Source organism: Arcicella rigui, assembly GCF_034929435.1.
GTDB classification, from domain to species: Bacteria; Bacteroidota; Bacteroidia; order Cytophagales; family Spirosomataceae; genus Arcicella; species Arcicella rigui.
This window is the reverse complement of the sequence record NZ_JAYFUM010000013.1, coordinates 1-46,383: the sequence shown is the minus strand read 5'-3', so window position 1 is coordinate 46,383 and position 46,383 is coordinate 1. Positions and strand designations below refer to the sequence as shown.

Sequence of the window (46,383 nt, the reverse complement as noted above, 5' to 3'; positions counted from 1 at the left end):
ATTATATCTTTGCTGAGTACGTAGTACATAAAAAGGTTGCTTTGGTATGGTTCGCAAAACAAATATCAGCAACCTTTTTTATTTTTAAGCAATACTGTCAAAAAAGTCAAGATGACTTCGATATAAAATATTTTTAAAACTTTAGTAATCGAGCAAAATTATTTAAAAAAAAAATTAAACTACTGAAAATCAGAACACTAATTCACAATTTTGTATTAGTACTTAACCAACCAATGGATATTCCCAAGGATAGGAATATTTTTCACCTCTGTTAAAAATCTGCTGTAAAGAATCTAAAGCTCTGTAAATTAAAGCTCTTGCCGATTTTACTTTTGTCATTTCCATTATTTTGGCGATTTCCTCATAACTCACATCTTCATAGAAATACAATAAAATGGCTTCTCGCTGTTTGGCTGGTAGTTTTTCAAAGGCTTCCTTCAACATTTCGCCCGATTGGTTCAGATTGAGGTCTCTGAGTATGTCGGAATCACAGGCAAAATCTATTTGGAAATCGCCTCCAAAATCTTGTAGCGACTGAAATTTATCTTCATGCTTTACTTTCCGTACCAATTTGTTACGAATACTTGCCAATAAATAAAACTTAATAGAAGTTGTTGTCCCTAATCGTTCTCTATTTTGAATTAGTTCACAAAATAATTCTTGCACAGAATCCCTCACCAAATCATCATTACGGGTAAACTGACGACCATAATTATACAATACATTTACGTATTGAAGATATATCGTTTCAAAAGCGGTATCGCTACCTTTCAAAAACTCATCCCAAAGTTGGCTGTCAGAAACTGTTTTCATGTAAATAAATCTTCGTTGAGCTACCTTAAACTTGTGTCATTTTGACACAATTACACACAAAGATAATAAATAATTTATAAAAGCAACAAATTGTATAAAAAAAATAAAAACTTTTACTTTTCAGTGTGAAAAGGATTTTTATCACAGTAATTCTGGAAATAATTAAAAATATTTCGACGCACAAGTGCCTTATTTTCAATAAATTATTCTATTTAATCCAAAAAAATTCATTTTTTTTCAAAAAAACTATGGTCATGTCCATCGCTTTTGTCTTTATGAATTGAAACCCTGTATTATGTACACTAACATTGACCGCATAAAAGATTTACTCGACAACCCAAGCTTTATGGATTGGGTGAAGAAACCTAATGCCCTTTTGGATGAACATTGGCAAGATTGGCTCATTCAAAACCCAGATAGAAAAGATGATTTAGATTTAGCTCGAAAATTTGTTTTGGCGATTCGATATAAACAAGAGTATGAATTGAATGAACAAGATAAAGACGAGCTTTTCAAGAAAATCAAATTGGTAAAACAACAAAAGGATTATTCGGATAAGTACCCGATTAGAATACTTTTCAAAAAATATGCTTTTGCAGGTTTTACGATGGCGGCATCGGTCAGTTTATTTGTTTTAGGGAGTTTCTATTTGACAGAAGACACACATAAACCAGAACCTTTTAGTGTAGTCAAAAAAGATAATATAGTAGAAGTGGCGACTTCTTATACAGGGCAACGCACTAAAATTATTTTACCCGACGGCAGTATTGTTCACTTGAATGCAGGAAGTAGTCTTTCGTATCCAAAACAATTTAGCAAAGCACAAAGGGTAGTTACTTTAGTAGGTGAAGGTTTTTTTGAAGTAGTGAAAAATCCGAAACAGCCTTTTATAGTAGAAACAGGAAAAGTACAAACAAGGGTTTTGGGTACTTCTTTCAATGTAAGAGCTTACGCTTCTGAAAAAGTTGTACAAGTAGCTGTAGTGACAGGGAAAGTAAAAATGCAAGAAAAAGCTACGGGCAAGGCGGAGTTCTTGACACCAAATGAAATGGGCGTTTTGGAACAAGGCACAATGATTCATAAAACACAAGTGGATGTAGAAAAAACCGCAGGCTGGCGACAAGGTTTGTTGGTATTTGATAAGGATGAATTTAGCGATGTTTTTGCCAAGTTAGAAATTTGGTATGGCGTAAAAATCATCAAAATGCCAACGGTGGAATTGAAAGGAAGATACAGCGGCGAGTTTCAGCAAGAGAGTCTTGAAAATGTGATGCAAGGAATAGCCTTTACGTCCGGCTTTGAATATGAGATTGTTGGGAAGACGATTTTTATACATTGATAGCTTTTAGCTTTGAGCTGTGAGTTATGAGCTGTGAGTTTTTAGAAATTAATCGCAAAATCACTCATTCACTAATTCACAATTCAATAACTCACTCATTCACCAATTCACTAAATAAACATTAACCACAAATACATTTCCATTTTTTTCTTCTAACAAATATCCTTTAACATTCATGAAAAGTAAATCAGTTTTTAATACAAGTTAGGGGGAGAATTGTATTGTGGCTGCAAAGGTTGTTTTTCCTCCCACAGAAAAGAACTTTTACAACCACAAAAACAATTAAAATAAACCCTATAATGACTCTATCCAAAAAATTGGCGTTTGGCGGATAAACTTATAAAGTTTTAGTATTTAAAATACAATAACAAATTTATGAAAATTCATTTACTACCAACTATCCGATGTTCAAAATATATCTTGGCGGTGATTACATTGCTTGTTTTGAACGTAATTGGCACACTTCATGCACAGGCCAATAATCTTGATGAAATTCGTATTACCCTTCGAGTTGAAAAGATGAATATCCTAAAAGTTTTCAAAGAAATTGAAAAGAAAACTCAATACAAATTTACTTATAATGATGCTTATCTGAACGACCAAGCAAAAGTAAGCTTGAATTTGGAGAATCGTCCTTTGACTGAGGTTTTGGCTTTTTTATCGAAAGAAGTAAACTTAGAATTCAAACAAATTAAAAACCATATTCACGTCATTGCAGCAAACGACAATAAGAAAGTCAGTTTCCTGTCTTCAGGGTCAATCGAGTCAATCAAAGTAGCAGCTTTTCCAGTAAAAGGCAAAGTAAGCAGTACCGAGAATGGCGAAGGAATTCCAGGCGCAAGCGTACTCATTAAAGGTACAAACCGTGGTACGGTAACAAACGCTTTAGGAGAATTCACGATTGAGGTAGAAGATGAATCAACAGTATTGGTATTTAGCTCAATTGGTTATGTTGCTAAAGAAGTAGCCGTTTCTGGTCGTAAATTACTTAATGTTTCCTTGGCTTCGGATGTAAAAGCTTTAGACGAAGTTGTAGTAGTTGGTTATGGTACGCAAAAAGCCAAAGACTTAACGGGTTCGGTAGGTTTAGTAAAAGTGGACGATGCTAAAAAAACTGCTTCTTATGACGTAGCAAAACTTTTACAAGGACAAGTAGCAGGTGTAACCGTACAAAGTTCTGGCGAGCCGGGCGGTTTTGTCAATATCAAAATTCGTGGAATTGGTTCATTAACCAACAACAATCCATTGTTTGTAATCGACGGTGTATTAGTGGATAATCCATTCGATTTTTCACCGAATGACATCGAATCAATTTCTGTATTAAAAGACGCTTCGGCAGGTGCTATTTATGGTTCAAGAGGGATGAATGGCGTTGTGATTATCACAACTAAAAAAGGAAAATCTGGTCCATTAAAAGTAGATTATAGCGGCTATGCGGGAGCTCAGAATATTGCTAAAAAAATATCATTGATGGACAGAGTGGGTTATCAGAACGTGGTAAGTGCGGCAGAATTGAATGCAGGTTTGAGCATTGCACCAGCCAACGACCCAAGTAACCCAGCATACATCAGTAATGTAAATACAGACTGGCAAAAAGAAGGTTTGAAGACTGGTTACATTCAAGACCATAACTTGAGTCTATCGGGAGGTTCGGAAACTGTAAAGGCAAGTGCTTCATTGGGTTTCTTCAATAATAGCTCAACCGTAACTGGGCCACAGAACTACAAACGTTATACTTTCAACGGAAATATTTCTGGTAAAAAAGGGATTTTCTCTTTCGGTGCAAAGATTGGTTATACCAATTCAGAAAAAATTGGAGCAGAAAATACTCGTGAACACGCTGTATTTGGTGGTGCTGTAACAAGTTTATTAACGGCTATTCCAACGATGTCTATCTATGACCCAAATCGTTTAGGCGGTTTTGGTGGTGCTGATAAAAACACACAGAGAGCTATTACGTTGAACGTAATCGGGATGAACGCTTTATTGCGTGGTACTGACACTCGTAACAGATTTTTAGGTTCAGTTTTTGGTGAAATTGAATTTATCAAAAATTTGAAGTATAAATTACAATTAAGTGCCGACCGTACCGATTCAAGATATTTATTCTTTGAACCAAAGTATGATTTAGGTTTCTATTATTTAACGCCAAACGCATACTTGTACGAAAAAAGAGAAAACAACCTGACGACTTTAGCAGAAAACACTTTGAACTATACCAAAGAGTTGGGCAAACATAAAATTGAAGCTTTGGCAGGTTATACTTATCAAAAAGGAGCTTATTCAAGAACAGAAGCAAGTGCAAAAGGTTTGATTGAACCTTATGTATTGAACATGAACACTGCCGTTAATACAGCCAACGGTAAAAACGTAACAGGTTGGGATGCAAACGCCGCATTGACTTCTATCTTGGGTCGTTTCAGTTATAACTATGCCGACAGATATTTATTAACAGTAAATTATCGTCGTGATGGTTCTTCAAAATTCATTGCTTCAAACAGATACGGAAATTTTGCTTCGGTAGGTGCTGCTTGGAACGTTCATAATGACATTCAATTACCAGAATTCATCAGTACTCTTAAATTAAGAGGTGGTTATGGCGAATTGGGTAATCAGAACGTGGGAGACTATTTGACAGATACTTATATCAACACAAACGCTGGTTATGTATTCGGTGGCGTATTGGCTTCTGGTGCTACTCGTACTCAAGTAGTTGACCCTTCAATCAGATGGGAAAGCAAAAGAACTACCAACGCAGCGGTTGAATTAGGTTTATTAAAAGACCGTATTTCGCTTTCAGTTGAATACTTCGATAACCGTTCTTTCGATGTATTGGCAAATATTCCAATTCCTACTTCTGTGGGTGCTACCAACGGAACAATTTTGACCAATGCCGCATCTTTGAAAAACTCAGGTATCGAAATCGCAGCTTCGTATCGTGAACAAACTGGCGACTTTAAATACGCTGTTTCAGCCAACTTCCATACGCTTTCAAACAAAGTATTAGCCTTGGGCGGAACGAACAACCCAATTTATGGTGCGGCAAGTAAAACAGAAGTAGGACAGCCTGTAGGGCAAATATTTGGTTACATCTCAGAAGGTATTTTCCAAAATGCTGATGATTTGAAAAACCACGCAACACAAACCAATGCAGCACCGGGCGATATTAAATTCAAAGATTTGAACGGCGACGGTGTGATTACTTCTGCTGACCGTACTTATTTAGGTAATGCGATTCCTACTTTCTACTTCGGTTTAAATCTAAGTGCTTCTTACAAAAACTTTGATTTCTCTGCCTTCTTCCAAGGAAGCGGTGGCAACAAAATCTACAACGGTATGTACCGTGACTTGATGGGCTTACAATACAGTAATGGTTCAACAGATGCCTTGAACTACTGGACACCAACAAACACAAATACAAATGTGCCAAGACCAATCATCGGCGACCCGAACTCGAACGGTAGAGATTCAGACAGATTCGTTGAAAATGGTACTTATGCAAGATTACAAAACGCTCAAGTAGGTTATACTTTACCAACAGCATTGGTAAATAAATTAAAAGTGAGCAAAGTAAGAGTTTACATTTCTGGACAAAACGTATTCCTTCTCTCAGGTTTCAAAGGTTTCGACCCCGACTTTATGGGCGAAAGCGATGGACTGTTCAGCAGAGGTTATTACAATGGTTCATATCCAAATCCAAGAGCCGTAATGATGGGCTTGCAAGTAGGTTTCTAAGTTTATCACTCAAACGAAATTATTACAATGAACATATTTAATAAAAAAATTATCGTAGCCATATCAGCAACATTGCTGCTTAGTACTTCTTGCGAAGACAACCTCGACCAAGTAAACCCGAATGCTCAGACCTCTTCTACTTTCTGGAAAAGTGAAGAAGATGCTTTGAAAGGTATCAATGCAGTGTATTTGAGTTTGGCAATTGATGGAAGCTATATGCGTTCAACGCCTTTGTTGTTAGACAACCGTGGCGATGACGCTATGAGTAACAGTCCTTGGGACCAAATGTATAATTCAGGCAAATTTGCCATGAATGCAGGTAACTGGGCTATTTATGGTTGGGCATTTGGTGCATATTATGAAGGTATTTCAAAAGCCAATCAAGTGTTGGACTACGTACCAAGTATTTCGATGGATGCCAACCTTAAAAAACGCATTTTGGGCGAAGCTTACTTCTTGCGTGGTTTGTACTTCTATCACTTGGTAAATATGTTTGGCAACGTAATGTTACCGACAAATTCAGTACAATCAACAAAAGATTTCTTCGTAAAACAATCAACTGAAGCCGAAGGATGGGCTCAAGTAATGGACGATTTGAAGAAAGCCGCTGAAATGTTGCCAAATTCTTATACTGGTGCAGACCTTGGTCGTGCTACAAAAGGAGCAGCGATTGGCTATTTGGGTAAGGCTCTTTTGATGAACCATAAATACGCAGAAGCAGCGGTACAGTTCAAAACGATTATTGATTCTGGTATTTACGATTTAGTACCTAATTATCGTGACAACTTTACAGAAGCAAACGAAAACAATAAAGAATCAATCTTTGAAGTACAATTCGACCGTTCGGCTGGTGGCACAGACTTGAACTGGGGCGGTGAACCTATCGCTTCTTGGGGTAGAGTATCAGCAAGAGCGATTACTTATGGAGCAAATGGCTTGGGCTGGACAGACGTTCAACCAACTCGTTCGGTATTCAATGATTACTTGCTTGAAAAAACAGTTGATGGCAAAGATGACCCACGTCTTGAAGCTACCATGTTTTACAACAAACCGGGTTTGATGGTTTATGGAAAAGAATTCTCGGTAAGATATGCTGGAAATGCTGGAGCGTTAAATTCATTGTACTGCCGTAAGTATGCTAATGATGATACCAAACCAGATGAATTTGACTGGCGTTCGGGTATCAACGAAAGATTGATGCGTTATGCAGATGTATTGATGATGTATGCTGAATGTTTGAACGAAACAGGACAAACGGCTGCCGCTTATCCATACATTCAGAAAGTAAGAAGTCGTGTAGGTTTACCAAACTTAGCTACCGTAAAACCAAACATGACACAAGCCCAGATGCGTGAACAAATCGGACATGAACGTTTATTAGAATTCTGTTTGGAAGGACACCGTTTTGATGACATCCGTCGTTGGGGTTGGTTGAACGACCCAGCAAAATTAGCTTGGTTGAAATCAAGAGACCCAGAATTTAATACTTATAAGCCAGGTCGTGAGTTTTATCCAATTCCTCAAAACGAAATCGACAATAACCCCGGTGTTAAACAAAACTTGAGTTATTAATTCTTTGCATAAATGAGTGGTTTAATGAAGAGTATTTTACATTTCATTAAACCACTTTTTCAATAACAAGTAAAACTTATCATTCACATTTCATCACTCTTAACTTATGTCTTTTCTTCCAAAAGCTTTTTGTCTAAGTTTTACTTCACTCCTCTTATTAGCCTGCGGAGCTGACAAAGTAGAAAATACTGTACAACCTTTACCAACACCTACTACCAGTACTTTTGATATTAATTCGATAAAAGATAATTATGCCGACATCGCTGCGGCTTCTAACTATTTAAAATGGGGCTGTTACAATGTTCACGACCCTTCTATTTTAAAAGACGGCGATACTTATTATTGCTACAATACAGATGTGGCTTATGGCACAGACATTCGTCCGGGTATTCAGATCCGTTCTTCAAAAGATTTGATTGAATGGAAATTTTACGGCTGGGTTTTCGATGGTATTCCTTCAAAAGGTGCAGAATACATCAAACAAGCTGGCGGAACGCCCTTTAATAGTTTATGGGCCCCGTATATTATGAAAGTTGGAAGTGAATACCGTTTGTATTACTCGCTTTCATCAGCCAAACCTCGCCTCAGTGTGATTGGTTTAGCCACTTCCTCCTCTCCTACTGGCCCTTGGAAAGAACAAGGATTAACAGTAGTTTCAAAAGATGACAATACTGTACAAACCAATGCGATTGACCCTACTGTACTTGTTGACCAACAAGGTAAACACTGGATGTACTACGGCTCGGCTTGGGATGGAATCTATATATTACAGCTCGACCCTGCCACAGGTTTAGCCCTCAATCCGGGCGATAAAGGAAAAAGAATTGCCAATCGTGGTTTTACGAATGGTGCTTATAACGGAAATATCGAAGGTCCAGAAATCATTTATAACAAAGAACAAAAAAAGTATTACTTGTTCATTGCTTACGACTGGTTGGCAACAAAATACAATGTAAGAGTAGCCAAAGCAGATTCGCCACAAGGCCCATTTTATGACTTTAATGGCAAAGATGTAAACACCAACGAAGACCACGGCCCGATGATTATCGCTCCTTATCAGTTTAGTGGTCATGCTGGTTGGCAAGGAGTTTCTCACTGTGCTGTTTTTGAAAATAATGGACAGTTTTATATCAGCCATCAGGGTCGTCCGGGCAATGATATAAATTTTATGATTTTACATACTCGTAAACTTTACTGGACAAAAGACGGCTGGCCTGTGGCTTCCCCGCAGCGTTATGCAGGTGAGTTTACAACGGCTATCAAAACAGAAGATTTAGTGGGCGACTGGGAACAAATTACTTTAAATTATAGAATTGTACCGGGTTACGACAAAGAACAAAATCAAGCAGATTTTCAATATTCAGTACCTTTAAGCCTGAACGCCAACGGTGCTATTAATGGCGATGCCGCCAATAAATGGACTTACACCGCTCCGTGGTTGGAACTAAAATGGAGTAATGGAACAACTGACCAAGTATATGTGGACAGAGGTCATGACTGGGAAAATAAAAAGGAAACCATTCTTTTTACAGGTTTAAACAACCAAGGGACAAGTGTTTGGGGGAAGAAAAAATAAACCTTTTGTAATCAATAAAATAGTGATTGGTAAATAGTAATTGGTGATTAGCATTTCAAATCACTAATTATCAAACATTTACAAAAAATATCCAATAATTATATTCATTACTTAATTCAATACAATGAACCTTAAAAATTTAATCAAAGTACTTTTTTCAGTACAGTTTTTATGCTCAGTGGTAGCCAATGCCCAAGTGAAAACTTCTGGTAATCCTATTATAAAAGATAAATTCACCGCCGACCCTGCGGCAATGGTTGATAAAGGTGTAGTGTATTTATATACAGGACACGACGTAGCTCCCGAACGCCACCAAGGCTACGAAATGCACGAATGGCTTTGTTATTCTTCAAGCGATTTAGTGACATGGAAAGAACACCCAAGTCCATTGAATGTCAAAGATTTTACTTGGGCAAAAGACGACGCTTGGGCTTCGCAAGTAATCAAACGCAATAATAAATATTACTGGTACGTAGCCATCGAACACGCTACGATTCCCGGAAAAGCCATTGGTGTGGCGGTTTCTGATAGTCCGACGGGGCCTTTCAAAGACGCTCGTGGTTCGGCAATTATTACGAACGACATGACAACCGACACAAAAATCTGGTGGGACGACATCGACCCATCGGTATTTATTGATGACGACGGACAAGCTTATCTTTTTTGGGGAAATACCATTTGCTATTATGCCAAATTAAAAGCCAATATGACTGAACTCGACGGCCCAATTATGAAAGTAAACGTACCTACTAAATTTACCGAAGCACCGTGGGTGCATAAACGTAATGGTTGGTATTACTTATCGTATTCGATTGAGTTTCCAGAAAAAACGGTTTATGCCATGAGTAAAAATATCAACGGCCCGTGGCAGTACAAAGGTATTTTGAATGAATTGGCAGGAAACTGCAATACCAATCACCATGCAATTATTGATTTCAAAGGAAAATCTTACTTTATCTATCATAATGGTGCTTTAGTGCCAGATGCAGGTAGTTTTCACCGTTCGGTTTGTATTGATGATTTAAAATATAATCCAGACGGAACTATCAAAAGAGTAATTATGACTTCCGAAGGGGTGAAAGCAGCGAAATAAATAGGAGTTAAGTTGGATTTCGGATTTGTGATTTCGGCTTTCGGATTTATAAGATGATTTCTTTTAACGTATTCTAATTAAAAAAAAGGTTGTTTATCTAATTTCCGAAATCAGCAATCCCAAAACCAAAATAGCTTTAAAACTTTTGTACTAATTCACAATTATAAATAACAAAATACAATTTTAGAAATGCTTATAGCCTAACGCTTACAGCATAAAGCCTAAGACGAAAGAGCTTTATAAAAACGATTCCTTAATAAATAGTAAGTAGTTTTACTTTAAAAATTGCTTATCTAAGAAGACATAATTCAACCAACCAATTTATCAATTATTCAATTTCAGATGAATCTTAAACAACTCACAGTCTTTTCTTTGCTCGCTACGGCAATCGGATTACCAGCCCGAACGCATGCTCAAACACCAGTAATTAATATCAAAGCCACACAACCCGTTGCCGAAATCAAGCCAACGATGTGGGGAATCTTTTTTGAAGATATTAACATGGGAGCTGATGGCGGTATTTATGCAGAATTAGTTAAAAACCGCTCTTTTGAATTTCAAAAGCCATTAATGGGTTGGAAAGTTGAAAGAAAAAAGGAGAACGAAGGCGACATTGTGGTACAAAACCGCCAAGGAAATACTGCCAATCCAAGATTTATTAGCGTAAAATTAAGCAATACTTCAAAAGGAGATTTAGGACTTACCAACGAGGGTTTCAAAGGCATGGGAATCAAAAAAGGTTTGAGATATGATTTTTCAGTACTTTATCGTCATAGAAGCGGTGCTGTAAAACTACATCTTGAATTACTGGATGCCAAAGGAAGTATCATTGGAAGTACAACACTTACCCCTGCCAATAGTCTTCAAGAATGGAAAAAAGAGGCAATCAGTTTCAATGCTACCGAAACAGAAGCGAAAGCCAAATTTAGAATTTGGTTTGAAGGTAACGGAGAATTTGACCTTGACATGATTTCATTGTTTCCAGAAGATACTTGGAAAAAAAGACCGGGTGGAATGCGTGCTGATATGATTCAATTATTAGCCGATATGAAACCGGGATTTATTCGTTTTCCGGGCGGATGTATTGTAGAAGGTATTGATTTGGCTAACCGTTATCAATGGAAAAAAACACTTGGGCCAATCGAAGAACGTCAATTGATTATCAACCGTTGGAATGTAGAGTTTGCTCATCGTCCTTCACCAGATTATTTCCAAACTTTTGGCTTGGGTTTCTTTGAGTACTTCCAATTGGCAGAAGACATCGGTGCTGAACCTCTTCCAATTTTAAACTGTGGAATGGCTTGTCAGTTCAATACTGCCGAAGTTGTGCCAGTGAGCGAGTTAGAGCCATATATCCAAGATGCTTTAGATTTGATTGAATTTGCCAATGGAGATGTAAATTCTAAATGGGGAAAAATACGTGCAGAAATGGGTCATCCTGCTCCATTCAATTTAAAAATGATGGGTGTTGGAAACGAAAACTGGGGGCCTCAGTATGTTGAAAGATTAAAAGTTTTCACAAAAGCTATCAAAGCAAAATATCCTAATATTAAATTAGTAAACAGCTCAGGTACTGACCCAGAAGGCGACAGATTCAATTATTTAAACACTGAGTTGCGTAGTATGAACGCCGATATTATCGACGAACATTATTACCGTACTCCCGATTGGTTCTTGAAAAATGCGGCTCGTTATGATACTTACGACCGTAAAGGCTCTAAAATTTTTGCAGGTGAGTACGCTGCACAAAGCGATAGAACAGTAAGTGTAAACAACCGTAATAACTGGAAATGTGCTTTATCAGAAGCGGCATTTATGACGGGTTTAGAACGCAACGCCGAAGTAGTACAAATGGCTTCGTATGCTCCTTTGTTTGCTCATGCAGAAGGCTGGCAGTGGACACCAGATTTAATTTGGGTTGATAACCTTCGTTCTTACGGAACGCCAAATTATCATGTACAAAAATTGTATTCTACCAATAAAGGTACGCACGTGCTGAACACCACTCAAAACGGGACAGCTCTTACTGGTCAAGATGATTTATTTGCTTCTGGTATTTTAGACAAAGCTACCAACGAAGTAATCTTGAAAGTAGCTAACGTTTCAGACAAAGCTCAAGTACGTGAAGTGAATTTAGAAGGTATCAAGAAATTTGATACAAAAGCTAAATTAACCGTGTTGAAAAACGACAACCTTGATGCTGCCAATACTTTTGAAAATGCAACCAATGTGAGTCCAGTTGAAGAAACGATTACCCTAAATCCAAAGAAAAAAATCTCTTTGACTTTAGCACCTAATTCATTTACTGTACTAAGAGTAAAATTGCTGTAAGCAAAGCACTCTTTGGAACGTCTTATCAGATTAATTTTTACCAAGATTAATCTGATAAGACGTTTTTATGTGAATGATGAAATTTTTCACCTTGTGATTTACACAATTCGACAAGGGAAAAATTAACCTCATATTACAGTAATGTTAAATTAACTCGCTATTCAACCTTTACAATTTATCAATAATTATTCCCAATTTTATTTACCATGAACCTAAAATCATTATCCTCCATTATTTTTTTATTACTTGCTTTCAGTTCTTTTTCGCAGAAAGTTTTCAGTCCCAACCGACAAATTGTCGTAGATTTTTCTGTCAAAAATCAGCAAGCCAATTACGCTGTTAGCTTTCAAGGCAAAACGGTTTTGGCTTCTTCCAGTTTAGGACTTATCCGTGAAGATGGCGATTTCAGCAAAGGACTTTCGCTATTGAGTACTACAAAACCCATTTTGGTAAAAGACCAGTATAGCATTAAAACCACGAAGAAAAGTAATATCACCTATACAGCCAACCGTCAGGTTTTTAAATTAAAAAATGCCGAAGGGAAAAAAATAGACATTATTTTTCAAGTCTCAAACGATGGCGTTGCTTTCAGATACTTCTTTCCCGAAAATTCAACAGATATTAAAAAAATCAGCGAAGAAATTACTTCTTTCAAATTTCCAGAAGCCACCAAAGCTTGGCTTCAACCAATGAGTGATGCCCAAACTGGTTGGGAACATTGCCATCCTTCGTATGAAGAATTTTATCAGAAAGATATTTTAGCAGGTATTATTTCGCCAATCAAAGCGGGCTGGGTATATCCTGCCCTTTTTCAGAGTAACGGCACTTGGGTTTTATTAACCGAGGCAGGCTTAGACGGTACTTATTGTGCTACTCGCCTCAGAGCCGAATCGCCTAATAATGAGTATAAAATTGGTTTTCCGCAAGCACCAGAAATATTTACAGGTGGCGAACTTAATCCTCAGTCAACTTTACCTTGGCTTTCGCCGTGGAGAGTCATTACAGTCGGTTCGTTAAAAACTATTACTGAATCTACTTTGGGTACAGATTTAGCCCTACCTGCGGTGAAAATGGATACTTCTTTTGTCCAAACAGGAAAATCTTCTTGGAGCTGGATTATGAAAAAAGATGATTCTGTCAATTTTGATACGACCAAAGATTATATAGATTTCGCTGCAAAAATGCACTGGGAGTATTGCTTAATTGATGCTGATTGGGACACCAGAATTGGCTACGAAAAAACAAAATGGTTGGCTGATTACGCTAAAACCAAAAATGTAAAATTATTACTTTGGTACAACTCAGCAGGCGATTGGAATACCGTAAAGTATCATCCAAAAGGCTTGTTGCTAACCCACGAAGGAAGAGTAAAAGAATTTAACAAAATCCGAGAAATGGGTATTGCTGGCGTAAAAATTGATTTCTTCGGTGGCGATGGACAGTCGATGATTAAGTATTACTTGAATATTTTGGAAGATGCTGCCAAAGCAAAACTTTTAGTGAATTTTCACGGAGCAACTTTACCGAGAGGTTGGCACAGAACTTATCCAAATCTGATGTCAGCCGAAGCTGTAAAAGGCTTTGAAATGGTAACATTCGACCAAGGAGCTGCCGACGAGCAACCTGCACATTGTGCCACTTTGCCTTTTACTCGTAATGCTTTCGACCCGATGGATTTCACGCCGATGAATTTGTACAAAGTTCCAAACATTCAAAGACGCACAACTTCGGCTTTTGAATTAGCCTTATCGGTTGTTTTTATCTCTGGTATTCAACATTTTGCAGAAGAACCAGAAGGCATGGCTCATGTACCTGCTTTTGCACAGCAATATTTACAAACACTACCAAGTACTTGGGATGAAACCCGTTTTATTGATGGTTTTCCGGGAAAACTTTTTGTCGTTGCCCGCAAATCAGGAAATAAATGGTACGTGGCTGGTATCAATGGCGAAGGAATTGCCAAAGATTTGAACCTTGATTTATCTTTCTTGAAAAACAAAAAAGGTCAATTAATGTCCGATGATGAGCAAACTCTTTTGAAAGAAACCCCGCTAAAGATTTCAAGAAATCTAACAAAAATTACTGTAAAACCCAACGGAGGCTTTGTAGCAGTTTTTGAATAAAATATTTTGTACTTGGAAAGAAATTCTTTCCAAGTACTACCCTTTTTCACTTCTAATATTCCTCAAACATTTAACATGAAAAGAAAATTATTATTTGCCTACCTCCTCTCTTGTTTCACTTTTTCGGTTTTTAGTCAACAAGAAAAAACCATTATTCAAGCCGATTTAAGTCAAAAAATCGGGAAAATGACTCCAATTTGGGCTTGGTTTGGCTACGATGAACCCAATTATACTTACATGAAAGATGGCAAGAAACTGCTTTCTGAATTGTCGGCTTTGAGTCCTGTACCCGTAAATGTACGAGTACACAGTTTGCTTGTAACAGGCGATGGTACTGCGGCGTTAAAATGGGGTTCAACCAATGCTTATACTGAAGATGCCAATGGAAATCCTGTGTATGATTGGACTATTGTTGATAAGATTTTTGATACTTTTCTTGAACGAGGCATGAAACCCATTGCCCAAATTGGCTTTATGCCAGAAGCTCTATCAAGCCACCCAAACCCATATCGTCATCATTGGAAACCGGGGGATAATTATAATGATATTTACACTGGTTGGGCTTATCCACCAAAAGATTATCATAAATGGGCGGAACTTGTCTATCAATGGGTGAAGCATTCTGTGGCAAAGTATGGACAAAAAGAAGTAGAAACTTGGTACTGGGAACTCTGGAATGAACCCAACATAGGTTATTGGAAAGGTACAACCGAAGAATACATCAAGCTGTACGACTACACAGCAGATGCTGTAAAACGTGCTTTGCCAAGTGCCAAAATCGGAGGACCAGAAGTAACAGGCCCATCTTGGGATAAATCAGCTACTTTCTTAAAGACTTTTTTAGACCATGTAACTCAAGGGAAAAATTTTGCCACAGGTAAAATAGGTTCTCCCATAGATTTCATTACCTATCATGCCAAAGGCGCACCTAAGATTGTGAACGGACACGTACAAATGAACATGGGTACACAGCTCAGAGACCTTGATAAAGGCTTTGAAATTGTGGCATCATACCCAAGTTTAAATAAACTTCCAGTCATTATCGGTGAGTCAGACCCCGAAGGTTGTGCTGCTTGTGGCATGGCAACTAATCCTGAAAACGCCTATCGTAATGGTACGATGTACTCAAGTTATACGGCTGCTTCTTTTGCCAAAAAGTATGATTTAATGGATAAGTACAATGTAAATCTTATCGGGGCAGTGAGTTGGTCATTTGAGTTTGAAAACCAACCTTGGTTTTACGGTTTCCGTGATTTGGCAACCAATGGCGTTGATAAACCTGTGCTAAATGTTTTCAGAATGTTTGGCATGATGAGTGGCTCAAGAGTAAAGGTTTCTGGAAATCAAGCATATACTACCAAAATGGTCGTAGATTCAAGCGTGCGAAAAGCAAGTGCCGACATTAATGCTTTGGTAAGTACGGATAAAAAAACAGCGGCAGTAATGCTCTGGAATTATCACGACGACGACCTAAAAGCCAATGATGCTCCAGTAGAATTAACAATTAAAGCTATTCCAAGCAAAAAAGTAAAAGTTTCAGAATATAGAATTGATGCCGAACATAGCAATTCTTATGAAGTTTGGAAGAAAATGGGTTCGCCACAACAACCTACCGCAGAGCAAATCGCTACTTTAGAAAAAGCTGGTCAACTTGCCTTATTTACTCCATCCACTGAACAAAAAGTAAGTAATGGCACACTTACATTAAATTTCAACTTACCCCGACAAGCCGTTTCTTTCATCAAGCTTACTTGGGAATAATTTTTTATTGGATGATTATTCATAAACATATCAAGTATTTATTCATTTTACTTTTACTCCATTTGAGCCACAACCTTGTGGCTCAAATGGGTGAAATTGAATCTCATGACCCATCAACGATTCAAAAAGATGGTAATACCTATTGGATATTTTCAACAGGCAATGGCATCAAAGCTACTTATTCTTCTGATTTAGAAAATTGGAAAATTTCTGCCAAAACTGTATTCCAAAAAGATTCTTTTCCCAATTGGATTAAAGAGTATGTTCCTAAATTTCAAGGACATTTTTGGGCACCTGATTGTATTTTTATGAACGGAAAATATTATTTGTATTACTCTTGTTCATCTTTTGGAGCATCGCAATCTGCTATTGGCGTAGCAACCAACCAAACACTTGACCCCAATTCGCCCCAATACAAATGGACAGATTTAGGCTTGGTCGTTGCCTCAAAAGAAAGAAAAGATTTCAATGCCATAGACCCAAGTATTTTGAAAGACAAACAAGGAAAAATCTGGATGACTTATGGTTCATTTTTCGGTGGTATTGGTGCTGTGGAGTTGGATTCTGCTTCGGGTAAAATCAAATCGGGCGAAAGTATCAAAAAAGTAGCTGGTGGTAGAGAATCAGACTGGGAAGCTTCATGCTTGATCCAAGAAGGTGAATATTATTACCTTTTTGTAAATAATGGTTTATGTTGTAAAGGCTTAAACAGTACTTATTACATCGTTTGCGGACGTTCAAAAAATCCCTTAGGCCCATTTTTAGACCAAATTGGCAAAGATTTGAATGCAGGTGGCGGCACTATTATTCTAAGAACCGAAGGTAAATTTCAAGGGCCCGGTCATGTTGGTTTACTAAGAGAAAAAGGTAAAAATATGGTATCTATTCATTATTACGATGCCGACGACCAAGGCAAATCAAAAATCAATTTAGTAGAAATGATTTTCAAAAAAGGTTGGCCGTATTTTAGACGCAAGTAAAAATTAAATCATCCTGTTGAACAACCTCATGTTCCACAGATTTATCTGGGGAGGTATATTTCTCAACATTTTCATATTCAATAATTGGAACTTTACCAAATGCCAATGAAAGTTCAACCAACTTACTTAATTTATGGTCAAAGTTTCCATTCAAAATTTGGCTAATATAACCTTTTGAAACGCCCAATTCCTTAGCTAATTGAGTTTTGGTTATTTTTTTTTCAATACAATAATTTTCTATAAGTTGATATAAATCCATTTGGATTTTTGCAATCCAGTATTCTTTACTTTTCAATAATTCATCTCTTTCCATCCTAAATCTATTTTAAAGAATCTAAATATTGTTTTTTTAAAGACCTAAATTTATTAATATCATTTTTTTGATTGTTCTTATAACCTCCTAAAATAACTATCTTTCCATTTGGTTGATGAATTGCATAAATTCTTAAGTGTTTACTTTTGAATTCATATTCTTTTACTAACTCTTTGGCAGGCGTTATATCCTTGAACTTAGTTTGTGGCAATGTTCTGTTATTAGCCACAAAATCCATATATGCTAACAGCGTTTTAAATTCACTCCAATAAGTAGTATCCTTCAAATCATTTTCAAATTCATCCAGTTGCCCATTTCCATCAACCACTAATTGATTGAACTGTTGCTTTCCATTTATAGATTTTATATTTTTTAATACAAATTAAGGCATTTTATGTTTAGTTACAACTAAACTATTTAGTTGTTTAGTAAAATCTCACAAAAAATTAAACCCTAATTTAATTAAAAATTAATATCGTGAACAAATCTACTTTATAAAATTATACCGCTTTTATGATTACAAGTACTAATAAAAAAAGGGAATCATTTCTTGATTCCCTCTACTATTTTTGCATCAAATATTCTTTCTGATTTATTCCCCCAAGTATTTGAAATATAATTCATTACATCTGCAATTTCTTCATTTTCCAATCCCGATTCGGGCATCATTCCTTTGTACTTTACGCCGTTTACTTCTATGGCATCTTGTAAACCATACTTGATAGCCCTAATAGCTTTATCAGGCGTTTTTAACAAATAATCAGACCCTGCCAATGGTGGATTAAGCTTTGCTACTCCCTCTCCTTTTCCCATGTGACAAACGATGCAATTATTGAGATAAATCTCTTTACCACGAGCAATACTTTCGGCTAATTCATCCTCCTCATTATTTTGCCAAAATGGCGTTAGGAACAACATTGAGGCAATAATTAATAATGCTTTCATATAATTTTAGATTTGGGCTATCGGACTTCTGATTTCGGGTATCGGATGTCGGATTTTAAACTTTAGCAATTATATCAAAAGCTGATTACTGAAACCCGAAATCCGATAGCCGAAGTCCAAAATTTACTTCGCTGGGCTAACTTTTACAATTGTTCCTGAGCTTTCGATGGCAATATAAATATTTCCATCTGGGCCTTCTTTGATGTCTCTTACTCTACCGATATTTTCCAAGATAGTTTCTTGGCTTACTACTTTGTTGTTTTTAATTATACAACGTTTTAAATAATGAAACTTCAAAGAACCAACCAAAAGATTGCCTTTCCAGTTTGGAAATTTATTACTTGTTACAAAAGTCATTCCGCATGGAGCAATAGAAGGTCGGTAATAAATCACTGGTTGTTCCATTCCTTCACGAGCAGTATCAGGGCTGATGATAGAATTATCGTAACCGATTCCATAAGTAATAACTGGCCAACCGTAATTTGCTCCTTTTTTCAGAATATTTACTTCGTCTCCTCCTTGCGGGCCGTGTTCGTGTTCCCACAAATCGCCCGTCCAAGGATTTAACACAAAACCTTGTGGATTACGGTGTCCATAAGAAAAAATTTCAGGCTTAGCTTCAGCATTTCCAACATAAGGATTATCCTTTGGAACAGTTCCGTCATCGTGTAAACGTATTACTTTTCCTTGATAATTCGTAAGTTTTTGAGCCTCATCTTGTTGCCCTCTTTCACCAATCGTTAGATACAAAAAGCCAGCTTTATCAAAAGCAATTCTTCCACCGTAATGATGATTAGTACTTACGTTGGGACTTGCTTTGAAAATCACTTTTTGCTCCGTTAAAGTATTTCCAACCAATTTAGCACGCATCAAAGCCGTGTTTGAGCCTTTTCCTACTTCACCATCAGCGGCTGGTGAAGAGTAGGTAAAGTAAATCCAACCGTTTTGTTTGTACTTTGGATGGAGCATAATGTCAAATAATCCACCTTGTCCTTTAGAAAGAATAGCGGGAAGTCCTTTTATGGGTTCAGGGTTGAGTTTTCCTTGTTGAATAATTCGTAATTGACCCGTTCTTTCAGTTACAAGCATATCACCATTGGGTAGAAAAACCATTCCCCAAGGTACTTTTAAACCAGAAGCTACTGTATCAATTTTTAATGCCGTTGTTCCAATTTGGGTTGGAATATTGGGTTTAGGGTTTTCACTTGAACGACTTGAAATAAAAGACGATTCAAAAAATAAGCATAATCCAGCAGTGAAAGGAAGGATTAGACTACGCAAATTTGGTTGTTTCATTTTGTTTATAAATTAATAAAAAGCAAAAAAACACTTAGTGGATAATCGTGATAAGTTTCTGTTGAACAGACATTTTACTTTAAAATATTCACTTTAGCGTATTATTTTACTTTATTTCCTTTGCTGATGATAAAGTTAATGATAACACTTGGCGGACTGTACTGAATGCTATGGATGAATGCCAGCCTTATGCTTCTCCGTTCTTTTTAAAATTGGCATTCAATTTATCTGTAATGACTTTGATACGGAGTTCAGAACGTTTGATTTCGGCTCTGATGTTTTGTTTCTCTAATACTAATTTGTTAATCAGTTCGTCGTTTTTCTCAATTTTCTTGAGCGACTTCTTAATTTCATTCTGAATCTTTTGAATCTCAGAAAGTTCACGCTTCATTAAGCGTTCTTTGATAGAGTTGGTTCTTTTCTTGAGTTGATTATTTCGCTTTTTTGCTAAAAAATCTTCAGATGCGAAATAGGCTTTTTTCTCAGCGTTAATTTTCCCAATCCCTTCTCTTCGGGCTTTTAGTGTAATTTCGGGGTTTACTTCCAAACCTAAAGCTCTCATTTTTTTGTAAACAATTCCATACTTTAAATTCAAATGTTCACAAATCTCAGGTAAAGGTTTAGTGTAATGGTGTTCTTTCAGATAATTAATGGCCTCTTCTGTCCATTTCGTTACCCCTACTCTTCCAGATGGTACTCCTTTTCTGCTGGCTTGCCTCTCTTTTCTGAGTTCTTCTCCAACGGTTAGCTTAAATCTCTTCAATTGGCCTCTGACCGACTCCCAACTTCTTCCCAGTTGTTCAGAGAGTTGCCTTGTAGTTACTTTTTGGAAATTATCTTTCAAGTATTTAATTTCCTCTTCAGACCACTTGGTCGTAACTCTTTTCTCGGGTTCTGGTGCAACCTCGCTTCGCATCACCACTCCGTCCTTGACGTAGTTGATGATTCTTAGTTTCTTTTTCTTTGCCATTTGATGGTTCTTGCTGATGTCAATACATGAGTTTGTATTTTAGATATTTGTAACAAAAAATGTTTTGAGGATTCTCAAAACATTATAAAAACGTGTAGCAAAGGAACATTGTATAACAAACTTCGCACATTATTATTAAAAATGCAAGTATCGTTGTAGGCTTGTCCTGCTTTGGTATCAGCACAAAAAAAAGCCCTAAATTAGGGCTTTTCATATCGTTGGGTAATTATCGTGGTACAGACAGACTATTTTGCTATCTGTTCAGCTATCTGAATATCAGGGATTGACGTATCGTCTAAGCCTACACGTCCTCTTTCTTTTCTTACAATTCTTGAATACAGACCTACTTCTTGGCTGAATAAGAACGTAAAAAATAATTTTACAAATGAAGTATGATACTTCAGATTGTCGTAAAATTCTGGTGCTGCAGCCTTTAATTTTGGTAAATTATTCCAAGGTACAGAAGGCATATCGTGGTGTTCGTTGTGATAACCAACGTTCATGTTGATTAAATTCAAGCCACCGTAATAACTATATGTTTCTTGGTTTTTGTCTAAAACCAAATAATGTTCTTGAATCCATCTTGCTCCAAGTGGGTGTAAACCTACTGAAAACAAAAAGCTTGCTCCTAAATAACCTAATGCTGGCCATCCCCAGATGTATAAAATAACTACATCAAAAGCAATTTGAGCAATGATGTTCATCATCACCCAACGGTCGATGATTGCCAATTCCAAACAACGAAGAGTACGAATTACTTGGAAAAATGGGTACAACAACAACCAAATTACTTTTCCGATAAAGTAGTTGTTAATCAATTTAGCTTCCCATTTGTCTGGTAAATCAGCGTCTAATTCGTGTACACCTTGGAAAGCATGGTGCTTTAAGTGATAATTTTTAAACGAAATAGCAGTAGGCATCAACGAAGGAAAATTGGCAATAATACCTGCGTAAACATTCCAAGATGGTTTCTTAAAAATTAAATTGTGTGAAGCCTCATGAATACAGATAAATAAAGTATGTGATGGAAATGCACCAATACACCAAGCCGCCGCAAGAATGATATACCAAGCTTGGTCTTTTACAAGGTAAGTCATAACTATTTGAAGTGAAACGCAAGCCAAAATCCAGACCATCGTCATCGGATTTTTTGTAATTAGCTTTTTCACTTCAGGGTGAGCTTTCAGGATTTCTCTTGTACGCATGCGGTGTGGTTCAGTACCAGTCACATAAGTAAAGTCTTGTTGATACGCCATTGAGTTTTAATTTATTCGTTATTGTAAATAATTTGAATTTCTCTTGTAAAAATCCTACAAATATACTGCGAACCTTACGTTTTATCAATTTGTTTAAGAATTATTCCATTTATTCTCCGGGATGATACTTTTTCTCGGCATTTTTTAATACATCTTCTTTATAGAAAAGTACATCTTTAAACTTTCCTTTGGTGTACATCAATAATTGGTCGTTGAAATGTTTGGAAGTAGGGTCGCCACTTTCGCCACCAGCTAATAAAGATTTTGCTTTAATTTTTTTGCCAAATTCTACGGCACAAACAAAACTATTTCCCCCAACGCCATATCTTTTATTTGTTCCTTGATAATAGCGACTATTATAAGAAGGCAATGAACCCCAAAGTGCTGAGGCAAAACCAACTGGGAAGCTTGGTTCATTATCATTGTACTTCGCTTGTACATCTCCAGTTAATCTTTGATAACGATTGATTTCCCCCCAAGGTATTTGCCAAGTACCAAACTTCTTGTTTAATTCTTTCAAAACTGCTACCAACGGCGGCATTAATTGAGCCACAGAGGCATTAGTCGCAAATCTTTTTGTATTTTCTACTTGGTCGGTTTCGCCTTGGTCGATATACAATTTTTGAATGATTGGATTTAATTTCTGAGCCCACTCTACTGCCAAAGTAGTAGCTACCGAGTTTTCTGCAGCATGATAATCCCAATTTTTCAATACTGCCATCGGCTCTTTCAAAGCCGAGTATAGCGAATCCGTTGGTTTTACATCACGCTCAAAAGTTTTTACCAAAGCAGGAATCAGTACTTCAAAAGCAGCTAAATAAGTATCATAACCAGCCGTAATTACTTTATCAATTGTATATTTTTTTTCACGGTCTAATACTCTTACTGCATTTACACCTCTAAAATTCTCACCATCAGGAGCCATGTACGAAGGATAATTTTCTCTTTTAGGGCTATTTGCCCCAGCTACCGAAAAAGGCGTAGAATTACAATTTTGTAACCAGCCATTCGTAGGGTTGTACAAATGAACCGTTTCGTCCACAGCGTGCAAACCTTTCCATTCGGTAATTGCCACAGAGCCATCCACAGGTTTTGCCCAATTGAATTGGTTATCTCTTTTGGGAATATAGTTCCCATGCCAATAAGCGATATTTCCTTTGTTATCTGCAAAAACAGTATTGTTCGAAGTGTTGGCTCGTAGGCTCATTATTTGTTTGTACTCTTCAAAACCTTTAGCTTTTGTTCGCTTCCAACTTTGAATTAAACTCACCATCGAACGGTTATATGACTTCAAGCTCAACCATTTATCATCTCTTTTAGCCATAATTGGTCCATGATGCGTAAAGTATGTCGTGAAAGTTTTCTGTTTCACTTCATTTCCAGCCAAATAACTAATCGTTATTTTCTTTTCAGTTACTGGTTTTAACTTTCCTTCGTATTCATAGAAATACTTGTCGTCTTTTTTTATAACTTTTTCAGCATAAACATCTGCTACATCCACATTACTTGAAGTGTGCATCCAGCCACAATAAGGATTAAACCCCTGATAAACAAATATTTGCCCCCATGTAACCGCTCCGTAAGCATTTAAACCTTCGTTACTTACCACTTGTACTTCTGGACGAAAATAAAAAGTTACGTGCGGATTTATATACAAAATGGCATTGCCCGAAGCCGTAATTTTGGGTGAAAAAGCAAAACCATTAGAACCTGTCTGATGGTCGGTAGGCTTAGGAACAGCCACAGCCGAAACCAAGCTTCCTGAGTAAATATTCTTTAGATCGGCAATACTCAAATCAGCCGTACTGATTGCTCCAATACTTCCGTCAGTCCAAAGCAAAGGATACCAAGCTTGAAAACGGCTCAACAAAGCTGGCTTTACTGATGGATGTTTGTATAAATAAAAATTGATACCATCTGCATAAGCATTCAAAAGTTTTTTCAACCACGGAGCAGCCTTTTGATAATCAGCCTTTGCTTCCAGCGTATCAATCAGCAAACGAATTTGTAAATCATTGTACAATTCAGACTCTCCTTTTAATTCAGAAATTCTACCCAATTTTTCGATATAATTCATTTCAACTCGCTTGAAATCATCCTCACATTGGGCGTAAAGCAATCCAAAAACTGCATCCGCATCTGTTTTTCCGTAGATGTGGGGAATTCCCCAATTGTCTCGAATAATATTTACATTTTTAGCTTGTTGTTCAAACCGTTTGATTTCAGTTTGACTGAATTTTTGTGCAAAAATGCTAATTGGCAAAAGCAAAAGTAAAATTATTTTTTTCATAAAAATTTTATTTGAAGGATGAAGTATTCGGTAAAAATATACATAGCTTCTCAAGATAAAATCTTTATGTTAATTCTCAAATTATTCTTTTGATTAAGTTCAACATTCATAACGTTGTCATCCAAAAAAATAGGTATTTCTAAGAAATACCCATAATTACACACACAAGCAAAAAATGAATCGTTTTAACAATTCCTATTTGTGATGCAATTTGGACATTTACTTGCTTGACAGCAATGACATTAATGACTTGAACAAATGACAAAAATTATTAATAAAAAACCTCCTTCCGTAATTCATATACAGAAGGAGGTTGAAAATAAACAAACTTTACACAATCCTATTCTAATAAAATCTTTCCAGTACTTCTCAGCTCTTGGTTTTGAATTAGGTAGAAATGGTTACCTCTTCCGATGTCGCTGATTGAGATTTTAGTTTTCTTCACAAAGTTTGTTTCAAGCACTTTCTGACCAATACTGTTGTAGAGTTGGAAAGTTGATTCTCCCTCCAAATCTGTTTCAATATTGATTTCATTCGTTGCAGGATTCGGGAATACTTTAAAACCAAGACTTGGTTCTGTTTGAACGGTTTCTTCTCTCACCGTTTTAGCCGCTTGAATCGGAGAGGTAGTTCCCGTTGTCAGTACTTCTGGACTTACTTTGATGGCATTACTTGCCGCACTGATACAACCATTCACGGTACAAGTTGCGGTATAGGTAGTTGCCACCGTTGGACTAACCGTGATAGAAGTACCAGTAGCACCATTACTCCAAGTAACTGTGCCTGAGCAACCTGTGGCGGTGAGGGTTGTTACATTATTTGTAGTTTCTTTGATTTTTACTATCCAATAATCATCTTGACCTTTTGAATCTTCTGATTTATCTCCACTGACACCAGAACTGGAATAACCAATCAATAAAAAACCTCCATTACTATTTGCAATTACGCTTTTTAAATAATCAGTATTACTTCCTCCAAATGTTTTATCCCAAATTTTTACTCCATCTGAGTTGATTTTAAGTACCCAATAATCATCCCCTCCTTTATTAGCTTCCGTTTTATCTCCCCCAATAGCTGAATTTGAAATTCCGCCCAATATGAAACCATCTTTTACAGAAATTATTATTAAGTTCTCATCTCGAAAATCTCCTCCATAAATTTTATCCCAAATTTTAACACCAATTGAGTTAACCTTAACAAGCCAAGAATCACTTATTCCATTGTTAATTGCAGACTTATCTCCATCATTTGTTGATAATGACCTACCTCCTAACAAATATCCACCATCATTAGTAATAGCAATACTATTTATCTGGTCTGAACCACTCCCACCAAATGTCTTATCCCAAATCTTTTTCCCAGCTGAATTTACTTTAACTATCCAATAATCAGAATATTTGTTATTTCCCCCTCTATTAACTTCAGATTTATCTCCACTAATTCCTGAATAAGAAGCCCCTCCTAGGATGTATCCTCCATCTCCTGATAAGCTTAAACAAGTCAATTGGTCGTCATTATCTCCTCCCAACGTTTTATCCCAAACTTTACTCCCATTCGCATTAATTTTAATTATCCAATAATCTGGATAACTATTACTAACTTGAGGTTCTGATTTGTCTCCACTATTCATTGAGTATGAGGAACCTCCTAATAAAAACCCTCCATCCTGTGTTTTGATAATAGCTGCTAATTTATCATCACTATTACCTCCAAATATCTTATCCCAAATTTTATTACCATTTGAATCAATTTTTATAATCCAGTAATCTGTATAACCTGCCCTTATATTATGAACAGATTTGTCTCCGCCCATTAATGAGTTTGAATATCCTGCAAGTAAAAAACCTCCATCATCAGTAGAAACAATACCAACAAGCCTATCATAACCGATGCCACCGAAGGTTTTATCCCATACTTTATTCCCATTTGAATTAATTTTAACTATCCAGTAATCATAGTCTCCTCTACTATCCTCGGATTTGTCACCACTCTTATTCGATATTGAGAATCCACCTAACAAGTAGCCGCCATCTTGTGTTGCAGTAGCAGTTGTAAAATAATCAATATTACTTCCTCCTAATGTTTTATTCCATTGAGTTAAAATCGCATTAGGATTATCAGTTTTTAAAGAAATAATTGGTGTGACAGGTTTAGATGTTACAGTAATTACTGTAGCCAAACTCGAATCACTGTTACAACCATTCACTGTACAAAGTGCTTTGTAAGTACTCGTCTTTGTCGGCGTTACCGTTACAGAACTCCCTGTTAAACCGCCCGTCCAACTCACTACTCCAGTGCAACCTGTCGCACTTAAAATCACACTTGTTCCAAGACAAACACTCGAATTGTTGCTGGCTAAACTTGGTGCAGTAGGTTTGGGTGTAACTGTGATAGTCACCGCCGTACTAGAATCACTCTTACAGCCATTTAACATACAAAGAGCTTTGTATGTACTAGTTTTGCTTGGCGTAACTGTTACACTACTCCCTGTTAAATTACCTGTCCAAGTCACTGTGCCTGTGCAACCTGTCGCTGTCAGAACCGCACTCGTTCCTTGACAAATACTGCTATTGTTGGATTTGGCTACTGGGGTTGTTGGTTTGGGTAAAACAGTTATCGTAACTGCTGTACTTGAATCGCTTTTACAGCCATTGACTGTACAAAGGGCTTTGTAAGTACTTGTCTTGCTTGGTGTGACTATTACACTACTTCCTGTTAAATTACCTGTCCAACTCACTGCTCCTGTACAACCTGTCGCTGTCAGAACCGCACTTGTTCCTTGACAAATACTGCTATTGTTGGATTTGGCAACAGGGGTGGTTGGTTTGGGATTAACTGTAATTGTCACCGCCGTACTTGAATCACTTTTACAACCATTTACTGTACAAAGAGCTTTGTAAGTACTTGTTTTACTTGGCGTTACTGTTACACTACTTCCTGTTAAATTACCTGTCCAACTTACTGTGCCTGTGCAACCTGTCGCTGTCAGAACCGCACTTGTTCCTAAACAAACAGAGCTATTATTACTTTTCGCAACTGGTGTTGCTGGTTTTGGAGTAACTGTAATCGTTACCGCTGTACTTGAATCGCTTTTACAGCCATTCACTGTACAAAGGGCTTTGTAAGTACTTGTTTTACTTGGCGTTACTGTTACACTACTTCCTGTTAAATTACCTGTCCAACTAACTGTCCCTGCACAACCTGTCGCTGTCAGAACTGCACTCGTTCCTTGACAAACACTGCTATTGTTCGATTTCGCAACGGGGGTTGTTGGTTTGGGATTAACTGTAATTGTCACCGCCGTACTTGAATCACTTTTACAACCATTTACTGTACATAATGCTTTGTAAGTACTTGTCTTGCTTGGTGTGACTGTTACACTACTCCCTGTTAAATTACCTGTCCAAGTCACTGTGCCTGTGCAACCTGTCGCTGTCAGAACCGCACTCGTTCCTTGACATACACTGCTGTTGTTGGATTTGGCTACTGGGGTTGTTGGTTTGGGTAAAACAGTTATCGTAACTGCTGTACTTGAATCGCTTTTACAGCCATTGACTGTACAAAGGGCTTTGTAAGTACTTGTCTTGCTTGGTGTGACTGTTACACTACTTCCTGTTAAATTGCCTGTCCAACTCACTGCTCCTGTACAACCTGTCGCTGTCAGAACCGCACTTGTTCCTTGACAAATACTGCTATTGTTGGATTTGGCAACAGGGGTGGTTGGTTTGGGATTAACTGTAATTGTCACCGCCGTACTTGAATCACTTTTACAACCATTTACTGTACAAAGAGCTTTGTAAGTACTTGTTTTACTTGGCGTTACTGTTACACTACTTCCTGTTAAATTACCTGTCCAACTTACTGTGCCTGTGCAACCTGTCGCTGTCAGAACCGCACTTGTTCCTAAACAAACAGAGCTATTATTACTTTTCGCAACTGGTGTTGCTGGTTTTGGAGTAACTGTAATCGTTACCGCTGTACTTGAATCGCTTTTACAGCCATTCACTGTACAAAGGGCTTTGTAAGTGCTTGTTTTACTTGGCGTTACTGTTACACTACTGCCTGTTAAATTGCCTGTCCAACTAACTGTCCCTGCACAACCTGTCGCTGTGAGAACTGCACTCGTTCCTTGACAAACACTGCTATTGTTCGATTTCGCTACTGGGGTTGTTGGTTTTGGGGTAACTGTAATTGTTACTGCTGTACTTGAATCGCTTTTACAGCCATTTACTGTACAAAGGGCTTTGTATGAAGTTGTTTTAATTGGTGTTACTGTTACTGAACTTCCTGTTAAATTACCTGTCCAACTAACTGTCCCTGTGCAACCTGTCGCTGTCAGAACTGCACTCGTTCCTTGACAAACACTGCTGTTGTTCGATTTCGCTACTGGGGTTGATGGCTTGGGAGTAACGATAATCGTAACTGCTGTACTTGAATCGCTTTTACAGCCATTTACTGTACAAAGAGCTTTGTAAGTAATCGTTTTACTTGGCGTAACTGTTACACTACTGCCTGTTAAATTGCCTGTCCAACTCACTGTACCTGAACAACCTGTCGCTGTCAGAACCGCACTCGTTCCTTGACAAATACTGCTATTGTTGGATTTGGCTACTGGGGTGGTTGGATTTGGAGTAACGGTAATTGTCACTGCCGAGCTTGAATCACTTTTACAGCTATTTACTATACAAATAGCTTTATATGTACTGGTTTTTGTTGGTGTAACTGTTACAGAACTTCCTGTTAAATTACCTGTCCAACTCACTGTGCCTGTGCAACCTGTCGCTGTCAGAACCGCACTTGTTCCTTGACAAATACTGCTATTGTTGGATTTGGCTACTGGGGTGGTTGGCTTTGGAGTAACCGTAATCGTAACTGCTGTGCTTGAGTCGCTTTTACAACCATTGACTGTACAAAGGGCTTTGTAAGTACTCGTTTTACTTGGCGTAACTGTTACAGAACTTCCTGTTAAATTACCTGTCCAACTCACTGTGCCTGTGCAACCTGTGGCTGAAAGTACCGCACTCGTTCCTTGACATAAACTACTATTGTTCGATTTCGCAACGGGGGTTGTTGTTTTTGGGGTAACTGTAATTGTCACTGCTGTACTGGAATCGCTTTTACAGCCATTGACTGTACAAAGGGCTTTGTAAGTACTCGTTTTACTTGGCGTTACTGTTACAGAACTTCCTGTTAAATTGCCCGTCCAAATCACTGTTCCTGCACAACCTGTCGCTGTCAGAACCGCACTCGTTCCTTGACAAATACTGCTGTTGTTGGATTTGGCAACAGGGGTGGTTGGTTTTGGAGTAACGGTAATTGTTACCGCTGTACTTGAATCACTTTTACAACCATTGACTGTGCAAAGGGCTTTGTAAGTACTCGTTTTACTTGGTGTTACCGTTACCGAACTCCCTGTTAAATTGCCTGTCCAATTCACTGTACCTGAACAACCTGTCGCTGTCAGAACCGCACTCGTTCCTTGACATATACTGCTGTTGTTCGATTTCGCTACTGGTGTTGTTGGTTTTGGAGTAATTGCAATTGTCACCACAGTACTTGAATCGCTTTTACAACCATTTACTGTACATAATGCTTTGTAAGTACTTGTTTTGCTTGGTGTAACTGTTACACTACTTCCTGTTAAATTGCCTGTCCAAGTCACTGTACCTGTGCAACCTGTCGCTGTCAGAACCGCACTTGTTCCTTGACAAACCAAACTATTTGATACGCCAATTGTTGGCTGAGAAGGCTTTAATATTAAACTTTGAGGGTCACTTATTCTTACAGGATTTGTACTTACTATTCTTACTTTATAGTTATTCCCTGTTAAGTCTGCTGGTAAATCAACTCTAATTGTAGCACTTTTTGTGGAAGTGAGGCTGCCTAACTGTATAGGAGACTCTTGGAATAAACCACTGGTATCTGACAGTTCAACTGTAAACACGTTGTTACTTCCGAAAGTACCCTCTACAATGTAAGGAACATCAATCTTATTGAGCGTACAAGAAACACTTGGCAGAGTTACCATTTTGACAATTTCATTTGTAAGAACAAAGTTTTTTGTTGCAACTGTTCCCCAAATACCATTAGCATCTTTGGCTCTTAATTGGATAAAATGATTTCCAAGTGGTAAGCCAAGTGCATTAAGATTTACACCAAAATTGAGATTTTCTAATGTTTGACCACCTTTGATAGTTATTGATTTCCCTTTGCCAAAACCTGGGGCTTTATCTATGAAATACTCGGCATAAACAATATTTGATAAAGCAGTTCCCTGCGTTGTTTTATCTTTATAAAATGGTCTTACGCTGCTGGATACTCCCCAACGTCCCAAGGCATCTTTGTAACGAATAGTAATAAAGTGAAATCCATCTTCAAGCGTTGACGGTAATACAGCTGCAAAGCTATGATTGCTAATTTCTGTTCCAGACGTTAGAGCTATTGAACTACCTTTCCCAAAACCTGGGTCTTTATCAATAAAGTATTCAGCATAAACGATATTGGATAATGTTGAAGTACTTTGCTCAATTTTATCTTTATAAAAAGGACGAACTGCCGAAACACTCCAACGACCCAAAGCATCTTTGTAGCGGATGGTGATAAAATGAAAACCTTCGGAAACCGAAGCTGGAAGGGCGACCGTAAAATTATGATTATTGATACTGGTACTTGCTGTAATAGGTAAGGATGTACCTTTCCCAAAACCAGGGTCTTTATCAATAAAGTATTCTGCATAGATGATTTTTTCATCTGCAAAAAAAGATTTCATTCGACTGAATAGTTCTTTAGAATAAGTTAGACTATTCGACCAATTATTTTTATTATTTGCCTGATTACTGATGTCTAATGATAGATTACTTGTTTTTGATAAAGTAATTTTCATACTTATATCAGCCTTACGCAAACTACCTCTGCTTGCGTTATTGTATTCAATATTAGGCTTTGCCATTACTGAAAGGACATAGCAAAGCACTAACATTAAACTTAGGAAAAGACGAGTTTTCATAAGAGAAAATTTATCGTTGGGCGATGAAAATCAAGGAGAAAAAATTTAGCTTTAGCTAAAAACAGCTAAAGAGGTTCAATTAATTGTTTGAGCGAACACTCGTTGTAATATTTATCGGTGTTGTAGTTGAACCAAAACCGCTACTCATGAAGCTCGTAATGGCTGGGCCAGCAGGTACACCAGAAGGTACATAAGGATTCCCTCCAGCATAAGCACCAATGGCTGTACCGCCAGCACCAACAGTTTTGGCAGGAGATTTATCTGCTAACTGAAAGTTGGAATCTATAAAAGTTTCCCATGGATTGGCTACTTTAAAAATCGTTATTGCATTGGCTTTGTTTACATTTCCTCCGCCAGTGGGTAAACCCGTAAATGTAGTACATAAATTATTAGATATGGTTGAGCCAGTAACACTGCCATCCACTACTAAAAAATCACTACTCCCATCTCTGGCATCTATAATGTTGTTGCTAAAAATACAGCCTGCAGAAGAAGATAAGCATTGGGAAGAAGAACTTTGAAAAATATTATTACTAATGACAGAATTATAAAGATTTGCAATTGCACCTTGAATGATATTATTAGAAATTATAAATTTATTTCCAGTTGTAGGGTCTGATTGCCAAGCATAACCACTTATATTTCCTATTAAGCATTGGACAATTGTGGCATTATTCCCATAGCTGTATTTATCTTTATCTGAATCATACATCATACCTAAAGTTATTGATGTTTTGCAACGGCTTACTGATATATTATCTGTGTTAAGTAAAATACCTCCTAAAACTTCGACTCCCATAATGGTACTTTTAGTACTCCCTAAATTAAATTGTATCACATTCAATTTAGGTACTCTTTTATCAAAAAAAGTATTTGAAGTATTTCCAAGATTATAACCAATTCCTAAAATTGTAATTCTTTTAGTAACAGTCAAATCTCCATAATTAGGGCTATCGCTTGGTTCTAATTGAATAATGTCACCATCTTTGGCGGCATCATGGGCGGCTTGAGCAGTAGCATAGACAGAAGGGTCATTAAGTCCTTGAGTATTGTTTACACGGCGGATAGTTTGCGAAAAACTCATGAAAGAGATAGATAATAAAGCAAAAAATAAAAGTGATTTTTTCATCTGAGTAAAAGTTTATGTTATGATAAGTATAAAAAGATAGTTAATTCAATTTCGGGTTATATTCAAGAAAGTGGGAAACATCATCTTTTCTTCAAAAGCTCTTTTTTCAGTTTTTGTAAACATCTAAATTTTTGAACCTTCACCGATTCAGAATTACCAAAATCGTACATTTCAGAAATTTCCTTGATTGAAAGGTTTTCAACATAATAAGCCAACAATATACATTTACAGCGTACTCCTAATATCTCAATAGCTGCCATATATTCTTGACTCAAATCATCAACTTCTATATGCAACTGCGGCAAATTCAAACTTATAGCAAGTTCATTTTCTGATAAATATTCTCCCTCTCTCCTTATTCGACGACTATCTGTTTCCTTTTTCTTTAACCACTTATAATGTGCCACTTTAATAAAATAACTTTCCATTTCATTTCGAGACTTCGCTTCAAATTTTAAAGTATTTACTTGTCGGGAAAAAAACAGGATTACCTCTTGAAAAATATCATTCCCTGTTTCGTTGTCTCCCCCTTGCCTTTTGATGTAAGACTTTACAATAGGTCTGAAAATCTTGTATAAATAGGTAGTAGCTAATTCTATTTCTTTTTTATCACTTCCCTTTAAAATCTGAACAATTTCATAAGGTTCATAAGATTTTTTCATGACGCAAGCTTATCTATATATAGGATTAATATTCGAAGAATTATGCTACTCTATGATTGGGAATTCAGTTTATGTAACATGGCGAAAGAGGCGAAATATTAAGTCCCTCTTTTATTACATTATGCCCAATATTAAGCAAGCTAAACGATAATAGATAAACTGTAAAAATAGAACTAATACTTGGCAGCAAATTGTAGCTTTATGGCTACTAAAAATAAATAGGTGGTATCAGAAATAAATATTGGTGAAACAAACTTTTCTTTAAAATTCAACGATTTCAATTTAGCTGAAAACAGTTTTAATCAAATACTTCTTATCCAATTCAGAAATTCTGTACGACGACGACGTGACAGTGGAATGTTATTACCATCAATGAGCTGAACATAGTTGTCATTTAAAATACTTTTAATGTAATTGTAATTAACTAAATAGGAATCATGTATTCTAAAGAAAAGACGGTCATCAAGCATTCCTTGGTAGGTCTTCAAATCTTTTGAGGAAAGTACAATTTCATTGGAGTTTAAATAAATAGCTGTGTATCCCCCCTCTGCTTTACAAAACATAATGTTGTTTAGTTCTACTAAAAGTAACTCTTTTTGAGTAGGGATTATAATCTTATTCTTAGCTAAATTAGCATTAGGTTTAAGCTTCAATACAGATCTTTCTGATGGTAGTTGCAACATCCTGATTGTTTTATTCAATGCTTTTTGTAAGTCATCAATATCTATCGGCTTCAAAATATAATCGACAGCGTCTGCTTTTATCGCATTAAAGGCATACTTATCATGGGCTGTAACAAAAACCGTTTTGAATGTTGGTTCATTAAACCTCTTTAATAAATCAAATCCTGTTTTTGATGTTAACTCTACATCTAACAGTACGAGGTCGGGGGTGTTTTCTATAATAATTTGATAAGCTTCATCAATATTAGAGGCTGTAAATACTCGTTCAATCATAGATTTAAATTCCCCAAGCATCATTCTGGTTACTTCCAACGACTTTGCTTCATCATCTACTATTAATACAGTTATTTTCATGTAGTCTTTATAAAAATCTTAACAATTGTTCCTGTTTCCTTTAAATCTTCAACATCAGCTTTATCAATATACTTTATATCAATCGTTAAATCATCTGATTGCGCCAAAGCCTTCATTCTTTCTAATGTTATGTCAATGCCTCGTGATATATAATCCTTTTTAAGCTTTCTGAAAGTTGTACTTCCCCTACCTATTCCATCGTCTTCAACCGTACAGATAATAGTACCATCAAAATCTTTTTCGAAGTAAACCAGAATTGTATTTTGTCTATTAGAAGAGTAACTAATGCCATGATTAATAGCATTCTCTACAAAAGGCTGAATTAACATCGTTGGTATTTTAGATTTAGGTGACAAATCTGCTGAAACTTGAATATTGAATGAGAATTTATTATCAAACCTCAACTGTTCTAAAGCTAAGTAATTGGAAAGCAATACCATTTCATCTTCAATACTAATATATTTGTTTCTGAGTGATTCAAGAAAAAGTCTCATTAATTTTGAAAACTTACTCAGGTATGAAGAGGCTGAAATAGGATTATTGTGAAGAATGTAGTATTGAATTGAGCTAAGTACATTAAAAACAAAATGTGGATTCATTTGTCCTTGCAAAGCTTCTAATTCAAGTGCAGCAATTCTTCTAATGATTTGTTTTTCTTCTAATGATTTTCGCTGTATTGTTCTCACTCTCAAAGTCGCAAGCAGATATATGCTACCTAAAAAAATCAATATTATAGCAATGATGAACCAAGATGTCAGCCAAAAAGGTGGTCGAATCAAAAATTGAATTCTCTTTATATCTGAGGTACGATGAAAAGCATCTATACACTTTATTGTTAGCTCATAATTTCCAGGTGATAGGGAAATAAATTCCAATAACAATGCAGAGGTTTCTCTCCAGTTTTTCGGCTCTCCAACCTTTCCAAAACTATATAAATAAGTGTTTTTTTGATTACTTTCAAAAGAAATACCTGCGTATTCCACCTCAATGCTATTCTCATTATATGAAAGTTGAAAAACATCTTTCAAAGGTCTCTTGGTTCTATTAATTGATATTGCATTTATATTGAAAAACAGCTTCTTATCATCAGTAGTACTAAGTTTTACAATATTTAAAGGATATTTAACTAAGCCATTAGCAGTACCAACCAAAACAGTTTGTGCATGAATAATAATTTGGTTCACTTCTAAAGAAGGCAAACCATTATTCAATGATATTGGTAAAATACTATAATGAATAAATAAGGACTTGTAATGCTGAATGATATACATTCCCTGATTAGTTGCAACCCACAATTGATTAGTTCTACTATCAAAACGTAGATGATTGATAATTTTACCAATTAGTTCTTTGCAAATATATTTTTTTCCATTCTTTACAAAATAAAGCCCATAACCATTAGTTCCCACAAATAAAATCTGTAATTGTGAGGCATACTCTATTGAATTGATAGGTGCTGATAAAATTGGCTGATAAATATACTTATGAATTATATCCTCCTCTTTATTGAATATTTGCTTGTTTCTAAGAACATATAACCCCCTTGAATTACCTATACAAAGAGTATTTTGTGAAATACTTTTAACCACCTTTGCTTTGGCTATTGCATCTTTTGGTATAAGAAGCTTAGAAAAACACTCCTTTTCTTTAAATATTAATTTTGAGATACTTAAAGCGTGAGATACTATCAGTTCATTGGGCGAAGATGTTGTATCTAAACTTTTAATATCATGCCACTGAATCACGTGTAGCTTTTGAGCATCAGAAAGTTTTACCTTAAAATCTAAAGAAAACGGATTTTTAGGGTGAAAAATAGATGAAATTTTAGGGCTATGCTTTGCTGTATGATACTCCAAAATCCCAAAAATTAAACCTTGCCAAGTAAACACAACATACTTTGGCGTTACTATAAGATTATTGATTGGAAGGTTGATTGTATTTTCAAAGTTTAACTTGATAAATTTTTCAGAATTCTTCGAATAATAAATTTTACCTGCATTAGTCCCTATCCAAGTTTCACTTCCGTATGTAAAACTACAACTTACAGCTCCATCAATATTATTTAAAATCTTGGTGTTGATAGCATTGTGGCTTAAAAAATAAATACCTTGATTTTTTGTACAAATCCATAAATTATCATTGTTATCAAAAGTAACTGTATTTACAGCATAATTACTCAAAAAATCAAAGTTGCTTACTCTTTGAAGCGATTGATTGATTATAAATATATCTTTTTCGGTTTTACAAAGTTTGTATTTACTTGTGCCAACATTCATAATTAGTACAAACTTATCATCTTGATATTTACTAAGTTTCCCCACATTAGCATCAATTACTGATTTATCCTTAACCTGAATCATCGTCTTTTCTGATGCACAAATTGTAAGTTGGTCATCAAAAATAACTGTTAAAATATGTTGAAATAAATCATTAAATTTCTTCCTAATTGAAAGTTGTGGGAAAGGATGCTTTTTCTTATTTAAGTTATGACTAAAACCTTCTGAATATGCACGAAGCTCAAACGGGAGACTGCCAATATGCTTTCGATTAATGGTAAAAGATGATGTATCGAATGGATATTCGCTAAAACCTCTTCTTGGTGGGGTAAACTTTTGAACTTTTCGAGTTTTGGTATTGATTTCTAAAACTTCCTGACTTTCACTCAAAATTGCCGTATATAAATCTTTACTTTGCTGGACATAGCCCCAAATATGTCCATCTTTCAAATCTCGATAAGGATTTTCTATCACTACAAAATTCTTCGTTTTTAAATCAAAATAGAAAAAATGGGAACTGTAGCTTAAAAACCATACTCTTTCTTGTGAATCTTCAGCAATTTGCCATACATCATTACTTGGAATCCCATCAATTACCGTGAAAGTTTCAAACTTATATCCATCAAAACGAGAAATACCTTTATCTGTACAAAACCACATCAGCCCTTGACTATCTTGAAAAGCCCTGTAAACCATTGTACTTGCCAAACCATCATTAACTGTATAATTTCTCATGGTAGGGTTTTGTCCATAAAAATTATAGTATGCAGTCAAAAAAAAGAATATAAAATTTAAAGAGAACTTCATTTAATCAATTTTTATAAAACTAAGTGTTATGCCCTACTCCTTAAAACTATTCTTTCAATTGTGTTAAGTATTGAAACTTTTCAATATTTAGGAAACACCACAAACTTATATATTTCTTGTTTTTTGTCGCAGTAGCGATATTAGTCATTTTTGACATTTTAGAAAATTAAACTCGACAAAGATAAGTTTCTCTCAAAAAGATAGAAATACCTCTTGTGCGGTATTTTTTGTAAAACTATTAGAAGACAGCTATTCAATATGTAGGCTTTTCTATACATTTACCTGATACAATCTTAAAAAAGCCTAACACTGTCTCTTAAATTATATCGGTTGTTTTTTGTATTTCATTTGCTCTTTCAATTTTTGAATACATCTATGTTTTTTAACTTTTACTGATTCGGGATTCCCAAAATCGAACATATCTGATATTTCTTTAATTGAAAGATTTTCAACATAATACGCCAACAAAATACACTTGCAACGTTCCCCTAATTTCTCAATGGCATCCATATTTTCTTTGCTCAACTCATCTGTTTCGATGTGGTTTGAGGGTAAACTCATATCTGCAGAGCTATCATTCTCAAACAAATATTCGCCTTCTCGCTTAATTCTTCGAGTATCTGTTTCCTTTTTCTTCAACCACTTGTAATGTGCAACTTTGATGAAGTAACTTTCCATTTCTTTCTGTGACTTCGCCTCGAATTTTAAAGTATTTACTTGTCGAGAAAAAAATAGGATTACTTCTTGAAAAATATCTTTTGCTACATCATCGTCTCCTCCTTGTCTTTTGATGTACGATTTCACTATCGGTCTGAAAGTTCGATACAAATAGGTCGTCACCAATTCTATTTGAAATTTATCTGCTCCTCTTAAAATAGTAGTCACTTCTGAAGGTTCGTAGTATTTTTTCATGATTTTAAAGGTTTGGCAAGCAAGCAATTAGTGGTTTAAAACAAAGGCGACGTAATTATGTCTAACTATTAATTTTATTCTATGCTTAAAATCGTTTTCAGCTATTGAAAGGATACACTACAAATTTAGGCGGTTCTCGTGTTTAATAACAATAGCCCTTTTTGGTCATTTTTGGATACTCGAAAAATTTAAAATTACACAAAGTTAAATGCTCATAGAAAATCCAGAAATACCTCAAATGCGGTATTTTTAGTAAAATCTTATAAGAAATATCTATAAATTGTTAAGTCAGACGCTTTCTTACACTCAAGCTTCGCCATAATATTTTTTCGATGTGTGCGTATGGTTTGGTACGAAAGAAAGATTTTTTCTGCAATTAATTTATCAGTCAATCCATTGATAATCAAACCCAAAACTTCTTTTTCTCTTTTAGTTAATTTCAAAAAATTCTCAGAATGTTTTTGAGTCAGCCTTCTGTTTCTCAGTAATCTATTTAATAAAAATAAATACTCGCTCAAATCTTCGCTATCAATCGTTAATTCAATACGTGTTTTCTTTGGCATTACATCTTGAATCACTTTTATAACAGGTGGTTCTGGTAAGGCTTTCGTCACTTTTTCGTTGTTCAGCATCCATGCTACGGCTTCGTCTTTGTTTACAAAAAAATGAGGTCTAAAACCAGTTTGTGTTTTTTCGAAAATATCAATAACCGAAAGGTGCGAAGCAGCATCATTACTAATCACAAAACCAAGTTTTGGAGGTACATAAAGCTGATTAAGTTTCTGCCAATCAGGCATATTCAAAAAATCATCCACCCATTTTTGCAAATCTGGCGGTATCACAAAATCAAGATGAGTATTATCCCATAGGGCTTTTGAAATCCCCCCCACATTATCAAAATGAATACGATAATCTTTGATAATTTCAACGAAATCATCAGAGGAATTACAATTGATAAATGAATTGAAAGAAATTCCTTCACTTTCAAGGTAATCAATTTGAAATTTAGGAGTATCGTAAATAACCATATTACTATTTTTGAAAATCAGGATTACAAAGAATTTCTAAAACCTTTACAGCCAGCCGTTCATAATACTTGTCCTAACTAATTCTGATGAAGAAGCACATCCTATTTTTTTAAGCATTTTTTTTCGATGGTTCTTCACAGTATGCTCACTCAAATAAAGTAAGTCTGCAATTTGTTTGCTACTTTTTCCTTCTGCCATTAGTAGTAAAACCTTTTTTTCAGAACCAGAAATCGGGCTTTTACTACTTGGGAATTCATTTCTAAACTTAGTTTTTATCTTTCTAACATTATTTTCATCACTTGTGTCAAGAATATAATGAGTAAAACTTCTGTCTGTTTTTAAATCCGAAATATCTGTGATGATGTTCAAACAGTAGATTACTTCCATTTCTTCATTAAAAAGCACGGGGATACTCTGCCCCAAAACATGAATTGAAGGGCCATTTTTTGTCTTTAAATCAATCGTGAAATTTGCTTTGATGTATGGTCTATTTTGTTTGGGCTGTTTGTATAGATAATCGAAATAGGCTATTCCTCCTCTTGATAATTTTATGAGGTCTGCAAGCGGGTGAATATTCAGAAAAACTGAAAACTTTTTTCCTTCAAACTCACTCGCCTCAAAGCCCATCAAAGATTTGATAGAGCTTGACACTTTTACGATTTCCATACTACTTACATCGGCGATAAAATAGCAATAATTATCAATTGAATGATAAATTTTTAAGTATTCCTCAAGATTAAAAGATTGGATTGCCTCATAAGTACTTTTTTTAGCCAAACTCTTCTGTGAAAAAAGGCTGTACTGTTGATAAAAATTGATGAGTTCCTTGAAGAGTTTAATCTTAATCATCGAAGTTAAAATTTAAAGGAGTAATCGCTATTAATTCATAAAATATGAGATTTTCAATAAAAATTTGGCTAAAAAAACCATGAGCTATTTTTTCTAAAAACCTTCTCTAAAATAGATAAAAAGTTCATCTTGCCTTTTAGTTTTCCCATTTTTTTGACCAAAAATTTATCTAACGGTAATTGAGACCTATTTTGTTGAATATTTTTGAGCTGTTCTACAATCTATTCAAACAAAAAGCCCCATTCCTAAATATCTTGTATTAGGAACGAGGCTAATCATTGGCGGTTTTAATTTACTATTCTAATACTACTTTTCCACTACTTCTATTGATACCATGTTGTAACAAATAAAAATATGTACCTCTCGAAAATTCCGAAACTTTCACTTTTGTCTGTCTTTCAAAAGTTTTTTCAACCACTTTTTGTCCAATGACATTGTATAATTGAAAAGTGGTTTCTTCATCAACATTTGTTTCAACATTGATTTCGTCCGTTGCAGGATTCGGGAATACTTTAAAGGTAATACTTGGCTCACTCTGACTCACGGCTACTCTTGCGGTTTTTGCTGCTTGGATGGGTGAAGTATTTCCATTAGGTATTACACTTGGACTTAGCGTAATGGCATTACTTTGAACACTTACACAAGTACCTTCAGAACAAATAGCTGTGTAAGTAGTAGCAATCGTAGGACTCACAACAATACTATCTCCAGTAGCTCCATTACTCCATGTAACCGTTCCAGTGCAACCAGTTGCAGTAAGAGTTGTAGCTGGCAAAATTGGTGCATCTGAAGTAATCCAAGTTGGATTATTAATTAAATCGCCATCCTTTTTACCATCTGAAGAAGTTTTATCGAAAATCTTATTCCCTTCACCTTCATTGAAATTCCAATACCCAATAAGCCCATTTTCATTACCTGACAATTGAGTATTCATATTTGCCAAAATTTCATTCTTTGTTAATACATAATTCCACATTTTAAGTTCATCCATGCTACCTTTCCAGTTTCTTCCACCGCCTCCCCAGTTGGCTATTCTTAAAAATTGTCCACTATATGGGGTATAAGGGTAAGCATTAGTTGTTGAGTCAACTAATTGTCCTGACAAATAGATTTTCCTAACATTATTTTCACTCCTTGTTATTGTTAGATATTGCCATGTATCAGCGTTAAGTTGAACCATCGTTGGTCCATTCCATCCATATTTATTGACCATATCACCTTCTTGCTGTAAAACCCAGTTTTCAACGGCATTATGGTTGTTGTCTATAATATCTGCGTAAGTTTTTTGATTTGCACTCGGTTTTACCCACATTGAGATAGTAAAATTGGGGAAAGTAAACCAATTCCCAAGCTGAACCTCATCATCATTACCATCAAAACTAAGAGCGGAGTTCGGTTTATTATTGGGTACAATACTGATGACAGGAGCAGATGGTATTGGGTTTACGGTAATCGTCACAGCTGTACTTGAATCACTTTGACATCCATCGACTGTACACAGAGCTTTATATGAACTATTTTTTATTGGAGTGACTGTTACAGAACTGTTCATCAAACCACCAGTCCAAGAAACTGTACCTGGACAACCTGTCGCCGTTAGTACTACACTGCCTCCCAAGCAAATATTAGCATTATTAGTAGCTACTGTTGGTGTTGCGGGTTTGGGATTAACCGTAATTGTTACTGCCGTACTTGAATCACTCTTACAACCATTTACTGTACAAAGGGCTTTGTAGGAAGTTGTTTTGTTTGGTGTTACTGTTAGAGAAGTCCCTATTAAATTACCTGTCCAAGTAACAACGCCACCTGTACAAGCTGACGATGCTAAGAGTGCACTTCCTCCCGAACAAATACTTGTATTATTAGACACAGTTGGTGTTGGGGGTTTAGAATTAACGTTCACTGTTACTGCTGTGCTTGAATCACTTTTACAACCATTGACTGTTGTACATAAAGCTTTGTAAGAAGTTGTTTTATCAGGCGTCACTGTTATTGAACTTTCTCTTAAACCACCAGTCCAAGTAACTGTTCCTGCACAGCCTGTGGCTGTAAGCACTGCACTACCACCTAAACAAATGTTAGCATTATTAGTACTTGCTGATGGCGTTGTGGGTTTAGGATTAACTGTAATCGACACTGCCGTACTTGAATCACTCTTACAACCATTTACTGTACATAAGGCTTTGTAAGAACTGTTTTTTGTTGGCGTAACAGTTATGGAAGTACCTATTAAATTGCCTGTCCAAGTAACTGTTCCTGCACAACCTGTCGCTGTAAGCTCTGCACTACTGCCCAAACAAACATTAACATTATTAGAACTTACAGATGGCGTTGTGGGTTTAGGATTAACTGTAATCGTCACTGCCGTACTTGAATCACTCTTACAACCATTTACAGTACATAAAGCTTTGTAAGAACTGTTTTTTGTTGGCGTAACAGTTATGGAAGTACCTGTTAAATTGCCAGTCCAAGTAACTGTTCCTGTACAACCTTTCACTGAAAGAACAGCACTCATTCCCAAGCAAACTGAACTATTATTGCTTCCCACTACTGGTGTTATTGGTTTTGGATTAACTGTAATTGTCACCGCCGTACTTGAATCACTCTTACAACCATTCGCTGTACACAAGGCTTTGTAAGAACTGGTCTTTGTTGGCGTTACAGTTACAGAAGTTCCTGTTAAATTGCCTGTCCAAGTAACTGTTCCTGCACAACCTGTCGCTGAAAGGGTTACACTTGTACCAATACATACACTTGCATTGTTGGATTTAGCTAATGGTGTCGCTGGTTTAGGATTAACTTTAACTCTTACAGATAAACTTGAATCACTTTTACAACCATTAACTGTACACAAGGCTTTGTAACTCCTGGTTATGGTTGGAAATACAGTGATAGAAGTTCCAGTCAAGCCATCTGTCCAACTGACTGTTCCTGCACAACCCGAAGCACTTAAAACGGCATTAGTTCCAACACAAATACTCTCATTAGTACTAGATACAGTTGGAGCAGTTGGTTTAGCAGTAACAGTAATTTTTAAAGCCAAACTTGAATCGCTTCTGCAACCATTCGCTGTACATAAGGCTTTGTAAGAAGTGGTAGTATTTGGCGTTACGGTCACTGAACTACCAGTCAAATTACCTGTCCAAGTAACTGTTCCTGTACAACCTGTGGCTGTGAGAACTGTACTTGCTCCCAAGCATATATTGGCATTATTGGTTTGTACTAATTGTATGACGGGCTTGGGAGTTACTGTAATTGTTACTGAATTACTTGCTACACTTTCGCAACTTCCTTGTTTACAAAACGTTGTATAATTTGTCGTTACAGTTGGCGTAACATTTAGCGTATTGCCTGTTCCTACCACTAATCTACCTCCTTTCCAAATAATCGTCCCACCTACACAACCAGTCGCATTCAAAGTAATTCTTTGTTCAGGGCAAACAGTTTGATCTGAGTTCTTAATTGAAGGGGCTGTTGGCAAGGGATTTACGATCACGGTTACACCAGTACTAACAACACTCTCGCAAGTACCTAACTTACACGTTGCATTGTAAGTAGTCGTTACAGTGGGATTTACCATTTTACTAACACCAGTCTGACCTGTGATTGTACCACCTCTCCAAGTAATCGTACCTCCGACACAACCACTTGTATTTAAAGTAGTACTTTCTCCTAAACAGATATTTTGAGATAAAGCCGTAATAATTGGTGATACAGGCAATGGATTTACTGTCACCGTTACTCCGCTACTTGATACACTCTCACAAGAACCTTGCTTACATGTACTTGTATAAGAAGTAGTGACTGTCGGAGATACAGTAAGCGTATTCCCAGTGCCTACAATTGTATTACCTGTTCTCCAATTAAGTGTACCACCTACGCAACCACTCGCATTTAAACTCACACTTTGTCCTAAACAGATAGTTTTTGCTAACGTTGTAATTGTCGGTGATAATGGCAATGGATTTACTGTTATAGTCAATCCGTTACTAATAGCACTCTCGCAAGTACCTTGCTTACAAGTTGCACTGTAAGTTGTCGCTATAGTAGGATTGACCACTTTACTAACTCCAGTCTGACCTGTAATTGCACCTCCTCTCCAAGTAATCGTACCGCCATCACAACCACTGGTATTTAAAGTAATACTTTCTCCTAAACAGATATTCAATGTCTTTGCACTAACTACTGGAGCTAAAGGTTGTGGATTAACTGTAATTTTCATTGCATTACTTGAATCACTTTTACAACCGTTTACTGTACAAACTACTCTGTAAGTTTTTGTAGCTGATGGCGAAATAACTAATGAACTACCTGTAAACCCACCTGTCCAAGTTAATATTCCATTAGTACAAGCACTGGCCGTTAAGGTTGTTGTGCCACCAAAGCAAATCGTAGCATTGCTTGTTGTAATAGTAGGTTGAGCTGGTTTTGGATTAACTGTAATCGTCACCGCTGTGCTTGAATCACTTTTACAACCATTGACTGTACAAAGGGCTTTGTAAGAAGTTGTTTTGCTTGGTGTTACTGCTACAGAACTCCCTGTTAAATTGCCTGTCCAAGTCACTGTTCCTGCACAACCTGTCGCAGAAAGAACCGCACTCGTTCCTTGACAAATACTGTTGTTGTTGGATTTCGCTACTGGGGTGGTTGGTTTTGGAGTAACTGCAATTGTCACAGAAGTACTTGAATCACTTTTACAACCATTTACTGTACAAAGAGCTTTGTAAGATGTTGTTTTGCTTGGTGTTACCGTTACCGAACTTCCTGTTAAATTACCTGTCCAAGTCACTGTACCTGCACAACCTGTCGCTGTTAGAACTGAACTCGTTCCTAAACAAACTGAACTATTATTACTTTTGGCAACTGGTGTTACTGGTTTTGGAGCAACTGTGATTGTTACTGTTGTACTGGAGTCACTTTTACAGCCATTTACTGTGCAAAGAGCTTTGTATGTACTGGTTTTTGTTGGTGTTACCGTTACAGAACTCCCTGTTAAATTACCTGTCCAAGTCACTATTCCTGAACAACCTGTGGCTGTCAGCACCGCACTTGTTCCCAGACAAACAGAGCTATTATTACTTTTCGCTGTTGGTGTTACTGGTTTTGGATTAATCGTAATTGTCACTGCCGTACTTGAATCGCTTTTACAGCCATTTACTGTGCAAAGTGCTTTGTAAGGAGTTGTCTTGTTTGGTGTTACCGTTACCGAACTTCCTGTTAAATTTCCTGTCCAACTTACTATACCAGTACAACCTGTCGCTGTTAAAACTGCACTCGCCCCCAAACAAACACTGCTGTTGTTGGATTTCGCTACTGGGGTTGTTGGTTTTGGAATAACTGTAATTGTTACTGCCGTACTTGAATCACTTTTACAACCATTCACTGTACAAAGGGCTTTATAAGAAGTTGTCTTATTTGGTGTTACTGTTACCGAACTTCCTGTTAAACCACCTGTCCAAGTCACTGTACCTGCGCAGCCTGTCGCTGAAAGTATTGCAATGTTTCCTAAACAAACACTGGCATTATTACTTCTTGCAATTGGTGTTACTGGTTTTGGAGTAACTGTAATTGTTACTGCCGTACTTGAATCACTTTTACAACCATTGACTGTACAAAGGGCTTTGTAGGTAGTGGTTTTTGTTGGTGTTACCGTTACTGAACTCCCTGTTAAATTACCTGTCCAACTTACTATACCAGTACAACCTGTCGCTGTTAAAACTGCACTCGCCCCCAAACAAACACTGCTGTTGTTGGATTTCGCTACTGGGGTTGTTGGTTTTGGAGTAACTGTAATTGTTACTGCCGTACTTGAATCGCTTTTGCAGCCATTGACTGTACAAAGGGCTTTATAAGTACTCGTTTTGTTTGGCGTAACTGTTACCGAACTGCCTATTAAATTGCCTGTCCAATTCACTATTCCTGAACAACCTGTGGCTGTCAGCACCGCACTTGTTCCTAAACAAACAGAGCTATTATTACTTTTCGCTGTTGGCGTTGTTGGTTTTGGATTTACCGTAATTGTCACTGCCGTACTTGAATCACTTTTACAACCATTGACTGTACAAAGGGCTTTATAAGAAGTTGTCTTATTTGGTGTTACTGTTACCGAACTTCCTGTTAAACCACCTGTCCAAGTCACTGTTCCTGTGCAACCTGTCGCTGAAAGAACTGAACTCGTTCCTAAGCAAACTGAACTATTATTACTTTTCGCAACTGGTGTTACTGGTTTTGGAGCAACTGTAATTGTCACTGTTGTACTGGAGTCACTTTTACAACCATTTACT

General features: G+C 36.5%; 26 protein-coding genes. 9 read left to right on the top strand and 17 right to left on the bottom strand.

Annotated elements, in window-relative coordinates; translation table 11 throughout:
• Positions 1-222: 222 nt before the first annotated feature.
• Entirely contained in the window at positions 223-813 is a 591-nt protein-coding gene (locus tag VB248_RS12335; RefSeq protein WP_323297090.1) for an RNA polymerase sigma factor, read from the bottom strand.
• Positions 814-1,108: 295 nt separating this feature from the next.
• Between VB248_RS12335 and VB248_RS12330 the strand changes: the two genes are divergently transcribed.
• From VB248_RS12330 to VB248_RS12290, 9 genes are all read left to right on the top strand, one after another.
• Positions 1,109-2,152, top strand: a complete 1,044-nt coding sequence (locus VB248_RS12330; protein ID WP_323297089.1) for a FecR family protein — start codon at positions 1,109-1,111, stop codon at positions 2,150-2,152.
• A gap of 375 nt (positions 2,153-2,527) precedes the next feature.
• Positions 2,528-5,887 carry a SusC/RagA family TonB-linked outer membrane protein gene (locus VB248_RS12325; RefSeq protein ID WP_323297088.1) on the top strand — a complete coding sequence of 1,120 codons (3,360 nt, stop codon included), beginning with the start codon at positions 2,528-2,530 and terminating at the stop codon, positions 5,885-5,887.
• Positions 5,888-5,914: 27 nt separating this feature from the next.
• Positions 5,915-7,459, top strand: coding sequence for a RagB/SusD family nutrient uptake outer membrane protein (locus tag VB248_RS12320; RefSeq protein WP_323297087.1), 1,545 nt, complete (start codon positions 5,915-5,917; stop codon positions 7,457-7,459).
• Positions 7,460-7,565: 106 nt separating this feature from the next.
• Positions 7,566-9,035, top strand: coding sequence for an arabinan endo-1,5-alpha-L-arabinosidase (locus tag VB248_RS12315; protein ID WP_323297086.1), 1,470 nt, complete (start codon positions 7,566-7,568; stop codon positions 9,033-9,035).
• 124 nt (positions 9,036-9,159) lie between these two features.
• Positions 9,160-10,128 carry a glycoside hydrolase family 43 protein gene (locus VB248_RS12310; protein ID WP_323297085.1) on the top strand — a complete coding sequence of 323 codons (969 nt, stop codon included), beginning with the start codon at positions 9,160-9,162 and terminating at the stop codon, positions 10,126-10,128.
• A gap of 342 nt (positions 10,129-10,470) precedes the next feature.
• A complete protein-coding gene (locus VB248_RS12305; RefSeq protein ID WP_323297084.1) occupies positions 10,471-12,459 on the top strand; it encodes an alpha-L-arabinofuranosidase C-terminal domain-containing protein in 1,989 nt (662 codons plus the stop codon).
• A 206-nt stretch (positions 12,460-12,665) separates the two neighbouring features.
• Positions 12,666-14,582 (top strand): glycoside hydrolase family 97 protein, encoded by a 1,917-nt coding sequence (locus VB248_RS12300; RefSeq protein ID WP_323297083.1) that lies wholly within the window; start codon positions 12,666-12,668, stop codon positions 14,580-14,582.
• Positions 14,583-14,657: 75 nt separating this feature from the next.
• The gene (locus VB248_RS12295; RefSeq protein WP_323297082.1) at positions 14,658-16,343 is read left to right on the top strand and encodes a GH39 family glycosyl hydrolase; all 1,686 of its coding nucleotides are present in this window, start codon (positions 14,658-14,660) and stop codon (positions 16,341-16,343) included.
• A gap of 11 nt (positions 16,344-16,354) precedes the next feature.
• The gene (locus VB248_RS12290) at positions 16,355-17,323 is read left to right on the top strand and encodes an arabinan endo-1,5-alpha-L-arabinosidase (protein ID WP_323297081.1); all 969 of its coding nucleotides are present in this window, start codon (positions 16,355-16,357) and stop codon (positions 17,321-17,323) included.
• On the opposite strand, the gene VB248_RS12285 is transcribed toward VB248_RS12290, so the two are convergent.
• From VB248_RS12285 to VB248_RS12210, 16 genes are all read right to left on the bottom strand, one after another.
• The gene (locus VB248_RS12285) at positions 17,310-17,636 is read right to left on the bottom strand and encodes a helix-turn-helix domain-containing protein (RefSeq protein WP_323297080.1); all 327 of its coding nucleotides are present in this window, start codon (positions 17,634-17,636) and stop codon (positions 17,310-17,312) included. The genes VB248_RS12290 and VB248_RS12285 overlap by 14 nt on opposite strands.
• A gap of 7 nt (positions 17,637-17,643) precedes the next feature.
• Entirely contained in the window at positions 17,644-17,964 is a 321-nt protein-coding gene (locus tag VB248_RS12280) for a hypothetical protein (RefSeq protein ID WP_323297079.1), read from the bottom strand.
• A 215-nt stretch (positions 17,965-18,179) separates the two neighbouring features.
• Positions 18,180-18,581, bottom strand: coding sequence for a c-type cytochrome (locus VB248_RS12275; protein ID WP_323297078.1), 402 nt, complete (start codon positions 18,579-18,581; stop codon positions 18,180-18,182).
• Between the two features lie 123 nt (positions 18,582-18,704).
• The gene (locus tag VB248_RS12270) at positions 18,705-19,877 is read right to left on the bottom strand and encodes a PQQ-dependent sugar dehydrogenase (RefSeq protein ID WP_323297077.1); all 1,173 of its coding nucleotides are present in this window, start codon (positions 19,875-19,877) and stop codon (positions 18,705-18,707) included.
• A 187-nt stretch (positions 19,878-20,064) separates the two neighbouring features.
• A complete protein-coding gene (locus VB248_RS12265; protein WP_323297076.1) occupies positions 20,065-20,847 on the bottom strand; it encodes a hypothetical protein in 783 nt (260 codons plus the stop codon).
• A 245-nt stretch (positions 20,848-21,092) separates the two neighbouring features.
• Positions 21,093-22,103: a fatty acid desaturase gene (locus VB248_RS12260; protein ID WP_323297075.1), complete on the bottom strand. Its 1,011-nt coding sequence runs from the start codon at positions 22,101-22,103 to the stop codon at positions 21,093-21,095.
• Between the two features lie 109 nt (positions 22,104-22,212).
• Complete coding sequence (locus VB248_RS12255; RefSeq protein WP_323297074.1) at positions 22,213-24,393, bottom strand: penicillin acylase family protein; 2,181 nt, start codon at positions 24,391-24,393, stop codon at positions 22,213-22,215.
• 340 nt (positions 24,394-24,733) lie between these two features.
• The gene (locus VB248_RS12250) at positions 24,734-31,399 is read right to left on the bottom strand and encodes a T9SS type A sorting domain-containing protein (protein ID WP_323297073.1); all 6,666 of its coding nucleotides are present in this window, start codon (positions 31,397-31,399) and stop codon (positions 24,734-24,736) included.
• A gap of 79 nt (positions 31,400-31,478) precedes the next feature.
• On the bottom strand, positions 31,479-32,528 hold the full coding sequence (locus VB248_RS12245) for a hypothetical protein (protein ID WP_323297072.1): 1,050 nt from the start codon (positions 32,526-32,528) through the stop codon (positions 31,479-31,481).
• 80 nt (positions 32,529-32,608) lie between these two features.
• Entirely contained in the window at positions 32,609-33,190 is a 582-nt protein-coding gene (locus VB248_RS12240) for an RNA polymerase sigma factor (protein ID WP_323297071.1), read from the bottom strand.
• Positions 33,191-33,492: 302 nt separating this feature from the next.
• On the bottom strand, positions 33,493-34,227 hold the full coding sequence (locus VB248_RS12235) for a LytR/AlgR family response regulator transcription factor (RefSeq protein WP_323297070.1): 735 nt from the start codon (positions 34,225-34,227) through the stop codon (positions 33,493-33,495).
• Positions 34,224-37,310, bottom strand: coding sequence for a sensor histidine kinase (locus tag VB248_RS12230; protein WP_323297069.1), 3,087 nt, complete (start codon positions 37,308-37,310; stop codon positions 34,224-34,226). Before VB248_RS12230 ends, VB248_RS12235 begins: the two co-directional genes overlap by 4 nt.
• A 321-nt stretch (positions 37,311-37,631) precedes the next feature.
• Complete coding sequence (locus tag VB248_RS12225; protein WP_323297068.1) at positions 37,632-38,222, bottom strand: RNA polymerase sigma factor; 591 nt, start codon at positions 38,220-38,222, stop codon at positions 37,632-37,634.
• A gap of 260 nt (positions 38,223-38,482) precedes the next feature.
• Positions 38,483-39,250, bottom strand: coding sequence for a response regulator transcription factor (locus VB248_RS12220; RefSeq protein WP_323297067.1), 768 nt, complete (start codon positions 39,248-39,250; stop codon positions 38,483-38,485).
• A 45-nt stretch (positions 39,251-39,295) separates the two neighbouring features.
• Positions 39,296-40,099 carry a LuxR C-terminal-related transcriptional regulator gene (locus VB248_RS12215; RefSeq protein WP_323297066.1) on the bottom strand — a complete coding sequence of 268 codons (804 nt, stop codon included), beginning with the start codon at positions 40,097-40,099 and terminating at the stop codon, positions 39,296-39,298.
• Between the two features lie 295 nt (positions 40,100-40,394).
• Positions 40,395-46,349 (bottom strand): Ig-like domain-containing protein, encoded by a 5,955-nt coding sequence (locus VB248_RS12210; RefSeq protein ID WP_323297065.1) that lies wholly within the window; start codon positions 46,347-46,349, stop codon positions 40,395-40,397.
• Between the last annotated feature and the right edge of the window lie 34 nt (positions 46,350-46,383).

Excerpts from the sequence above, each read along its gene's own strand:
- VB248_RS12330 (WP_323297089.1), top strand. The coding sequence starts at position 1,109 with ATGTACACTAACATTGACCGCATAAAAGATTTACTCGACAACCCAAGC.
- VB248_RS12320 (WP_323297087.1), top strand. The coding sequence starts at position 5,915 with ATGAACATATTTAATAAAAAAATTATCGTAGCCATATCAGCAACATTG.
- VB248_RS12305 (WP_323297084.1), top strand. The coding sequence starts at position 10,471 with ATGAATCTTAAACAACTCACAGTCTTTTCTTTGCTCGCTACGGCAATC.
- VB248_RS12230 (WP_323297069.1), bottom strand. The coding sequence starts at position 37,310 with ATGAAGTTCTCTTTAAATTTTATATTCTTTTTTTTGACTGCATACTAT.
- VB248_RS12260 (WP_323297075.1), bottom strand. The coding sequence starts at position 22,103 with ATGGCGTATCAACAAGACTTTACTTATGTGACTGGTACTGAACCACAC.
- VB248_RS12215 (WP_323297066.1), bottom strand. The coding sequence starts at position 40,099 with ATGATTAAGATTAAACTCTTCAAGGAACTCATCAATTTTTATCAACAG.
- VB248_RS12245 (WP_323297072.1), bottom strand. The coding sequence starts at position 32,528 with ATGAAAAAATCACTTTTATTTTTTGCTTTATTATCTATCTCTTTCATG.
- VB248_RS12225 (WP_323297068.1), bottom strand. The coding sequence starts at position 38,222 with ATGAAAAAATACTACGAACCTTCAGAAGTGACTACTATTTTAAGAGGA.
- VB248_RS12250 (WP_323297073.1), bottom strand. The coding sequence starts at position 31,399 with ATGAAAACTCGTCTTTTCCTAAGTTTAATGTTAGTGCTTTGCTATGTC.
- VB248_RS12220 (WP_323297067.1), bottom strand. The coding sequence starts at position 39,250 with ATGGTTATTTACGATACTCCTAAATTTCAAATTGATTACCTTGAAAGT.
- VB248_RS12265 (WP_323297076.1), bottom strand. The coding sequence starts at position 20,847 with ATGGCAAAGAAAAAGAAACTAAGAATCATCAACTACGTCAAGGACGGA.
- VB248_RS12235 (WP_323297070.1), bottom strand. The coding sequence starts at position 34,227 with ATGAAAATAACTGTATTAATAGTAGATGATGAAGCAAAGTCGTTGGAA.
- VB248_RS12255 (WP_323297074.1), bottom strand. The coding sequence starts at position 24,393 with ATGAAAAAAATAATTTTACTTTTGCTTTTGCCAATTAGCATTTTTGCA.
- VB248_RS12315 (WP_323297086.1), top strand. The coding sequence starts at position 7,566 with ATGTCTTTTCTTCCAAAAGCTTTTTGTCTAAGTTTTACTTCACTCCTC.
- VB248_RS12335 (WP_323297090.1), bottom strand. The coding sequence starts at position 813 with ATGAAAACAGTTTCTGACAGCCAACTTTGGGATGAGTTTTTGAAAGGT.
- VB248_RS12285 (WP_323297080.1), bottom strand. The coding sequence starts at position 17,636 with ATGGAAAGAGATGAATTATTGAAAAGTAAAGAATACTGGATTGCAAAA.
- VB248_RS12270 (WP_323297077.1), bottom strand. The coding sequence starts at position 19,877 with ATGAAACAACCAAATTTGCGTAGTCTAATCCTTCCTTTCACTGCTGGA.
- VB248_RS12275 (WP_323297078.1), bottom strand. The coding sequence starts at position 18,581 with ATGAAAGCATTATTAATTATTGCCTCAATGTTGTTCCTAACGCCATTT.
- VB248_RS12240 (WP_323297071.1), bottom strand. The coding sequence starts at position 33,190 with ATGAAAAAATCTTATGAACCTTATGAAATTGTTCAGATTTTAAAGGGA.
- VB248_RS12290 (WP_323297081.1), top strand. The coding sequence starts at position 16,355 with ATGATTATTCATAAACATATCAAGTATTTATTCATTTTACTTTTACTC.
- VB248_RS12300 (WP_323297083.1), top strand. The coding sequence starts at position 12,666 with ATGAACCTAAAATCATTATCCTCCATTATTTTTTTATTACTTGCTTTC.
- VB248_RS12295 (WP_323297082.1), top strand. The coding sequence starts at position 14,658 with ATGAAAAGAAAATTATTATTTGCCTACCTCCTCTCTTGTTTCACTTTT.
- VB248_RS12310 (WP_323297085.1), top strand. The coding sequence starts at position 9,160 with ATGAACCTTAAAAATTTAATCAAAGTACTTTTTTCAGTACAGTTTTTA.
- VB248_RS12325 (WP_323297088.1), top strand. The coding sequence starts at position 2,528 with ATGAAAATTCATTTACTACCAACTATCCGATGTTCAAAATATATCTTG.